Raw genomic sequence first — 56,373 nt, 5'->3', positions numbered from 1 at the left:
GCCACTGGCAGCCAGATACCGTCAGCGTCGTGCGCATCTGGGCCCGGCCACAGGCTGACCTGGATCCGGCCCAGTTTATCGAGCATCGCCGCCTGCCCCGGCTCGCCCAGCACTCGCGCGAGTTGATAGCCGGGGATGCTCGGCCTGGGTTGCTTGAGCGTGGGTCGGAATACGGTTGACCAGGGAATCGCGCTGAACCGGTTGCCATAGCAGGACGATTCAAACGGTTCGTCCGCGAGGATCGAGGGTTGCTGCCCCTGATGCTGGATTTCGGTGAGCAGCCATTGATCATTGAAACTCGACACCGGGTGTTGCTCCACCTGCACGATCCGTCCGCTGAGCAAACCGGGCTGGTCGCTTTGGCCGTGGACCTGCCGATGCTGGCAACGCAGCCGCTCCAGGGATCGACGACTGCGTTGATCTCGGTGCAATGGCCCGGTCGCGAGTCGGGTGTTGCTTGCTGGTTTGTCGGTCAGCGGATGATTCGCTGCGCCAAAACTGGCAGCGGCCGTGCTTCTGTCCTGGGCCTGAGTTTGCGGGAGGATCTGCGGCGAATCATGGCGCTGGAACAGTTCGTGGATCGCCGCGAACGCCGGTTCATCGAGGGGGTTGTCATGGAAGGGCGTCAGCACCGGCTCCTGCGGGAAGCTCAAACTGTCATCGGCCAGCACCAGCACATGCCCGTCGCGGCGATGTTCGAAGTGATAGTGGATGCCTTCTTCTTCGCAGAGCCGATGCAACAGGGCCAGGTCGCTTTCTTCGTACTGAATGCAAAAGGGCCGGACCGGATAGTGCCCGGTGTCCAATTCAAAACGGTAGCTGTGTTCGGGCAGGGCGTGTTCCTCGAATAATTGCCGAAGGATGGCCGGCACGCTGAGGCGATGAAACACCCGGCGGGCGGGTTGTTGTTCGAGGTTTTGCAGGTGCGGCACCAGTTCCAGTCGATAGCCGATCCGGTGCAGACCGCGATGCTCGCGACTGGCGCTGTGGAGAATGCCGTGAAAGCCCTGGTCGTCGCCCAGGCTCAGAAAGGCGGGTTGTTGCAGCATCCGCTCGAGGTTCATGGCCGGGGCCAGACCGATGACTTTGATCTCGAATCGATAGGGCTGGTTGAGGCCCTCACGGCCACTGAACTGCAGCACCTGCAAACTCAAATCAGCTTCGACCAGGGTCAGGGTGAAGGGACTTTCCTTGTCGTTGTGCATCGAGTGCGCTTCTGCCGTTAAATACGAGGCGCAGAGGGTACGAAACCACGGCCCTGAATAGTCAGCGCAAACTCACTTTTCAGAATCGCCCTACAAGCCCTGTTGAAGAAGTCGACGGCACGTCGGTAAACAGGATGGAATTTTTGGTCGATTGCCAACTTTAGGCCGTATAAACTTGGCGCCATGCGTCGGCCAATAGATGTCTCGGCGCCACAGATCAAGAGAGTGAGTAATGGGCGCACAGTGGAAGGTTAAACACAAAGAAGCGGCATCCAACGCCAAGGGCAAGATCTTCGGCAAACTGGTGAAAGAAATCACCATTGCTGCGCGTAACGGCGCCGATACCGCTACTAACGCACACCTGCGTCTGGTGGTCGAGCAAGCCAAGAAAGCCTCGATGCCCAAGGAAACCCTGGATCGCGCGATCAAGAAAGGCGCGGGCCTGTTGGGCGAAACCGTGCAATACCATCGCGTGACCTACGAAGGCTTCGCCCCGCACCAAGTGCCGTTGATCGTTGAATGCGTGACCGACAACATCAACCGCACCGTGGCGGAAATTCGCGTGGCCTTCCGCAAGGGCCAATTGGGCGCTTCCGGTTCGGTGGCCTGGGACTTCAACCACGTCGGCATGATCGAGGCGTCCGCGGACAGCCCTGACGCCGACCCGGAAATGGCCGCCATCGAAGCCGGCGCCCAGGATTTCGAGCCAGGGGAAGAAGAGGGTACGACCCTGTTCCTGACCGAACCTACGGACCTCGACGCCGTGCAGAAAGCTTTGCCAGAGCAAGGTTTTACCGTGTTGTCGGCCAAACTGGGTTACCAGCCGAAGAACCCGGTCAGCGGGTTGAGCGATGAGCAAATGGCTGAAGTCGAAGCGTTCCTGGAAGGCCTCGATAACCATGATGACGTGCAGGACATGTTTGTCGGGTTGGCGGGTTAATTTGTTTCGTCAGTAATACCGCTATCGCGAGCAAGCTCGCTCCCACAGTGGTTTTGTGTCGTACACAAAATGTGTGATCAACATAAATCCCCTGTGGGAGCGAGCTTGCTCGCGATTGACTGCGAAGCAGTTACCTGCAATTCAGTTCCCGCACAATCTCGCTGAAACCAGGCCGCGCCAGCACATCCGCCTGACAGCAGCGCCGCTCCAGATCCTCCAGCGCCACCCGATCCGCATCGCTCAACCCCGAATCAATCCGCTCCAGCAACTCCCCCAACAACACCCCGAACGCCCTGACTTCAATGCGTTGCAACGCACGGGTTTCAACCGTATCCGTCGTGGCATGAAACGACGCGCCACCGAAGTCGCCCAGCAAACAATCCCCGTGCTCATTCCACAAAATATTGTGGGCGTAGAGGTCGCCATGGGTGATGCCTTGCTGGTGCAAATGCTCGGCCGCTGACGCAATGCCCTGGGCCATGCGCAGAGCCACGGCGGCGGTGAAACGGGTGTCCTCGGCGTAGACGTCACGGCTGCAGGAATCGAGGCTCGGCAGCCCAGCGAGGTTGCGATAGCTCGGGTCGATCAATTGCATCACCAGCCCGGCCTGGGCTTGCGGATGTTCGACGATGCGCCCTTCGACGCGGATCAGATTGGGGTGCAGCCCGGCAGTGATGCACGCGTTCATTTCATGCAGTGGCGAACCATCGCTGGTCATCTCGCCTTTATAGAGCTTCACCGCGACCTGGGTGGCGGGCAGCTGCGCACGATCCCAGGTGGCGCGATGGATCACGCCGGAAGCGCCTTCACCAAGTTTTTGTTCCAGATGTAGCGCTGACCACGGGATGCTCGGCGTGGCATCGAGGGCGGTGGCATCGGCTTCGGTTTCCAGCGGGTTACCGGCGTAGGCCAGCCAGGTCAGCGCTGGCAGGGTCAGCAGCCACTCGGGCAGCTCAGCAAAACGGTTGGCCGAGAGACGCAGCAGTTCCAGCCGATGCAGCTGCTTCAGGCTCTCGGGCAAGTGCTGCAACTGATTGCCGGACAGCATCAGTTTTTGCATCAGCGGGCGTTCACCCAGCTCGGTCGGCAGTTCGCTGATGCAGTTGTCGGTCAGGATCAGCCAGCGCAACAGCGGCGGCAGGGCGGCGCCTGGCACCCGTTCGATGCGGTTGGCGCGAAAGCCGATCATGCTCAGCGCCGCGCATTGGCCCAGGCAGGCGGGTAGCTCGGTGAACTGATTGTCCGAGCAGAACACAATGCGCAAACGGGTCAGGCGGTGCAGATCGTCCGGCAGGCTGCTCAGGGCATTGCCGCTGAGGTTGAGAATCTCCAGCGAATCCGCCAGGTCGAAGATTTCACGGGGAAACTCCGTGAGGCCGCAGGCCAGGTCCAGTCGAGTGATACCTGCCAGCTCGCCGGCCCGCAGTTGTGCAAGGGTATTCATGAACGGGTTCGCTATTGATCGGGGAGAAGGACGCGGGGTCCTGGAATGGGCGGCATGATAGCGGGAAGTTGTGGTGTCGGTCAGGGCCTCTTCGCGAGCAGGCTCGCTCCCACATTGGATCGCGGTTCCCCTGTGGGAGCGAGCCTGCTCGCGAAGAGGTCGGTCAAATGACTTCTCGGACTTCCACCAACTGCCCCAACCGACTCCGCGTCCGCGCCAGGTCTATGGCATCCCCGCCCAGGCTTTCGCGCAACGAAGACTGCCCCAGCAATACCAGATGCTTGTCCTGATCGTACAAAACGTCGATCAGGTTGATAAACCGCTGCTGCGCGGCAATCGAACAGCCAGCCAGACTCGGCAGTTCATCAATGATCCAGTGATCGAAGCGCCGGCACAGTTCCAGGTAATCCATCACCGCCGTGGGGTGATCGCACAAATCGCTGAAGGTAAAACCGACGGTGCGTCCTTCGCAGTAGCGCGCCAGCAGATGCCGGGTGCCGACGGGTATTGCGATGGGTGCGGCGCGTTCAGGCAGGTTCAACGCCTGACGTTGAAGGCTGGTCGCCGGCCAGACGTATTGGCCTTGGGTAAACACCTGATGGGTATGGCTTCGCGCCTGGCTTCTATAGTCATGCGGGCCGCCGACTTCCATGACTTGCATGCGCGTATTGATCAAGTCGATCACCGGTTTGAAACGCGCGTGATAGAGCGGGTTGGGCAGCAAGCCTTCCGGCGGGTAATTGGAGGTGACCAGCAGCAGAATGCCCCGGCGGAACAGGGCTTTGAACAGACGGGTGATCAGCATCGCATCGCCGATGTCGTGGACGTGAAACTCGTCGAAACACAACACCCGGCAATCCTGCAGCAGCTCATCCAGCGTCGTCGCCAGCGCATCAGACTGCTCGCGATACTTGAACATGCCCTGATGCAACTGCGCAAAAAACTCATGAAAGTGCAGGCGCTGTTTCTGCGCGAGGGGGATGGCCTGGAAAAAGCCGTCCAGCAGCCAACTCTTGCCGCGCCCGACAGCCCCGTGCAGGTACAGGCCGGGCAGGGTTTTCGTCGATGTTCCCAACAGCGTCGTCGCATGCTGGGCCATGCAGTCGATCACTCGCTGCTGGCTGTGGCTGAGGGTGTAGCCCTGAGCGAGCGCCTTGTGCTGGAAGTAATCGTGGATGACGCGATGGCTGGTAGGGAGCGCAACAGCCTTGCCGAACAACCGGCGCAGTGCGGGCCAGCGCGGTGTGAGTCGCGAACGGATTGGCGGTCGAATGGCCACGATATTGTCACCCCCGGGTTCTTCAGGCCGGCTCACCGAGCTGCGGCGGCGTAGTGTAACCAGATGGGGAATCGCCCTACCACTTGTGTTGGCATGAAGGTGGCGCAGTGAGACAGGATTCTGCGGCGTGTACAGCTTATTTGCCGGTGGTGTTTCGACGTTTTTCCAACAAATCGATACAAATTCCCTGTTTTTTGATGGATCCAATCCGCCCGGCAAACTGGCGAAATCCCGTTGCGTTGCTACCCTGATTTTCAGGAGTCACTCCTCACAAGGAACGGGGCCGTGAACGGACGTTGGTTTTTGGCAATCCTGGGCATGATGCTCGGCATGCAGGCATGGGCCGCAGAACTTCAGGTTCAAGTGCGCGTCGATGTGCAGCGTGGCTGCCAGTTGGTCGGGCAACAACGCAGTGCCGGCGTCGAGCAACTGGGCGTGCTGGATTTTGGCAGCACCGCGCGGCTGGATGATCCCGGCGGCCCGTTGAGTGCAGCGCTGATGAGCGAGCGCCTGCCGCGCCTGGAATGCAATCCCGATACCCCTTATCAATTACGCGTCGATGGCGGCCAGCACGGTGGCGTCGGCGATGTGCGCTACATGGCGGGTGCCGCCGAGCACAGCAAACCCATTCCTTACCGGCTCTATCAGGACCCCGCGCGGTTGATCCCGCTGGCGGTGAACGTCCCGATCAGCGGCCGCGTGCCGGACAGCGGTTCCGTGGATTTACCCTTGTATGCCCGTATCGAACGACTGGCGGAGATTCCCCGTGTCAGCCGTTATTCAGACCTGGTGAAAGTAACGGTCACCTGGTAGCAGCAACTGTGTAACTGCCCCCGACGGATTCGGGTGGCGCAGGGAAGGGGACGCTCCTCGTTGAGCGTCCGGGTTTCGGAGTCCTGAGGGAATTGGGATTGGCACGATGACAAGCAGACACTGGATGGTTATCGCCGTGGGCGCACTGCTATTGCTCGCCGAAGACGCCCAAGCGGCGGTCAGCGGGCAAATCAATGCGCGGCTAACCCTCATTGCCGGGTGTGAAGTGACCAATGGCGCCAGCCCGGTCAGCGATGTCGGCAGCCTGGATTTCGGCCAGCAAGGCCCGACCTGGACCAACCCGATCAAAGCCAGCCTCAGCGATAACACGGCGGGCAAACTCAACGTCGCCTGCAACCCCTCGGTCACCGGGTTCACCGTCACCATCGACGGCGGCGCCCATGGTGATGGCACCACTCGACGCCTGAGCAACGGCAGCCAGACCCTCACTTATCACTTGTTCCTCGATGCCTCCGGCAGCCAGAGCTACAGCATCGGCCAACAACACAATTTCGCTGTCACCAGCACCGGCCAGATACCGATCCCGGTGTTTGGCGCGGTGGTGGCGAATACCCGCGCGGTACCGGCCGGTGTCTATACCGACACCCTCACGGTGACGCTCGATTGGTAAACCCGTAGAGGACGGACACCATGCACATGCTCGTATCAAGGATAGGTTTGTCATTGCTCGGCCTGACGCTGGCATCCAGCGCCATTGCGGCCACCACGGTCACTGGCCAGATCACCTCCAGCCTGACCCTGATCAGTAGCTGTCAGGTCAATGGAGCCGGCGGCTCCAGCGGTTTGAACTTCGGCGCCTTGAACTTCGGCACGGCCAACAGTCTGTTCACCGAGGCCGACGCCCAAGTGTTGGGTGGCGGTGGCGGGGCGCTATCGATTCTGTGCTCCAGCGGCACCACGCCAGCGGTGAAAGTCCGGGCCGGCAGCCATGACGGACAGTCTCCCGGAGGGGCCCGCGCCCTGGCCGATGGCAGCGGCAACTTCGTGCCTTACGACTTGTACACCGACGCCGGTCATTCGCAGATCCTGGCCATCGACGGGGTGATCAACCTCGCCGCCAGCACCGGGGTGGCGCAGACCGTGAATATCTACGGCAAGGCCGTGGGCAAAGCCGGATTGCCGGCCGGGACCTACACCGACACCGTCGCCGTCGAACTGACGTTCTAAGGTCATGGCCCGCCATGGATGGGCGGCGCTGGTCCTGCTCTGTGCGAGCAGCGTGCCCTTGCCGCTGGCAGCGGTGACCAGCCAGAGCTTCCAGGTCAGCGCCACGGTGACGGCCGGTTGCCTGGTGGTGGGCGGGGTGTCGAACTACGGCGGCCTGAATTTCGGCAGCCGCTCGGCCCTGGCCACCAGCACGGTGCAGGTGGCGTTGACCGGTGGCGTGCAGTTGCAATGCACGCCGGGGGTGACGCTGAACATGAGCGTCGATGGCGGCCAGTACAACAGCAGCGGCCGGCACATGCAGCGCAGCACCGGCGGCAATCGGGTGGCGTATGCGCTGTTTCGCGATGCGGCATTCAGCCAGAGCCTCGGTATCGGCCAGAGCGTGGCGGTGGCCTACACCGATGCGAACAACATCAGCCTGCCGATTTACGGTCAGGTGCAGTTACCGGGCAATCAGCCTGGGGGGACGTACAGCGATGTGCTGCAGGTGCAGCTGTCGTGGTAATGCGCGGTTTTGATAAGGAGTGGGCAGATGGGGTCGCAGGTCTTGCGCAGCATTGGGTTGGCGCTGGTGTTACTCGGGGTGGCCAAGGTACAGGCCGCCAGCTCGGTGCTGATCTGGCCGATCGATCCGGTGCTGGAAGCCGATCAACAGGCCAGTGCCTTGTGGCTGGAAAACCGGGGCAGCGAGACGGCCAATTTACAGGTGCGGGTGTTCGCCTGGAGCCAGAGTGGCTTCGGCGACCAGTACCAGAACCAGCGCGACGTGATCGGCAGCCCGCCGGTGGCGAAGATCGAGCCGGGCCAGAAACAACTGGTGCGCCTGACCCGCACCCGGGAAATTCCGCCGGGACAGGAACTGGCCTACCGCATCATCATCGATGAAATCCCCTCGGCGACACCGCCCGCGGCTGAAGACGGCAAGACTGCGGCGGCGATTCGTTTCCAGATGCGTTATTCAGTGCCGCTGTTTGCCTACGGCGCCGGGTTGTGGAGCAAGGAAGACGCGACCCGCAAGCGTGATCCCAAAGGCGTGGGTGTGCCGGACCTGAGTTGGCGCAGAGTGGCAGTGGACGGTCGCTCGTACGTGGAAGTGCGCAACCAGGGCGCGGTGCATGCGCGGTTGACCGATGTTGCATTGAAGCAGGGCGGGCAGAGCAAACCGTTGGTGGAAGGGTTGCTCGGTTATGTATTGCCCGGTGCGGTCATGCGCTGGCCTGCACCGGGGGCGATTGCCGGGGAATCGGCGTTGCAGGTCCGAGTCAACGGCGCGGCGCAACTGCAAAGCGTTTCCCCAGCACGCTGACCCGTAGCAGCTGTCGAGCAACGCGAGGCAGCGTTCGGCGGCGAAGCCGTCGTAAACCCTGCGAACACGGTCTACCTGACACACCGCACAGACTGATTTCACGACGGCTTCGCCGCCGAACGCTGCCTCGCGCTGCTCGACAGCTGCTACCAGGCACTGCAAATGGATTTAGGAGGGCACGGTCCATTGACGGACAAAAAGCGCGAATGAGCCAGGGTTGGGCTCGCAGTTTCCAGTGTCCGTTGTGGGCTGCGACCTGCGCATGCTGGCTGATGATCGTCCCGCGCACCGAGGCCGGCGATCTACCGCCGCCGCCCAGCGGCATGGAGGCCGTGGCCGATGCACAGTTGTTTCTGGAGTTGGTGGTCAATCAGATGAATACCGGACGAGTCGTCGCGGTGGAGCAACGGGGCGGACGGTTCTTTCTGCCGGCCACGGCGCTGCGCGACAGCGGCATGAAACTGCCGGATAACATCAGCGCCGAAGTCGACCTCGACAGCTTGCCCGGCCTGCACAGCGAGTACGACAGCGCCGGTCAACGCCTGCTGCTCAACGTACCGCCGGACTGGCTGCCGGAACAGTTCGTCGGCAACCGCGAGGTCTATCCACGCACCCCGGCGCTCAGCAGTTTCGGGGCCTTGCTCAACTATGACCTGTACCTCAACGACACCGACGATGCCGGCACTTACCTGGCGGCGTGGAACGAAGTGCGGCTGTTCGACAGTTGGGGCACGCTGTCCAACACCGGGCAATACCGCCGCACCTTGTCGGGGGATGCGGTCAGCACGTTGAACAACGGTTACCTGCGTTACGACACCACGTGGCGTTTTTCCGATGACGAGCGACTGCTGACTTATGAGGCCGGCGACCTGGTCAGTGGCGCGTTGCCGTGGAGCAGTTCGGTGCGACTCGGCGGGGTTCAGCTATCGAGGGACTTCGGCGTGCGCCCGGATTTGGTGACCTATCCGCTGCCGCAATTCGCCGGGGAAGCGGCGGTGCCGTCCTCCGTGGACCTGTTTATCAACGGCTACAAATCCAGCAGCGCCGATCTGCAACCCGGGCCCTACACCCTGACCAATATTCCGTTCATCAACGGCGCCGGCGAAGCGGTCGTCGTCACCACGGATGCCCTGGGTCGGCAGGTTTCGACCACGGTGCCGTTCTACGTCACCAGCAGTTTGCTGCAAAAGGGCTTGAGCGATTTCTCGGTGGCGGCCGGTACGCTACGTCGCGACTACGGTCTCAAGGATTTCAGCTACGGACCGGGCGTCACCTCCGGCAGTCTGCGTTACGGCGTGAGCGACAACTTCACCCTGGAAAGCCACGCCGAAGCCTCGGATACCCTGACCCTCGGCGGCTTTGGCGGCAACCTGCGGCTGGGCAATTTCGGTGTGCTCAACACCGCCCTCAGCCAAAGCCAGTTCGACAGTGAAAGCGGCCAGCAACTGAGCCTCGGCTATCAGTACAGCAGCCAGCGCTACAGCTTCTCGTATCAGCGGTTGCAACGGCGTGACCAATACGCCGACCTGACGGTGATCGACAGCCCCTACACGACCCTGAGCAAGCGCAGCGAACAGGCGACCCTGAGCCTCAACCTCGACACCTGGGGCAGCCTCGGCTTTGGCTATTTCGATGTGCGCGCGGCGGACGACTCGCGCACCCGTTTGCTCAACCTGACCTGGAGCAAACCGCTGTGGCGCAACACCAGTTTCTACCTGTCGGGCAACCGCGAAATCGGTGACAGCAACTGGGCGGTGCAAGCGCAATTGGTGATTCCGTTCGACCTGCGGGGCAGCCTGGCCATCAGCAGCGAGCGCAGCAAAACCGGGCAGAGCCAGCAACGGGTCAATTACAGTCGCGCCGTGCCTACCGAAGGCGGGCTCGGTTTCAACCTTGGTTACGCGCAGGGCGATGGCCCGGCTTATCGTCAGGCTGACCTGACCTGGCGCCTGCAATCGGTGCAATTGCAGGCCGGCGTCTACGGCACCAGCGAGGCCGAAACCCGTTGGGCCGATGCCAGCGGTTCGCTGGTGTGGATGGACCGTCAGGTGTTCGCCGCCAACCGTATCGACGATGCGTTCGTAGTGGTCAGCACCGATGGTTATGCGGACATTCCGGTGCGCTACGAAAACCAGCAGGTCGGCCACACCGACCGCAACGGCCATTTGCTGGTGCCGTGGAGCAGCGCCTATTACCGCGGCAAATATGAAATCGACCCACTGAACCTGCCAGCCAACGTGCGCAGCCCCAATGTCGAACAGCGCATCGCGGTGCGTCGTGGCAGCGGTTATCTGCTGGAGTTTCCGTTGAGCCGGGTGATTGCCGCGAGCATCGTGTTGGTGGATGCACGGCAGCAGGAATTGCCCCTGGGCAGTGGCGTCGTGCATGAGCAGAGCGGCACGCAAACCGTGGTTGGTTGGGACGGGTTGGTGTATCTGGAAAACCTTCAGGCGCAAAACAATTTGCGGGTGACCCTGGCCGACGGGGGGACCTGTCAGGTTCAGTTCGCCGTGGACATGCAGCAGCAACAGATCCCGCTGATCGGTCCGTTGGTGTGCCAATGAAGTGGATGCTGATGCTGGCGCTGTGGTTGCCGGGCTCGGCGTGGGCGTTGTGCTCGGTGGTCAGCACCACGCCGGTGGCGTTCGGCTCGTTGAGTTCGATTGCGGTGCGCACGACGTCGCAGACCAGTTCCACCACCAATGCCGGGTTGAGTTGCACAGGTTCCTTGCTGTCGTTGCTGACCACCAACGATCACTTCTACGCCACCGTCACTTCCACGCAGACCGGATTGCTCGGCCCGACCGGCGACGTTATCGGCTACACGCTGTACGCCAACAACTCCACCAGTTACCCGCTGACCCGAGGCGTGGCGTTCGACTTTGCGCGCAACGGCATCATCGATGCGCTGGGGTTGCTCGGCAGCGTGGTGCCGAAAACCGCGCCGATTTATCTGGGGACGACGATTGGCAGCAACGTCGCGGCGGGGATCTACACGGAAACCCTGAGCATCGCCTGGAGCTGGAATTATTGCTCGGGCATCGGCATTGGCAACGTGTGCCTGGGTCGCGATATCAACAGCGGCAACACTACGTTGACGGTCAACCTGACGGTGGCGAATGACTGCACGATTACCGCGCCGAACATCAGCTTCGGCAGCGCTCCGGTGATCAGCGCTTTTACGCCGGTTACGGGGCAGACGATCAACCTGGCGTGCACCAAGGGCAGCGCCTACACGGTGGGGTTGAGCGATGGTCAGCAGGCGGTGAGTGTGGGTGGGCGGCGGCGGATGATTTCCGCGGGGAATTATCTGGCGTATGACATTTTCAAAAGCGCGGGTACCACGCGGTGGGGCAGTGTGGGCAGTGCGCGGCGGGCGAGTTCTGATGCGGAGGTGAATCCGGGGAATGGGTTGGGGACTGGCAGTCAGGTCTTCAACTACAACGCCAAAATTTACACCGACCAGACCACACCGCCCGCCGGGACGTATCTGGACAGTGTGGTGCTCGACGTTGGCTTCTGATTACCGCGAACCCTGTGGGAGCGAGCCTGCTCGCGAAAGCGACGGTTCATTCAAAAGGGATGGCGGCTGACAGATTGCTATCGCGAGCAAGCTCGCTCCCACAGTGGATTGGGTGGATTGCAATATTTGTGAACGACGCTGGCCCCCTGTGGGAGCGAGCTTGCTCGCGATAGCGGTGTGTCAGCCACATCAACGCAGACTGACACGACGCCTTCGCGAGCAGGCTCGCTCCCACAGGGTTTTGCGGTGTTTCGCCTAATGAAACTAGCGCTCGATACTCCGGTTCCACCGTGCATTCCACGCCGGGCGCTGTTCGTTTACCTGGTCCCAATCAATCGCAATCGCCGTGTCCAGGTACTTCTTCATCGCCTCAACCTGGCCACGGGTTTTATCGGTGGTCGGCGTGTTGGGGTTCGACGGAATCTGGTCGCCATCTTCAAGCGCAGCGGCTTGCGCGTCCGGGGTCAGCAGGAACGCGGCGAGTTTCTGCGCCAGTTCCGGTTGGGTGTTGTTGGCGATCGCACATTCGGCGACGTTGAGCACCACGGCGCCTTCCTTCGGCTGCGCATATTCCACCGGCATGCCCTTGAGTTTCAGCGCGGTGACCTGAGTTGGCGTCAAAGGGAACAGCGCGGCTTCGTCGGTTTGCAGCATTTCCGAGATTTTCGCCGAGCTCGGGATGTACTCCAGCACGTTACGCCCCACGGTGTTCGGCCAGGCTTTGAAACCCGGTTCAACGTCGGTTTCGCTGCCGCCCTGGATCCGGTTGAACATCAGGAAACCGTGTAAGCCGAAGGTCGAGGAGGCCATCGACTGGAACACCACTTTTTCCTTGAAGCGCGGGTCGGCGAGGTCCATCCACGACGTCGGCGCGGCCCAGCCTTTTTCCTTGAACAGACGCGTGTTGTACGCCAGCCCGGTGACGCCGAGACTGACCGCCACGGCTTCATCCTTGATCCGGCCCTTGGCCGGGATTTGCGCCAGGGGCGGGCTGTCGGCGAGTTTGTCGCACAGGCCCATGGAGATGGCGCGGTACATGATGCCGTCGTCGAGGAACATCACGTGCAATTGCGGATTGCCCTTGCTGGCCTGGACCTTGGCCAGGATGTCGGCGGAGGTCCCCGGCACGATCACGACTTTGACGTTATTGGCTTTCTCGAACACCGGCAGCACCTTGTCGGCGTAGAGCCGCTCCATGGTCCCGCCGTTCATGCCCAGGTAAAGCGTCGGTTCGGCCTGGGCCTGGGTGACCGTGAGCAGGGCGCCCATGCAGGACAATCCGAGCAGTGCAGTACGTTTGAGGTTATTCATTGGCGCGACCTTCCTCTATCAAGCAACGGAGATGGAGTGAAACCGGGTGATGGAAAACGCATCCAGCGACGTTTTTGACGCGCCGCTGCAGATGATCTCGGTGAGCGCCAGGCCCACCGCCGGGCCGATCTGGAAACCGGCGCCGGCAAAGCCAAACCCGTGCAACAGACCGGGTTGGGTGCCGCTGTGCCCGATCACCGGTTGGCGGTCGGGCAGATAACCTTCGGTGCCGCTCCAGGTGCGAATCGCCTGGGCGCCTTCAAGAAATGGATAGAGCTCGACCGCTTGGCGGAGGATTTCCAGCACCGCGTTTTGACCGGGCCGCGCGCGAGCGTCGTCGAGGGCGAAACCCTGGCCGCCGCCCAGCACGCAGTTGCCGCGAGCGACCTGGCGGGCATAGATGCCACCGCCCTCGACCCCGGTGCTGGCGTTCATCACCAGCGGCAACGGTTCGGTGACCAGCATCGCCGGGTGCCCGGCGTGCATCGGTACTGCTTCGCCAAATTGTTCAGCCAATTTTCCGGCCCAGGCCCCGGCGCAATTCAGCAGCCACGGTGCGCGGAGTGTGAGGCCGTTCGCGGTGCTGACGTGAAAGCGCTGGCCATCGTGTTCGACTTGGGTCACGGCACATTGCTCATGAATTTGCGCGCCGTGTCGCCGCGCAGTCTGGGCGAAGGCCGGGGACACCAGTCGCGGATTGGCGTGGCCATCATCGGGGCAGAACGACGCGCCGGCCGCCACATCACCGACCCATGGGAACCGTGCGCGCAACTCGTCGCGTTCAAGGATCTGCAAGTCGAGGCCGAAACCCTGGCTGCTGGCGGCGTAATCCTGCAAAGCGCGCAGGTCGTTGAGGCTGCGGGCCAGTTTCAGGTGACCGCTACGCTGGTACTCGCCGTCGATACCGATCAACTGCGGCAGTTGGGCCCACAGTTCATGGGCCTGTTGCGACAACGGCAGTTGCGACAACGGCCGGCCCTGACGCCGCACGCCGCCGTAGTTCACGCCGCTGGAGTGGGAGCCGCAAAAGTCCCGTTCCAGCAACGCCACGCGGCGGCCGGCCTTGCTGAGAAACAGTGCGGCCGAGGCGCCGACAATCCCGCCGCCAATGATGATGGCATCGACTTCGATCATGGCTCGACCTCCAGGCCAAACGGCAAGGGTTTGATCGGCGACTGGGCGCGCAATCGACCGATCTCCGATATGGAACGCTGGCTTTCGCAGGCGATGATTTCTGCGGCAGCGGCGCCACACATCCGGCCTTGGCAGCGACCCATGCCGACCCGGCAGTGGGCCTTGACCCGGTTGATCTCCCAATGACCTTCGCGCACGACCTGGCGGATCTCGCCGGCCTGCACTTCTTCGCAGCGGCAGACGATCAGGTTGTCGGCGCTGTTGGCGGCCCAGTCATCAGGGAAGACGAAAGCTTGCTCCAGGGCTTTGCGGAACGTGCCGATCCGTGCGAGTGAGTGTTCAAGGACGGCGGGGCGTTCTGGCGGGATCAGGTAGCCACTGTCTTCGAGCAGGGCCAGTGCGGCGCGCTCGCCGGCCATTTCGGCGGCGTCGGCGCCCATGATTCCGGCGCCGTCGCCGGCCAGGTAGACCTCGGCGACACTGCTGCGACCAGCGCTGTCACGTTGCGGCAGCCAGGCACGGTTGAGCGGGTTCCAGGTAAATTCACAGCCGAGCAGGTCAGCGAGTTGGGTTTCGCTGCGCAAACCGTGGGCGAAGGCGACGGCGTCGCAGTCGATTTGCTGTTGGCCTTTGGTGTTGCGCCAGTTCAGCGATTGCACGCGCTGTTCGCCGTTGACTTGAACCAGGCTGGCGCCCTGATGCACCGGGATGCCGTGGGCGGTCAGCCAGCTGCGGTAATAGAGGCCTTTGGCGAGGGTTGCCGGCTGCGAGAGCAGGCCGGGTAAGGCGCGGGCCTGGGCGCTGAAGGGTGAGCTGTCGAGCACCGCAACAACCTTCGCGCCAGCCTTGGCGTATTGATAGGCGACGAGGTACAGCAGCGGTCCGCTGCCGGCGAACACCACCCGTTCACCGATCGCGCAGCCCTGGAACTTCAACGCAATTTGCGCGGCGCCGAGGCTGTAGACCCCCGGCAACGTCCAGCCCGGCACTGGCAGAACCCGGTCGGTGGCGCCGGTGGCGACGATCACCCGGGAGAACTCCAGCCGCGTGGCGCGGCCGTCATGCAAGGTGTCGAGGGCGCCGGTTTCGGCGTTCCACACCAGGGTGTCAGGACGGTAGTCGATCTGCTCGAGCAGCTCGTCGATGGCTTGATGAATCGCCCCGGCCTTGCGCGCTTCAAAGCCATACAACTTGACCGCCGAACGCTTGAAATTCGCCGGCTGCCGCCGATAAATCTGCCCACCACCGCGCGCGGCTTCGTCCAGCAGAATCGGACGCACGCCATGCGCCACCAGCGTCTGCGCAGCACGAATCCCCGCAGGCCCAGCCCCCACAACAATCACCGGACTCATACAAAACCCCCTGTGGGAGCGGGCTTGCTCGCGAAGGGGGAGGCACATTCGATAGAGGTGGCGACTGACACGACGCCTTCGCGAGCAAGCCCGCTCCCACAGTGGATCTCGGTTGGCTGCAAAATTTGTGAACGACGCAAAACCCCTGTGGGAGCGAGCTTGCTCGCGAAGGGGGCGGTACATTCAAAAGGGATGGTGGCTGACAGATTGCTTTCGCGAGCAGGCTCGCTCCCACAGTTGATTGGGGTTGGCTGCAATGTTTGTGAACGACGCAAACCCCCTGTGGGAGCGAGCTTGCTCGCGAAGGGGGCAGCACATTCAACAGGGATGGTGGCTGACAGATTGCATTCGCGAGCAAGCCCGCTCCCACAGTGGATCTCGGTTGGCTGCAATGTTTGTGAACGACGCAAACCCCCTGTGGGAGCGAGCTTGCTCGCGAAGGGGGCAGCACATTCAAAAGGTGTGGTGACTGACATGACGCATTCGCGAGCAAGCCCGCTCCCACAGGGGAACCCGGGTTGGCAGGTGGATTGTGTGTTCATATCGAGCGCCCCGGTTCGCGGTTGATCTGTTGCCCCGGTTCGAGCAGGGTCGAGCAGGCGCGTACCCGGCGGCCGTCGCCCAGGCGTACCCAGCAATCCTGGCACGCGCCCATCAGGCAGAAACCGGCACGTGGCTGCGCGCTGAAGTCGCTGCCGCGCAGGTGGTCGCTGCAGGTCAGCACGGCGGTCAGCACGGTGTCGCCGAGCAGGGCTGTGGCCGGTTGGCCGTCGAGGACGAAGTCCAGGGCCGGGCGGTCGCCTTCGGCCAGTCGTTTCAGCAGAGCCATGGCGCCCTCATTGTTTGCCTACCAGAACCCGATCCAGGCCATAGACCCGATCAAGCAGAATCATCGTCAACGCCGTCAGGCCGATCACCAGTGCCGACACCGCCGCCATCATCGGATCGATGGATTCGGTGGCGTACACGTACATCCGCACTGGCAGCGTCTGCGTGGCCGGCGAGGTGACAAAGATCGACAACGTGACCTCATCAAAACTGTTGATAAACGCCAGCAACCAACCCCCGGCCACCCCCGGCAAAATCATCGGCAAGGTGATTTGCTTGAACAGCGTGAAGCGTCCAGCGCCCAAGGACTGCGCGGCGTGTTCGGCACTGCGATCCAGGCCAATCGCCGAGGCCAGCACCAGCCGCAACACATACGGCGTGATCACCAGCACGTGAGCGAAGATCAGCCAGCCGAAGCTGCCATTCACGCCCATCAGCGCAAACAGCCGCAGCAACGCCACCCCCAACACCAAGTGCGGAATGATGATCGGCGACAGGAACAACCCATTGAAAAAACCGCGTCCAGGAAACTCATAACGGGTGATGGCCAACGCTGCCGGCACCGCAATCAACGTCGCCAAAGTCGCGGCGCAGAACGCCAGAATCAGGCTGTTGTAGAACGCATCGACAAAATCGGCGCGTTCAAAAACCGCGCGAAACCAGCGCAGGGAAAAGTTCGTAGTCGGTAGGCTCAGGGTGTTTTCCGGGGTGAAGGCCACGAGGCACACGACCACCAGCGGCGCGAGCATGAACAGCACCACCAGGGCATGAAACAGCAGGGCGAAAGGACCGTTCTTGGACATGACGAGTTATCCCAATGACTTCTTGTAGCGGCCTTCGATCATCCGGTTCCACGACAGCATGATCAGCAGGTTGAGCAGCAGCAGGGCCACGGCAATCGCCGCGCCCATCGGCCAGTTCAGCTCCGACAGGTATTGGTCGTAGATCAGCGTCGCGACCATTTTCAGGCGACGTCCGCCGAGCAATCCGGGAATCGCGAAGGAGCTGGCGGCGAGTCCGAACACAATCAAAGTGCCGGACAACACGCCGGGCATGATTTGCGGCAGCACCACTTTGCGCATTACCGTGAGATGACTGGCGCCCAGCGATAACGCGGCTTGTTCGGCGGCCGGGTCGAGTTTCTGCAACGAGGTCCAGACCGGAATGATCATGAACGGCAGCATCACGTGGACCAGCGCAATCACCACGGCGAACGGCGTGTAGAGCAGTTTCATCGGCGAGCCACCGAAGGCTTGCAGGGTCTGGTTGACCAGGCCATCGGCACCGAGCAACAGGCTCCAGCCGAAGGCGCGCACCACCACCGAAATCAACAACGGGGTGAGGATCAGGATCAGGAAAATCGAACGCCACGGCGCGCCCATGCGACTGAGGATGTAGGCCTCGGGCACACCGATTACCACGCACAACAGGGTGGTCAAACCGCTGATCCAGAAGGTGCGCAGAAAGATTTCGTAGAAGTACGGATCGCCGAGCAGGCTGCTGTAGTGATCGAGGGTGTAGGCGTCACCGTTGATCCCCGAGCTGTAGTCGAACACGTTGAACGACAGCACCAGCGTCAGCAGTAACGGAATGACCAGCAGGCACACGTACAGCGCCAACGCCGGTGCCGACAGTAAATAGCCTTGGCGCCCCTGACGAATCGAAGCGAGCAGACTCATGCCGACACCTCATCGACACTCAGCACTCGCAACAGCGCCGCGTCCCAGTCCAGGCCCACCACCGTGCCTTCGGCCAGTGGTGCCGAGCCGTCGTTGCGGCGCACCACGCTGAGTTCGCCGAGGGTCGTCGAGACGCCATACAGCCATTGGCTGCCGAGGAAAAATCGGCTGACGATATTGCCTGGCAAGCGACCCTGGCCGGCATCCCGCAGATCGATTTTTTCCGGGCGCAGGCTCAGGGTCAGGTCACCGCCGCTGTGCACCTGAACCACGCCGGCACTGTCACGCTCGCCGGGCAGCAGATTGGCCTTGCCGACGAACCCGGAAATGAACTCGGTGCGCGGATGTTCGTAAAGGGTGTACGGCGCGTCGATCTGGGTGATGCGCCCGGCCTGCATCACCACCACGCGATCGCTGATGGACAGCGCTTCGGACTGGTCGTGAGTGACCATCAGCGTGGTGATCCCGACTTCACGCTGGATGCGGCGAATCTCGAATTGCATCTCTTCGCGCAGGTTGGCGTCGAGGTTGGACAGCGGCTCGTCGAGCAGCAGCACCGGCGGCTCGATCACCAGCGCCCGGGCCAATGCCACACGTTGGCGCTGACCACCGGACAACTCCCGTGGATAGCGTTCGGCGTGCTGGTCGAGGCGCACCAGTTTCAATACCCGCGCCACTCGTTGCTGCAATTCGGCGTTGGGCACTTTGCGCATCCGCAGGCCGAAGGCGACGTTGTCCTGCACGCTCATGTGCGGGAACAGCGCATAACTCTGGAACACCACGCCCAGGCCACGGCTGGCGGGTTTGGCGTGGGTGATGTCGCGACCATCGAGCACGATGCGTCCGCTGCTGACTTCGACGAAGCCGGCGATCATTTGCAACGTAGTGGTTTTGCCGCAACCGGAAGGGCCGAGCAGGGAGACGAACTCGCCTTTCTCCACCGAGAGGTTGGTGGCGACGACGGCGTCGATTACGCCGTAGCGTTTACCGAGGTTTTCAAGTTGCACGAATGCCATAGCTGCGCTCCACCTGAGATTGTTATGCGCGGCCTGAAGGCGCGCTTTTTTGTATGGGCAGATACGAAAGGATGATGCGGGGTGCGTTGGCGCTCGACGTGGGTCGGCTGCCGCTGTTGTTCGAATCGCCCCTGTATGGACGCAGAGTAGGACGAAGAATAGGATGGGCTCAATGGCCTATTTCACTGAAGCGATGACTATTTTCAGTTTCATTCAGTGAGTAAATTTTTTATCGAGAAAACCCATGCCTGATTCCACTGAGCGGAATGAAAACAAAAATGAAGTCGGTGTCGGCGCCGTCTCCCGGCTATTTGCGGTACTGCGCAGCCTCGGTGACACGGTCGAGGGCGGCGAGCGCGTGACGCAACTGGCGCAGCGCATCGGTTTATCGCAACCGACGACCCATCGATTGCTGCGCAGCCTGATGGACGAAGGCATGGTCGAACAGGATGCGCGCAGCAAACGCTATCGCCTGAGCCTGGATTTCTTCGCCCTCGCGGCACGTGCCGGCAACACCGGCAACCTTCGCGAACTGGCGCGCCCGGCGTTGTTGCGGTTGTCGGCTTCGTTGGGGGATTCGTTGTTTCTGCTGGCGCGCAGTGGCTTTGATGCGATCTGTCTGGATCGCAGTGAAGGACCGTTTCCGATCCGCACCTTTACCGGCGACATTGGCGGGCGCATTGCGTTGGGCGTGGGGCAGGGCAGTCTGGCGATCCTGGCGTTTCTGCCGGAAGAAGAGCGGGACACGGTGATTCACTACAACCTGCCGCGGCTCAAGGATTTCCATTTGTATGACGAGGTGTTCCTGCGCTCGGAAGTCGAGAGCGTGCGGGCGCTCGGGTATGCCGGGCGCAATACCGGCGTGTTGCAAGGCATGGCCGGGGTGGCGGTGCCGATTCTGGACCGTGACGGGCGAGCGGTGGCGGCGTTGAGCGTGGCTACCGTGAGTGATCGGCTGGGGCCGGATCGGTTGCCGACGGTGGTGGAAATGCTCAAGCGCGAGGCGGCGTTGATCGGGCCGCGGATTAATCCGTTTGATCCTTTACTGCGGCGGCCTTCGCAAGTCTTCGGCCAGAACTGAGTACATAGATCCCCTGTGGGAGCGAGCCTGCTCGCGAAAGCGGTCTGTCATTCAACATTGATGACGACTGATCTACCGCTTTCGCGAGCAGGCTCGCTCCCACAGGGGGATTTTTGTTGTGGTCAGAACTGCACGGTCTGCTTGAGCATCCGCGCCGCCGGCGTATCGCTCGGGCTGACCATCGCGTAGTTGTACCCGGCACCCGACCAATACTCAGCCTGCAACTCCCCATCGCTGCGACTGCCCCGTGGCAGCAGGTAGTTCTTCGGCCCCGGCGGCCGCACATAGAAACTGATCTTGTGCCCGCCCTGGTCCTCGTAAACCACCATCGCCGCCGGCCCTTGCTCGGTGCTGAGCAAGCGCCCGCTGACCGGTTTGAACCCGGCACTCGACAGATCCGGCAAACGATGGGCCTGGGTGAAGTAACGGTCGAGCCAGCCCTGAATGTTGCCGTCGTCGTTGACCTTGTAGTCCGCCGGCAACATGCCTTGCTGGGCAAACAGCCGATAGGCCTGCATCGCATCGGCCATCGGCGCCTGGGTGCTGACCAGGGTCATCTCCCGCGCCTGCCAGCCACTGATTCCGCCAAGACCGACCGCAATCAGCAACACCGCCGCGCTCGCCAAGTGCCGCCGGGACTGACGCTTGAGGCGTTGGCGAATCAGCGCCAGATCAAGCTCCGGGTTGGCCGGTTGCTGCAACGCACCGCCAAGGGCCGCGCGCAGTTGCTGGGCGTCGTGCTGCCAGGCGCGTACCTGCTCGGAAATGTCGGTGTTAGTCGCAAGAAAAGTCTCCACCAGACGTCGGTCGGCATCGCTGAGCTGGTGATCGACGTAGGCGTGCAGGTCACGCTCGCTTGGGGGCATGCTGATCATTTGAGTCTCCGCAGGGAAGGGCGGCTGATTTCGCCGTCGCTGAGTTCGCGCAAGGCCTGGCGGGCGCGGGACAGGCGGGACATCACGGTGCCAGTCGGGACGCCGAGAATCTCGGCGACCTCTTTATAGGTCAGGCCTTCCACCGACACCCACAGCAGCAGGGCGCGCTGTTCGGTGTTGAGTTGGTCGAAGGCTTGCAGGGTGGTTTGGGCAATCACGCTGCGCTCGGCCGAGGGGTGCGCATCGTCACGGCCGGTAAAGAATTCGAGCATCCGCGCATAGCGCCGGGAACGCCGGTGAGCGTCGAGGAACTGTCGATACAGAATCGAAAACAACCACGCGCGCAGGTCGCCGTCGGGACGTTTGTCACTCCAACTCGACAGCGCTCGCTCCAGGCTGGCCTGGACCAGGTCATCGGCGCTGCTGGGGTTGCGCGTCAAAGACACCGCGAACCTGCGCAATCTGGGAATGATTTCTCTCAGTTGTTCGTCGATATCGTTCATGAAGTTCTGGCTAGTCACTACGCTGTGGACTAGGAAGACGCCCGGGATTCGAGGTTATTCCACGCTCGTAAAAATAAATACCGGGCGATGGAATAAAGCTGCGCGGGGTGCGTCTGCTTGGTTCTTCTCACTTGTGGCCGATGGCCCTGGAGTCTTTCATGGTAGATCGCTCATCACCGCCCACCCGGCCACCCTTGAGTGCCGCGAGCCTGACGTTGCGTCTGGCCGGCATCGCCGTGATCGTTGCGGCAGTGGCCGGGGCTTTTGCCTACGTCAACGGCACCTTTGACCCACAACGCTTGACCCCGAAAAAACTGATCAATGTGCTGGAAACCAACAACGGCGTACACCCCGGGTTCCGGCGCAACCACTCTAAAGGCGTGTGCGTGATCGGGCATTTCGAGAGCAGCGGTGAGGCACGCAGTTATTCCACCGCCCAAGTGTTCAATGAGCCAAAGACTCCGGTAGTCGGACGTTTCGCACTGCCGGCCGGTAATCCTTACGCGCCGGACAGTGCCGTACCGATCCGCAGCCTGGCGTTGCGTTTCACCCAGTCCAACGGCCAACAGTGGCGCACCGGGATGAACAGCATGCCGGTGTTCCCGGTGGGCACGCCCGAGGCGTTCTATCAGTTGCAACAAGCGCAGTCGCCGGACCCGGCCACGGGTAAACCGAACCCGGCGCTGGTCCCCGCGTTTTTTGGTTCGCATCCTGAGGCCGGGCCGTTCCTGGCCTGGATCAAAACCGCCAAGCCGTCGGCCAGTTACGTGACGGAAACCTACAACAGCGTCAACGCGTTTTACCTGGTGAATGCATCCGGGCAGAAGCAGGCGGTGCGTTGGAGCATGGTGCCGGTGGTGAAGGACGCGGCGGGTGCCACGGCGCCTGAAGGCGCGGATTTCCTCGAAAAAGATTTGGTGCAGCGGATTTCCACAGGCCCGTTGCGTTGGCAGTTGAACATCACCCTGGCCAATCCGGGTGATCCGGTGAACGACGCCAGCAAGGCCTGGCCCGAGGACCGCAAAGTCTTGAATGCCGGGACCTTGGTGCTCGAAGCGACCCAGCCACAACTGAACGGCGAGTGCCGTGACATCAACTACGATCCGCTGGTGTTGCCGGCCGGGATCGAAGGCTCCGACGACCCGCTGCTCGCCGCGCGTTCCGCCGGTTACGCCAGTTCGTACTTGCGTCGCACCAGCGAAGTCAATCAGTTGCCCGCCGCCAAACAGGAGGCTCAACAATGAGCGCCCAACCCAAGCATTTCGTCCCGCTGGCGCGCCTGCTGCACTGGCTGATGGCACTGATGGTCATCGCGATGCTGTTTATCGGTGCGGGCATGGTGGCCTCGGTGTCCGAGCGGCATGAGTGGCTGATTCATCTGCACAAACCGTTGGGTATTGCGATTTTGCTGTTGGTGATCGTGCGCCTGGCCGTGCGGTTTTCCACGCAGCAACCACCGCTGCCGGCGGACCTGCCGGGTTGGCAGGTGCTGGCGGCCAAGGTGTCGCATGTTTTGCTGTACGCACTGATGCTGATTTTGCCGCTGCTCGGTTGGGCGATGATTTCGGCGGCGGGCGATCCGGTGATGCTCAGCAGTTCGTTGCAGTTGCCGTCGATTGTGCCGGCCAATGCGCAGGTGTTTGCGGTACTGCGCAAGGCGCATGGGTATTTGGCGTATCTGTTGTTCCTGACGGTGCTGCTGCACCTGGCGGCGGCGTTGTTTCATGGCTGGGTGCGTCGCGATGATGTGCTGGACAGCATGTTGCGAGGCAAGGATCGCGGTTGACCTGAACCCCCGCTGAACCAGTGTGGGAGCGGGCTTGCTCGCGAAGGCGGTCTGTCAGTCGACATTTCTATCGACTGACATGGCCTCTTCGCGAGCAAGCCCGCTCCCACAGGATTGGAGTGTTTTGGCAGGTAGGGTTCGCCACCAATAGATCAGCGCTACGGCGTTGATACCGGCACCTAGTAAGCAAACGCCAACCCAACCACTCCACGCATACATCGCCGTCGAACCAATCGACCCCAGCGCACTGCCAATCGAATAAAACAGCATGTACCCGGCAGTCAGTCGGCTTTGCGCTTCCGGCCGCACGCTGTAGATCATGCTCTGGCTGGTGACGTGCACGGCTTGCAAACCCAAATCCAGAGTGATCACCCCAAGCAACAACGCCCACAGCGAAGATTGAGTGAGGGCGATCGGTAACCACGAAGCAAGCATCAGCAACAGCGACAGGCCGCTGGTCCATTGGCCGAGACCACGATCGGCCAGATGCCCGGCGCGGGCGGCGGCCAGTGCACCAGCCGCGCCGGCCAGTCCGAATAATCCGATTTGTGTGTGGGACAACGACAGCGGCGGGGCGCTCAGGGGCAACACCATCGGCGTCCACAACACCATGGCGCTGGCGAAGGTCAGCAGGGCCAGGATCGCTCGTTGGCGCAGCACCGGTTCTTCCTTGAACAGGCTGAATACCGAGCCGATCAGCGCGGCGTAAGTGTGGGTCGGTTGCGGGGCTTCCTGTTTGGGCAACACGCGAAACAACAGCAACGCCATCAACAGGGTCAGCCCCGCAGACAACAGATAAATCGAACGCCAACCCGCGAGATCCGCCATGCCACCGGCCACGGTACGCGCCAGCAAAATTCCGACGACGATGCCGCTGGTGACCACGCCCACCACGCGTCCGCGCTGGGCTGGAATCGCCAGGGTCGCCGCGTACGCCACCAACACCTGCGTCACCACCGCCAACAACCCGGTCAACGCCATGCCGATCAGCAGCCAGGTGCTGTTTTGCGCGAAGGCGATCATCAGCAAAGCCACTGCCGACAGCAGCGTTTGCGTGACGATCAGGCGCCGCCGGTTGAGCAGATCCCCCAGCGGCACCAGCAACAACAACCCGACGCCGTAGCCGACCTGAGTCAGGGTGACGACGATGCCGATGGTCGCCGGGTTCATGGCGAAGGCGTCGGCCATGGCATCGAGCAACGGTTGGGCGTAATACACGTTACCGACGGCCAGTCCGCAGGCAACAGCGAACAGCAGCACCACGCCGCTGTTCAAAGAATGATTGGGCTTCATGCCAGGCTCCTGATGTGGTTTCAAAATAAAACCAGTTGTACGGTAAGCAGACTGGTTTTATATTGCAACCACATTTGCAGTCTGCGAGCGCGATCATGGTCAAACGAACAAGCATGCAAGGCGCCGAATGCCCGGTCGCTCGGTCACTGGATGCCATTGGCGATTGGTGGTCGTTGCTGATCGTGCGCGATGCGTTCGATGGCATCCGCCGGTTCGGTGAGTTTCAGCGCAATTTGGGCATGGCCAAGAACATCCTCTCGGCGCGCCTACGCACGTTGGTGGCCCACGGGATTTTTGATCTGGTGCCGGCGTCGGATGGCAGCGCGTATCAGGAGTACGTGCTGACGGAAAAGGGTAAGGGCCTGTTCCCGTTGATCATCGGCTTGCGGCAGTGGGGCGAGGCGTTTTTCTTTGAGGCGGGGGAGGCGCATTCACGGGTGGTGGATCGTGAACAGGGGCGGCCGGTGCGCACGTTGGAATTGCGCGCCGAGGATGGGCGATTGTTGGGGCCGGAGGATTGTGTGCGGGTGGTTCCGGAATGAAAGATCAAAAGATCGCAGCCTTCGGCAGCTCCTACAAAAGCGCGATCTTTTGATCTTAGAGGGTAATCAACGCAACGTATCAATCATCTCGGCAACAGTCGTCAGCACATCTTTCCCCAACTGCTTGGAGCGTTTGCCCGACCAACCCGTCAGCGCATTCGGCGCATCGTTGTTGTCTTTGAACGGCATCTCCAGGGTCAGCGACAGGCAGTCGAACTTCTGACCGACGCTGTTGCAGGCCAGGGTCATGTTGGCTTTACCCGGCAAGTCACGGGTGTAGCCGTGCTTGGTCTGGAAGTCTTTGGTCAGGTGCTTGAGGTGATCGCGGAAGTGGGTTTCGAGCTTCTCGATCCGCGGCGTATAACCGGGGTTGCCTTCACAACCGGCGGTGAACACGTAAGGGATTTCTTCGTCGCCGTGGACGTCGAGGAACAGATCGACGCCGTACTTTTCCATCTGCTGCTGAGCGAACAGAACTTCCGGGCTGATCTCCTGGTTGGCGCTCTGCCAGGCGCGGTTCAGGTCCTGGCCCATGGCGTTGGTACGCAGATGGCCGTGGAAGGCGCCGTCCGGGTTCATGTTGGGGATCAGGTACAGGTCGGCGCTGGCCAGGAGTTTTTTCAGTACGGGATCGTCATGTTTTTCCAGGCGTTCGATCACGCCTTCCATGAACCACTCGGCCATGTGCTCGCCCGGATGCTGTTGCGCGATGATCCAGATCTTGCGCTGACCTTCGGCGCCGCTACCTTTGCGCAGCAACTGAATATCCCGGCCTTCGGCGCTTTTGCCGGTGGCCAGCAGTTCAGTGCCGGCCTTGCTCAGCGCCTGTTCGATCAGCCAGTCATGGCGACCGCGGCTGTAGGGTTCGAAGTAGGCAAACCAGGCGTGGGTGGCCGTGGCTTCGAGGCTGAAGCGCAGGCAGTCGCCTTCGAAAATGGTCGGTACGCGGAACCAGTTGACGTGGTCGTAGGACGCCACCGCCTGATAGCCATCCCAGGCTTTGTTGTACGAGGATTTACTGGCGTTGTTCAGGCGAAACCAATGCTCTTGACCGACATGCAGACCGCTGGCCTTGAAGTGGAACCACTGGAAATGCTGGCTGCGCGTGTCTGGCTTGATTGCCAAAAGCGCTTGCAGAGGGTTGCTGATGTCCAGTACTTCAATGTTGCCGCTGTCGAAGTTGGCAGTGATGTCGAAAGAGGATTTAGCCACGGTCATAGTCGATTCCTGATTATGATTTTATGGCTGCTACTTTACACGCAAGGTGGGGATGAATCGGGGGAAAATTGCAGATGTAGCGGGGGGCGTCCTCCTTGACGCCGAAGCAGCTTAGAGACTGTGTGATTGATTCTCAAGTGCTATTTTGGATTAGTTTGGCCCAATGCTGCCGGGCTTCTCTTGCCAACGGATATTCTTTTGATATCATGCCGGCCATCGAATTAGCAGCACCTACAGTCTTCATTAGCCTGAAGCCAAAGCCAGAATAACTGGCAAAAAAAAGACCCGGCAAAAAGCCGGGTCAAAAACCGTGATTAGCCTGATGAGGAGATAGTCCAGGAGACCGACCTAAGGTCCTCTGGTCCATCGACTGATCTCGCGACCAGCTGCATGCAATAATAATCATTCTCGTTTGCAAGTCAAATGATTTTATCTGCTCGATTGGAAAATTCTTTCCTTTCCTCCTGCAATACTCATCCGCCTCAGTCGTGCTGATCGCCATCCAGGGATCGGTCGACCATCGCCTGCGCCATATCGATCATGTGCACCACCGAAAACGCCAGCGCCCGGTTTGCGCCTTGCAGGTTGTCGGCCGATTCCTGTGCGGTGGCGGCGGCGCAGCGCAACAGATCGGACGCATGAACCAACGCTTCTTCACTGCTGATGTTACGGTTGACGTCGAAAAAGCGTGCCTGGACTTCCACCTCTGAAACAGCTGGTTTCAAGTAATAATCCAGCGCCCGTTGCGCGGCAGCGGTGCCTTTTGGCGAAGTGAAGGTGGTGTCGAACTGGGTGTCGGCCGTGTCGTGGCTGGGGATGGTCATGATGATTGCAAACTCCGTGATAGATTCAGATCCGTGATTCCATCCTAGTACGTACAGTATTTGTGACCAGAGTTTTAATACTACAATTTGTGTTTTGTTGGCCGGAGGCGCCCACGTATCGTGCCGCACATGGATAAATGGATTGAATTGGTCAAGGCCAAAATGAGTGAACTCAAAATCACTCAAATAGAACTCGGAGAGCGCCTCGGGATGTCCCAGGGCGGCGTCGGCCACTGGCTGAACAAACGCCGCGATCCTGGCGTCGTCAACATGAACCGTGTGTTGAAGGCGTTGGGCATGGACTTCCTCGAAGTGGCGCTGGTGATCCGCGAACGGCTCGCCCTTGAAGAGGAAGAGATACCCCTGGCGCTCAAGTACAACCCGTACTTCCGCTACCCGGTCAGTGACTGGAAGGAGCCGGCGCAACTGCGCGATGGCGAGCTGACGGTGTATCGCAAGGAGGAACGCTTCGAGCTGACCGACTACCACTCTCAGGGCCCGGCCTTCTGGCTGAGTGTGGTGGGCGACGCGATGACCGCGCCAACCGGCATCAGCATCCCCGAGGGCATGATGATCCTGGTGGACCCGGCGATTGTGCCGGAGCCGGGGAAACTGGTGATCGCCCAGTGGCCGGACAGTTCCGAGGCGACGTTTCGCAGGCTGATCGAAGAGGGCGGGCAGCGTTACCTGGTCCCGCTCAATCCGACGTATCCGAAAGCCCTTTTCACCGAGGAATGCCGAATTATCGGTGTGGTGGTTCAGGCAACAGCCAAATTCTAATCAGATCGGTCCTCGCAATGCGTAGGACCGATCTTCATTTCATGCTTCTTCCAACTCGACCAACGCACTGCCTTCACTGACCATCTCGCCTTCCTGGCAATACAACGCCTTGATCACTCCGGCATGGGGTGCACGAATACTGTGCTCCATTTTCATCGCCTCCAGCACCACCAGTTGCGCGCCGGCTTCGACCGTTTGCCCGGCCTCCACCAACACGCGAACAATGCTGCCATTCATCGGCGCGGTCAGGCCGCCCTGATGGCTGTGGCTGGATTCGACCGCAGCGATCGGATCGTAGGTTTCGACCCGGTGCAGCTCACCTTCCCATTGCAAGTAAAGACAGTCACCACGGCGAATGGCCCGATGCTTACGGCGCACGCCGTCGTGCTCGGTCAGCAATTGCTCACCCTTGAGTTGTGCGGTACTCAAATCGCCCAGAGTCAACGCACGATCCTGGCCCTCGCAACTCAGATGCAGGGTGATTTCTTTCGGCAGACCCGCGCGGAAACCACTGTTGATCGCCCACGGCGAACTCGTGTCATCGGCACGCAACGCTGACGGCTGACTCTGTGCAAACCCTTGAGCCGCCGCTTGCCAGAACCCATCGCTGAGGTCGGCAGGCGCTGGCAGCAGTTGCTCCTGATAGCGGGGAATAAATCCGGTATCCAGTTCCGCCGCCGCGAAGGCGGGATGGCCGACGATCCGGCGCAGGAAGTTGATGTTGGTCTTGAGCCCACCGATGGCGAACTCATCCAGCATGCTCAACAATCGCAGGCGCGCCTGTTCACGGTCCTCGCCCCAGGCAATCAGCTTGCCGAGCATCGGGTCATAGAACGGCGAGATCTCATCGCCTTCTTCGACGCCACTGTCCACACGACGACCCGGACCCGGGGCGGATTCGCGATACAACGCCAGGCGCCCGGTGGCCGGCAAGAAATCATTGCCCGGATCTTCGGCGTACAAACGCACTTCAATCGCGTGCCCAATCAGCGGCACTTCAGCCTGGGTCATCGGCAAAGCTTCACCGCGCGCCACGCGAATCTGCCAGGCCACCAGATCGAGGCCGGTGATGGCTTCAGTGACGGGGTGCTCGACTTGCAGGCGGGTGTTCATCTCCATAAAGAAGAACTCACCGCGCGAATCCAGCAGAAACTCCACCGTACCCGCGCCGACGTAACCGATGGCCTGGGCCGAACGCACGGCCGCTTCGCCCATGGCCCGGCGCAGTTCCGCGCTCAGGCCCGGGGCCGGCGCTTCTTCGACGACTTTCTGGTGCCGGCGCTGAATCGAGCAATCCCGTTCATTCAGATACAGGCAGTTGCCGTGTTGATCGGCAAACACCTGGATTTCCACGTGACGTGGCTTGAGCAGGTACTTCTCCACCAACATCCGCGAATCGCCGAACGACGATTTTGCTTCACGCTGGGCCGAGGCCAGGGCTTCGGCCAACTGGCTGACGTCCTCGACCACTTTCATGCCTTTACCGCCGCCACCGGCCGTGGCCTTGAGCAGCACCGGATAACCGATGCGTTCGCAGGCATCGCGGAAGGTGTCGAAGTCCTGAGCCTCGCCGTGATAGCCCGGCACCAACGGCACGCCGGCGGTTTCCATCAAGGCTTTGGCGGCAGATTTGCTGCCCATCGCATCAATGGCGGAGGCGGGCGGGCCGAGGAAAATCAGGCCGGCTTCTTCAATCGCACGGGCGAACCCGGCGTTCTCGGACAAAAAGCCATAACCCGGATGAATCGCCTGGGCGCCGCTGGCCTTGGCTGCGGCGATCAGTTTGTCGATTTGCAGGTAGCTGTCGGCAGCTTTACTGCCGCCAAGGTCCACGCGGATATCCGCTTCGCGGCTGTGCCGGGCTTCACGGTCGGTGGCGCTGTGCACGGCGACGGTGGTCAGGCCCAGGGCTTTGGCGGTGCGCATCACGCGGCAAGCAATTTCGCCACGGTTGGCCACCAGCAGGGTGGTGAGAACAGGTGCGCTCATCAACGCGGCTCCTTGGTGGTTTCGGCTTGCCAGTTCGGCGGACGTTTTTGCAGAAAGGCGCGCAGGCCTTCCTGGCCTTCAGGGCTGACACGAATGCGCGCGATGGCGTTTTCGGTGTAGCGGCGCAGGGCCGGGGTCAGTCCGCCGTGGCCGACTTCACGCAGCAAGTCCTTGCTGACGCGCATTGCTGCGGGACTGTTGAGCAGCAGATTGTCGATCCACTGCTCGACTTTCTGCTCCAGCTCCGCGACTGGATAACTCTCCGACAGTAAACCGATTTCCCGCGCGCGCTGCCCGCCGAAACGTTCAGCGGTCAGGGCATAACGTCGCGCTGCGCGTTCGCCGATGGCTTGCACCACGAACGGGCTGATCACCGCAGGCGCCAGGCCGATACGCACTTCCGACAGACAGAACTGCGCATCATCGGCGCCAATCGCCATGTCGCAGCAGCTGATCAGGCCCAGTGCGCCGCCAAACGCCGCGCCTTGCACCACGGCCAGGGTCGGGATTTTCAGCTTGGCGAGGTTGTACATCAACTCCGCCAGTTCCCGGGCGTCGTCGAGGTTGGTGTGGTAGTCGAGTTCGGCCGATTGCTGCATCCAGGCCAAGTCGGCGCCGGCACTGAAATGCTTGCCGCGTCCGCGCACCAGCAGGAACCGCAGGCTGGCGTCGCCCGAGACTTTGTCCAGGGCGAGGATCAGTTCACGGATCATCTCGGCGTTGAACGCGTTGTTCTTTTCTTCACGGCTGAGCCACAGGGTCGCGAAACCCCGTGGGTCGGTCAGCAGTTCGAGGGTGTTGAAGTCGCTCATATTGGTTCGTCTCCACAACTCTTGCTTGTAGGAGCGAGGCTTGCCCGCGAAAGCGGTTTTTCAGTCACATCTATATTGGATGTACCGACGCCTTCGCGGGCAAGCCTCGCTCCTACAAATCACATCCGGAACACGCCGAAGCGGCTCGGTTCGATTGGCGCGTTCAGCGACGCGGACAAGGCCAGGGCCAGTACATCGCGGGTCTGCGCCGGGTCGATGACGCCGTCGTCCCACAGTCGTGCGCTGGAGTAGTAGGGGTGACCCTGCTCTTCGTACTGATCGAGAATCGGCTGCTTGATCTCGGCTTCCTGCTCGGTGCTGAAAGCCTGGCCACTGCGTTCGGCCTGCTCGCGCTTGACCTGCACCAGTACGCCGGCCGCCTGTTCGGCGCCCATCACGCCGATACGCGCATTCGGCCACATCCACAGGAAACGCGGATCGTAAGCCCGGCCGCACATGCCGTAGTTACCGGCGCCGAAGCTGCCGCCGATGATCACGGTGAATTTCGGCACCTTGGCGCACGCCACGGCGGTCACCAGTTTGGCGCCGTGCTTGGCGATGCCGCCGGCCTCGTATTTCTGGCCGACCATGAAACCGGTGATGTTCTGCAGGAACAGCAACGGAATGCCGCGCTGGCAGGCCAGTTCGATAAAGTGCGCGCCTTTCTGCGCGGCTTCGGCGAACAGGATGCCGTTGTTGGCAAGGATCGCGATTGGGTAACCGTGCAAGTGGGCAAAGCCGCACACCAGGGTGGTCCCGAACAGCGCTTTAAATTCGTCGAACACCGACCCGTCGACCAGCCGCGAGATCACTTCGCGCACATCGAACGGCTGCTTGGCGTCGGCCGAAACCACACCGTACAACTCGTCGCTGCTGTACAGCGGCGCAATCGGCGTGCGTTGTTGCAGTTCGCCGAGTTTGCGCCAATTTAGGTTGGCGACGCTGCGTCGGGCGAGGGCGAGGGCGTGTTCATCGCTCTCGGCGTAATGGTCGGCGACCCCGGAAATCTTGCAGTGCACATCGGCCCCGCCCAGATCCTCGGCGCTGACCACTTCACCGGTCGCGGCTTTCACCAGCGGCGGGCCGGCGAGGAAAATCGTCGCCTGGTTGCGCACCATGATCGCTTCGTCGGCCATCGCCGGCACATAAGCGCCGCCAGCGGTGCACGAGCCCATCACCACGGCAATCTGCGGAATGCCCATGGCACTCATGTTGGCCTGGTTGAAGAAGATCCGCCCGAAGTGCTCGCGGTCCGGAAACACTTCATCCTGACGCGGCAGGTTGGCGCCGCCGGAGTCCACCAGATAGATGCACGGCAAGCGGTTTTGTTGGGCGATGGTCTGGGCGCGCAGGTGTTTTTTCACGGTCAGCGGGTAGTACGAGCCACCTTTAACCGTAGCGTCGTTGGCGACGATCATGCACTCGACGCCTTCGACCCGGCCGATCCCGGCAATCACGCCGGCCGCCGGAACGTCTTCGCCATACACCGCGTAAGCCGCGAGTTGGCTGATTTCGAGGAACGGCGAGCCCGGATCGAGCAGGCGATTGATCCGCTCACGGGGCAACAGTTTGCCCCGCGATGTGTGGCGCTCTTGCGCCTTCGGGCCGCCACCTTGCTGCACTTGGGCAAGCAGGGTGTGCAGGGCGTCGACCTGTTCGAGCATCGCCGCGCTGTTGGCAGCGAACTCCGCCGAACGGGGGTTGAGCTGGGTATGCAGGATAGCCATGGACAGCTCCGTTTAGCGGGTTTCGTTGAACAGTTCGCGACCGATCAGCATGCGACGAATCTCACTGGTGCCGGCGCCGATTTCGTACAACTTGGCGTCCCGCAGTAGGCGTCCGGCCGGGAATTCATTGATGTAGCCGTTACCACCGAGAATCTGGATCGCGTCGAGGGCCATTTGCGTGGCGCGTTCGGCGCTGTAGAGGATCACGCCCGCCGCGTCCTTGCGCGTGGTTTCGCCGCGCTCGCAAGCCTGGGCCACCGCGTAGAGGTAGGCGCGGCTGGCGTTGAGTTGGGTGTACATGTCGGCGACTTTGCCCTGGATCAGCTGGAATTCGCCGATGCTCTGGCCGAATTGCTTGCGGTCGTGGATGTACGGAACGATCAGGTCCATGCACGACTGCATGATCCCGGTCGGGCCACCCGAGAGCACGACGCGCTCGTAGTCGAGGCCGCTCATCAGCACTTTCACGCCGCCATTGAGTACGCCGAGGATGTTTTCTTCCGGCACTTCGACGTCATCGAAGAACAGCTCACAGGTGTTGGAACCGCGCATGCCGAGCTTGTCGAATTTGTTGCTGCGGCTGAAGCCTTTGGAATCGCGCTCGACGATAAATGCGGTGATGCCATGCGGGCCTTTTTCCAGGTCGGTCTTGGCGTAGATCACGTAGGTGTTGGCGTCGGGGCCGTTGGTGATCCAGGTTTTGCTGCCGTTGAGCACGTACTTGTCGCCGCGTTTGTCGGCGCGCAATTTCATCGAAACCACGTCGGAGCCGGCGTTCGGCTCGCTCATCGCCAGGGCGCCGATGTGCTCGCCGCTGATCAGTTTGGGCAGGTATTTGGTTTTCTGTTCGTGATTAGCGTTGCGGTTGATCTGGTTCACGCACAGGTTGGAATGCGCGCCGTAGGACAACGCCACCGAGGCCGAGCCACGGCTGATTTCTTCCATGATCACCACGTGCGCCAGGTAACCCAGGCCAGCGCCGCCGTACTCTTCCGGCACGGTGACGCCGAGCAGGCCCATGTCACCGAATTTGCGCCACAGGTCGGCGGGGAACAGGTTGTCGATGTCGATCTGGGCCGCGCGCGGGGCGATCTCTTTGGCGACGAAGGACTGAACCTGATCGCGCAGCATGTCGATGGTTTCACCGAGGGCAAAGTTCAGGGATGGATAGCTCATGGGTCACCTTTTGGCTTTTTTGTAGGGTAGGGAGGGCCGTGATCGGGTTCTCACCTTTACGTTAACGTAAGCCTGTGACGAATGGCTGTCAATCACCCTTTACGTTAACGTCAACTTGAGCGAGAGTAGAGCCAGTTCAAGATAGAAAGCGGACCAACCCTGTGGGAGCGGGCTTGCTCGCGAAAGCGTCGGATCAGTCGACATCTCTGTTGAATGTACCGGCCTCTTCGCGAGCAGGCTCGCTCCCACAGGTGAACGTCAGCAGCCCATAAATAAAGACAATAGGGGTCGTCATGGATCAACCCAGTGCAAACCCGCAGCGCAGCTACACCCGCGGTTCCCAGGACAAAGCCTTGCTGGCGATGACCATCGGCGAGCAGTTCGATCACACGGTCGCGCTGTACCCGGACGGCGAAGCGCTGGTCGTGCGTCATCAACAGCTGCGCTACACCTGGCAGCAACTCGCCGACACCGTTGATCTGCACGCCCGGGCGCTGCTGGCGCTGGGTTTACAGACCGGCGATCGCCTCGGCATCTGGGCGCCGAACTGCGCGCAGTGGTGCATCAGCCAGTTCGCCAGCGCAAAAATCGGCGTGATCCTGGTCAACATCAACCCGGCTTACCGCAGCTCCGAACTCGAATACGTGTTGAAGCAATCCGGCTGCCAATGGCTGGTCTGCGCCGGGGCGTTCAAGACCTCCGACTATCACGCGATGTTGCAAGGCCTGGTACCGGAATTGGCCGAGCAATCCATCGGTCAATTGCACAGCGAACGCCTGCCGGATTTGCGCGGAGTGATCAGCCTCGACGCGCAGCCGCCCTCGGGTTTCCTGCCGTGGTCGCAACTGGCCGATCTCGCCGCCAGCGTCTCCGTCGAACAGTTGAATGAACGCCAGCAAAGCCTGCATTTCGACCAACCGGTAAATATCCAGTACACCTCCGGCACCACCGGTTTTCCGAAGGGCGCTACCCTCAGTCACTACAACATTCTCAACAACGGTTACATGGTCGGCGAAAGCCTGGGCCTGAGCGCCGATGATCGGCTGGTGATCCCGGTGCCGCTGTATCACTGCTTCGGCATGGTCATGGGCAACCTCGGCTGCATCACCCACGGCAGCACGATGATTTACCCCAACGATGCCTTCGATCCGTTGCTGACCCTGACCACCGTCGCCGAAGAAAAAGCCACGGCGCTCTACGGTGTACCGACCATGTTCATCGCCATGCTTGATCAACCGCAACGCGCGGACTTCGATCTGTCGAGCCTGCGCACCGGGATCATGGCCGGCGCGACGTGCCCGATTGAGGTGATGCGCCGGGTCATCAACGAAATGCACATGAACGAAGTGCAGATTGCCTACGGCATGACGGAAACAAGTCCGGTGTCTTTACAGACCGGTCCGTCAGACGAACTGGAATTGCGCGTCACCACCGTTGGCCGCACCCAGCCGCAACTGGAAAGCAAAATCATCGACGAGGCGGGCAACTTGGTGCCACGCGGCACGATTGGCGAGCTCTGCACCCGTGGTTACAGCGTGATGCTCGGCTACTGGAACAACCCGCAAGGCACCGCCGAAGCGATTGATCAGGCGGGATGGATGCACACCGGTGACCTGGCGAGCATGAACGACGAGGGTTACGTGTGCATCGCCGGACGGAACAAGGACATGATCATCCGTGGCGGTGAGAATGTTTACCCGCGAGAGCTGGAAGAGTTCTTTTTCACACACCCGGCGGTGGCGGATGTGCAAGTGATCGGCATTCCCTGCTCGCGCTACGGCGAAGAGATCGTCGCCTGGATCAAGTTTCACCCCGGTCATAGCGCAACCGAAGAAGAGCTGAAAACCTGGTGCAAGTCGCGCATCGCGCATTTCAAGACACCGCGTTACTTCAAGTTCGTGGAAGAGTTTCCGATGACCGTGACCGGCAAGATCCAGAAATTCCGCATGCGTGAAATCAGCATCGAGGAGCTCCGCGAAAACCAAAGCTAACCCCAATCCTCCCCTGTGGGAGCGGGCTTGCTCGCGAAAGCGGTGTGTCAGTCAAAGTAATATCAACTGACCCGACGCCTTCGCGAGCAAGCCCGCTCCCACAAAGGAATATGGGTGGAAATATCCTTGAATCCAATCAGAACGAATATCCGCGCATACCGCCATCCACGGTCACGATGGTCCCGGTGATGTAGTGCGCCAGCGGCGAGGCGAGGAAGGTCACTGCGTTGGCCACGTCAATCGGCTCACCGAAATCGCCGAGGGCGATATTGCGTTCGGCGAAGTCGCGTCGGGCGTCGCCGGGATAGAGGCGACGAATTTGCGCGGTGTCGATCAGGCCTGGCTGTACGCAATTGACGGTGACGCCGTACTGGCCCAATTGCTCGGAAAGCCCTTTGGACCACGCCACCAATCCGGCCTTGGCGACGATCGCGGCGTTCACCACTTCCGGTTCCAGGTTGCCGCTGATGTTGATGATCGTGCCGCTTTTGCGCTCGATGAACTGCGCGAGCAATTGCTGGGTCAGTTGCCGATGACGGTCGAAATTCAGGGTCATTCCCTCAATCCATTCACTTTCCGGCGCATCAATTGCCATCGGGCGACTGCCGCCGGCACAGTTGATCAGAATGTCGACATGTTGCAGGCGCTCCAGCGCAGCGGCGGCAATGCGCTGAGGCGCGTCCGGGGCGACGAAGTCCTGGATCAGCGTGAGTGGCACGAGATCGCCCGCTTCGCGGATTTCTTCGACCAGGCTTTGCAGCAAGTCAGCGCTGCGGGCCACGCCCATGACCTGGACGCCTTCAGCGGCGAGGGTTTTGCAGATGGCGCGACCCAGCCCCATGCTGGCGCCGGTGACCAGGGCGGTTTTGCCGTTGAGTTTCAGGTCCATGTTGCCTCCGTTCGAAAGGTAGTGGTGCAAAGTGCACCGGTGGAGCGAACGATAGGCGGCGGGATTGGAAAGAAAAATAGCGATCCCGGGTTTTCATTGTTATCAGAAAAATAACAATGCTTCAGGCCAGGCCCTTTTGCTGGAGCAGTTCACTCAGCCAATCGATGAATACCCGGACCTTGGGCGCCAGATAACGCTTGTTGGGGTACAGCACCGAAATCGGTTTCGGCAACGCCTGCAATTGCGGCAGCACCGCCACCAACTCGCCGCTGTCGAGAAACGGCTGCAACGACAACTGCAACCCGTGCAGCAGGCCCAGTCCCGCCAGTCCGCAGGCGAGAAAGGCTTCGGAATCGTTGACCTGAATCCCGCTTTTCAAACGGATGGGCACCGTTTCGCCGTCGATGAAAAACTGCCAGTCCATGATTTTTCGCGTGGGCCCGGAAAAGTAATTCACCGCCAGATGCCGGTTCAGGTCCGAAAGCCCGGTGGGTGTACCTTCGCGGGCCAGATAGGCCGGCGACGCGCAGGTCAGCATCGGCACGGCACCGATGCGCCGCGCAATGCTGCTGGAATCCGACAGCTCGCCCAGGCGCACCACGCAGTCAATGCCTTCGTTGATCATGTCCACAGCCTGATCACCGCAACCGATCACCAATTCGATGTCCGGGTAACGCGCACGAAAGTCCGGCAGCGCCGGGATGATCACTTCTTTGGCCAAGGTCACCGGCAAGTCCAGGCGCAGTTTGCCTTTCGGACTTTCGGCGTCATGGGAAAACGTGGCCAGGGTCGAGGCGACGTCGCCGAGGATTTTCGAGCACTGTTCATAGAAGCGCTCGCCTTCGGCGGTCATGCTGATTTTGCGCGTGGTGCGGTTGAGCAGGCGGACTTCGAGGGTCTTTTCGAGTTGCTGGATGGCTTTGGTAATGGCTGGGCGGTGCAGTTGCAAGGCGTCGGCGGCATTCTTGAAACTGCCGGTGTCGACCACCTGGGTGTAAATCTGCATGGCCTGGAACATGTCCATAAGCGTGGGGATTCCCGGTAAAAGCCCAGAGAATAACGGCAAACCGAGGGCAGCAGGAATGTAGGAGAGGGGTAAACGCCAGAAAGCACAAAGGGGAGCCGAAGCTCCCCTTTAATTTGTCGTTGCGCGTGCTCTTTTTTTATTATTGAGGGGCGGTCTGTTGTTGTTTTTGGCAACCGTGGCCCTTTACCGCTGTTTTTGTCGATCCCCATCCGGGATCAAGAGCAAACGTATTTTTTTGAGCGCTGATCTACTTTTTCGCCTAGCGATCCAACCAGTTCGGGAGCTACCTGAGGGTAGTTTTATTGTTCTCTGCCCGGTTGCGGGTTACTCCGAAAAGCACCCTGAAAAGCACACCTTCTCCAAAAAAATCTGTTAGCTGCGTCTCTGCCGTGTTGTTTTTGTTATGTCAGAGTCGTTACGTCTTATTTTTATTAGGTTTGCCGCTTTTTTTGTTCTTGTTATGCAATAGAGATAGCAGAAGCCGTGCCAAGTTTTAAAATCCCTTATAAATCAACGAGTTGATTTTTTGTAAGGTTTTTCGCTCAGGTAAAACCCGACAATTTGTTTCCGTGTTACTCGCTTGTCCCCCACGTTTCTTACGCAACGGTAACACCCGGACACATCCACGCCGTTACTGCGCGCTGCGAGCCTTGGCCACGCGCGAACCGGTTGGGCGACCCAGCACGCTGCAAATCTGTTGGCCCGCGAGAATCAAGGCGTCGAGGTCGATACCGGTCTCGATTCCGAGGCCGTTGAGCAGGTACACCACGTCTTCGGTGGCGACGTTACCGCTGGCGCCTTTGGCATACGGGCAACCGCCGAGGCCGGCGATAGAGCTGTCGAACACCGCGATGCCTTCGAGCAGGCTGGCGTAGATGTTGGCCATGGCCTGGCCGTAGGTGTCGTGGAAATGCCCGGCGAGTTTTTCGCGCGGCACGTCTGCCGAAACCACTTCGAACATTTTCCGGGTCGCGCCCGCAGTGCCGGTGCCGATGGTGTCACCCAGCGAGACTTCGTAGCAGCCCATGGCGTAGAGCTCGCGAGCGACCAGGGCGACTTGCTCCGGCGCGACGTGACCTTCGTAAGGGCAGCCCAGCACACACGACACGTAACCGCGCACGCTCACGCCGTGTTGTTTGGCCGCGTCCATGATCGGCACGAACCGCGCCAGGCTTTCGCTGATCGAGCAGTTGATGTTGCGCTGGGAGAACGCTTCGGACGCGGCGGCGAACACCGCGACTTCCTTGACCCCGGCCGCGATGGCGTCTTCAAACCCGCGCAGGTTGGGCGCCAGTGCACCGTAGGTTACGCCGGGCTTGCGCTGGATCTGCGCGAAGACCTCGGCGGAACCGGCCATTTGCGGCACCCACTTGGGCGAAACGAAACTGCCGACTTCTATATAGCCCAGGCCGGCGGCGCTCAAGGCATCGACCAGCCGCACCTTGTCCGCGACGCTGATGGGCTGGGCTTCGTTTTGCAGACCGTCGCGGGGGCCGACTTCGATCAGGCGTACGTGGGTGGGGAGGGACATGGTGATGGACCTTCTGAATGTTCCGAGAACCCTGTGGGAGCGGGCTTGCTCGCGAAGGCGGTCTATCAGCCAACATCAATGTTGAATGTGAAACCGCTTTCGCGAGCAAGCCCGCTCCCACAGAGGATCGTCGTGGGTTATTGAATGGCTTCCTGACTCTTGATCGTCTGCTCCAGCGCCTGGGTACAACGCTCCTGCGCCGTATCCAGTTCCAGCTTCATCTGTTCGATGTCGAGCATCTGTTGCTCAAGTTGCTCGCGACGCTCGGCGATCTTGGTCAGCATGGTTTGCAGTTGCTTCTGATTGCCGCCGGTGGGGTCGTAGAGTTCGATCAGCTCGCGGCACTCGGCCAGGGAAAAACCGATGCGCTTGCCGCGCAGGATCAGCTTCAGGCTGACCTTGTCGCGGGGCGAATAGATGCGTTCCTGACCACGGCGCTCGGGGCTGAGCAAGCCTTGCTCTTCATAAAAGCGAATGGCCCGGGTGGTGATGTCGAGCTCGCGGGCGAGGTCGGAGATGCTGTAGGTCTGGCTGCTCATGGGCGCGCTCGAAGAAGGTCATGGCGCTAAGCTAATGGCAGGTTGACGTTTACGTCAAGGGGTATGGGTTTGTGGTGTTGCGGCTGGCCTCTTCGCGAGCAAGCCCGCTCCCACAGGGTATCTCTGTAATCCACAAATATTGTGTTCACTGAAGATCTCATGTGGGAGCGGGCTTGCTCGCGAAGAACGATAACGCGGTCCAAAGCCCTACACCTTATCGAGCTTCTTCTCATGCGCCGTCACTTGCTGGCACAACTCGATCATCTGCTCGCGCATCCACCGGTTGGCCGGGTCCTGGTCGGTGCTTTCGTGCCAGTACAAGTGAGTCTCCACCGGCGGCACATCATTCACCGGCAGGTTAAACGCGTGCAGGTCATGCCGACGGGCAAAACGCTCCGGCACGGTCATGACCATGTCGGTCTGCTGCAACACTTGGGACGCCATCAAATAATGCTGGGAGCGCAGGGCGATCTTGCGCTGGATCCCCATTTTCCCCAGTGCCAGGTCAACATGCCCCAAACCACTGCGGCGGCTGGAAATGTGGATGTGGGTCAGTGACAGGTAATCATCGAGGGTGAATTTCTCTTTGCCCGCCAGCGGATGGCCCTTGCGCATGGCGCACACATAGCGGTCTTCCATCAACTTGACGTGCCGCACTTGCGGGTCGGTGTTGAGCGGCGCGTCCACCGCGAAGTCAAGGCGACCGGCCGCCAGTTCCTTGGTGGTCTCGCGGCGCTTGGACAGGAAGCTTTCGATGATCACGGTCGGTGCGAGCCGGCGCAGGCGCTGGAACAGCGGCGGCAGGATCACCGCTTCGGTGAGGTCGGTCATGCTGATGCGGTAGGTCTTGACCGCCTGCAACGGGTTGAAGATGCGGCTTTCCTGCACCGACACCCGCAACAGCGAGAGGGCGTTGCGCACCGGGCCGATGATGTTCTGGGCCATGGGCGTGGGCACCATGCCTTGGGCGGTGCGCACGAACAACGGGTCGTTGAAGGTCTCGCGCAGGCGGGCCAGGGCGTTCGAGACCGCAGGCTGGGTAATGCCGACAATCTGCCCGGCACGGGTCAGGTTGGCTTCGGTGTAGATCGCGTCGAAGACGATGAAAAGGTTGAGGTCGACCTTGCTCAGATTCATTGCGCGGCACTCTTATTGTTTGGGGCTTTTTGTTGTGGCCGGAGGCCTTTGCGATCACCCGATCATATATCGGTGATGAATGTTAATACACGCCGAGAATAGGCTAGGTAAATTTTCGTAGCTGTTCTAGCATCGATTGCATGACCTAAACAACCTCTGCCCAAGAAGGTAAATGCTCATGGATTTCGCTTATTCGCCCAAGGTTCAGGAACTGCGTGAGCGCGTGACCGCGTTCATGGACACCAACGTTTATCCCGCTGAAGCCGTGTTCGAGCGTCAGGTCGCCGAAGGCGATCGCTGGCAGCCGACGGCGATCATGGAAGAGCTCAAACTCAAGGCCAAGGCCGAAGGCCTGTGGAATTTGTTCCTGCCTGAGTCCGAGCTCGGCGCCGGCCTGACCAACCTCGAATACGCGCCGTTGGCGGAAATCATGGGCCGCTCGCTGCTCGGTCCGGAGCCGTTCAACTGCTCCGCGCCAGACACTGGCAACATGGAAGTGCTGGTGCGTTACGCCAACGAAGAACAGAAGCAGCGTTACCTCGAACCGCTGCTGCGCGGCGAGATTCGTTCGGCGTTCGCCATGACCGAGCCGGACGTAGCCTCGTCCGACGCCACCAACATGGCCGCCCGCGCTGTGCGTGACGGCAACGAGTGGGTGATCAACGGCAAGAAATGGTGGACCTCAGGCGCTTGCGATCCACGCTGCAAGATCCTGATCTTCATGGGCCTGAGCGACCCAGACGCGCCGCGCCACGCCCAGCATTCGATGATCCTGGTGCCGGTGGACACGCCGGGCGTGAAGATTGTGCGGCCGTTGCCGGTGTTCGGTTACGACGACGCACCCCACGGCCACGCCGAAGTGCTGTTCGAAAATGTCCGGGTGCCGTACGAAAACGTCCTGTTGGGCGAAGGACGCGGCTTCGAAATCGCCCAGGGTCGGCTTGGCCCTGGCCGGATTCACCACTGCATGCGTTCGATTGGCATGGCCGAGCGTGCGCTGGAACTGATGTGCAAACGCGCGGTGAGCCGTACTGCGTTCGGTAAGCCGTTGGCGCGACTGGGCGGCAACATCGACAAGATCGCCGACTCGCGGATGGAAATCGACATGGCGCGGCTGCTGACGTTGAAAGCCGCCTACATGATGGACACCGTGGGCAACAAGATCGCCAAGAGCGAAATCGCGCAGATCAAGGTTGTCGCGCCGAACGTCGCCTTGCGGGTGATTGATCGTGCGATCCAGATTCATGGCGGGGCAGGGGTGTCCAACGATTTCCCGCTGGCCTACATGTACGCCATGCAACGCACCCTGCGCCTGGCCGACGGCCCGGACGAAGTGCACCGCGCGGCGATCGGCAAATTCGAGATCGGCAAATATGTGCCGAAAGAGCTGATGCGTAGCGGGCACTAATCAATACCGCGTTATCGTTCTTCGCGGGCAAGCCTCGCTCCTACAGGATTATGCTGAACGTGTAGGAGCGAGGCTTGCCCGCGAAGGCGTCCGCCCATTCAACACATCAACATCAGATTCAATAAACCCAAACCTCAACCCGCCGATTCTTGATCCGCCCCTCATCCGCGCTGTTCGCCGCCACCGGCATCTCGGCGCCAAAGCCGCGAATCTCGCGAAATACCACGCCGCTTTTCACCAGTTCCCGCCGCACCGCCATCGCCCGCAGTTTCGACAGCAAATCGGCCCGCGCAGGATCGCTCTTGGCATCGCCAAATCCCACCAGCGTCACCTCACGGTTGGTTTTGTCGTGCTGCTTTATATAGTCGAGCACCCGGGACAGGTCCTGCCGAGCCTTGTTGTCCAGGCTCGCGCTGCCTTCTTCGAAGCGAAAATTCACCGTCAAGCGCTGGGCGTGCCGGCTCAGGGCCTGATAACCCTCGGGCATCAGCGCATTCGGTGTGACCGCCATGGCCTGCACCGTTTGGGCGATAAAGCCATTCGCCGCGACAATCGCCTGGCCTTTGCTGCTTTGCGCGAACGCCACCAATGCCTCGGCCCAGGGATTTTTCCCACTGGGTGGCAGGTAAAAGAACAGCCGCCGGGACAATGGATAGTCTTCGGTGGCAATCAAACTGTTGAGCGGCAACATCGCCTGGGACTGCCCGTCGACAATCGCCACGGCTTTGGCCTGACGCACATAGGGCAGGCCGATAAAACCGATGCCCTGCGGATCGAGGCTGACCGCGTCGGATAATTGCTCGCTGGACTCGAAACGTTTCGCCGCGCTGCTCAGAGACTTCCCACGCCGACTGAGGACCAATTCCTTGAAGGTGTCGTAGGTTCCCGACTGGTCATCCCGCGCATACAGATGAATCGTCCCACCGATACCGCCGAGTTCTTCCCACGTGCTGACCTCGCCACTGAAGATCCGCGCCAATTGTTCGGTGTTGAGCTGATTCAGCGGATTTTGCGGGTGCAGGATGATTGCCAGGCCATCGATGGCGATGACTTGTTCGGCATTCGGGCTTTTCAGATCGCCGAGGGATTTGAGATCCGCCAGTTCGCTGTCCTTGATCGGGCGCGACGAGGCGGCAAGGTCAGCGGTGGCATTTTTCAGGGCAGTGAAACCGGTGCTGGAACCGTGGGCCGCGACTTCGACCACGACCCGCCGACCTTGGGCGGTCTGCCCGACGATGCGTTGTTCATTGGCCTTGTCCGGGGTTTCGCTGTGCACCTTGAGCAGGCCTTGCTCCTGCATCAAGCCGATGACCAGCGCCGGCCCCAGGTCCGCACCGATGGTGTTGGAGCCCTGAATACGCAGCGCCGGGCCGTGTTCGGGAGTTGGCAGGTCACTGGCGGTGGCCGTTAACGGCAGATTGAGACACACCATTAACAGGAACAATACGCGCAGCGTCATGCCGGCACCTTAATAAGCCAAAGGAAGTGCCGGGAGAATAAGTCAGTAAGGTTTCCGAAAGATGACAGCTAGTCATTGTGGGAGCAAGGTTGCTCCACATCCCTGTAGGAGCAAAGCTTGCTCGCGATGGCGTCGGGCCTGACACACCGCGTTATCGTTCTTCGCGGGCAAGCCTCGCTCCTACAGGAACCGGTGAATATCAGCTCAATTCAAGCCAGATCGGCGCATGGTCCGACGGTTTTTCCATCGCGCGCAAATCGTAATCCACCCCTGCATCCTTCACCCGTGGCAACAAGCCATGGGACGCCATGATCACGTCGATCCGCAGCCCGCGTTTAGGCTCGTCTTCAAACCCGCGACTGCGGTAGTCGAACCAGCTGAAGCGGTCGGCCACGTCCGGGTTGAGGTGACGGAAACTGTCCACCAGGCCCCAGTTCTTCAGGCGCGCCATCCACTCGCGTTCTTCCGGCAGGAAGCTGCACTTGCCGGTTTTCAGCCAGCGCTTCATGTTGTCCGGGCCGATGCCGATGTCGCAGTCTTCCGGGGAAATGTTCACGTCGCCCATCACCACCACCGGTTGTTCATTGCTGAACTGGCTTTCCAGCAGGTGCTGCAAGTCGTTGTAGAAACGTTGCTTGGCCGGGAACTTGGTCGGGTGGTCGCGGCTTTCGCCCTGTGGGAAATAGCCGTTCATGATCGTCACCGGCACGCCATTGGCGTCGGCGAAGGTGCCCCAGATGAAACGACGCTGGGCGTCTTCTTCATCGGTGGCGAAGCCTTTGTGCAGGGCCAGCGGTTCCTGGCGCGACAGAATGGCCACGCCGTAATGGCCTTTCTGGCCATGGAAATACACGTGATAACCCAGGGCTTGAACCTCGGCCAGCGGGAACTGGTCGTCGTGGACCTTGGTTTCCTGCAGGCCGATGACGTCCGGTTGATGCTTTTCAATCAGCGCCGCCAGCTGATGCGGGCGAGCGCGCAGCCCGTTGATGTTGAAGGAGACGATCTTCATGGTCGGCAGTCCTGGCAAAAGGGCGATGCTAGCTGACATGTAGGAATGGGGCCAGTGTTGGGGTGAGGGGATTCGTGTTTGGTCGTAGGTCTTTTGTCGCCCGGACCGGCCCCTTCGCGAGCAGGCTCGCTGCCACAGGGTTATGGTCTATACCTGTGTGGGAGCGAGCCTGCTCGCGAAGACGGCCTGAGCTGCAACACTGATTCGGATCAGAACGGAACTGTGCCAGCGCTATAGGCTCGTAACCAGAAGAGCGCCGTCATTTGAACGGTGCCCCGGGGAGATCTACCGTTATGCCTGAAACCTCGACCGCCATTGCCGATATCCACATGCTCGACAGCGGCTACTCCCGCGAAGCCCGCTCCTTGCTGTACCAGGCTTATCGCCACGAGCCGACTTTCGGCTACCTGTTCGAAGCCGAACGCCCCGGTTATGAACAGCGGGTGCGAGCCACAGTGCGCGAATTGGTTAAACAACACTTTCTCCAGGATTTGCCGGCCATCGGCCTGCTGGTCAACGACCGCTTGATCGGCATCGCCCTGATCGCACCGCCGCAACGTCGCCTGGGCATCACCGAAAGTTGGGCCTGGCGCCTGCGCATGGTGCTCAGCACCGGATTCCGCTGCACCCGTCGCTACCTCGAATACCACGATGCAGTCGCTGCCTGCGTGCCGTCCGACGCCGTGCACGTGCTGCCATTGCTGGGGATTCACCCGCAATTCCAGGGCAAACACTTCGGCGAACAGCTGCTGCAAGCCGTTCATAACTGGTGCGCAGTGGATGAACACTCGGAAGGCGTGATCCTCGACACCGGGAATCCTCGCTATTTGGAGTTCTATAAGCGTCAGGGCTACGAGGAAATTGGCGAAGTGGCAGTAGGACCGATCCGCGAGCACGTGTTTTTCCACGCCAATCCCCAGGTGTTACAAACAGCAACGGCATAAAGGTAGAACTTTCACGGCACCCCAGGCTCTATCACGCTCTCAAGCTCGTGATAGCATCCGCGCCTATGAAGTTTCCAGGAAGATTTACCAGTGGCGTGCTCATGCTGTTATCCAGCTGCGCGGCGCTGGCGCAAAGTGAATTGGATGTGCGGATCAAACCGTCCAACGATGAACTGAAAGCCAATATAGAGGGCTATATCGGCAGCCTCGGCGATCGTGACGAGGAGGCTTTGCTGCGCTTCAGTCGCGGCGCCGAAGAACAGGCGCGCAAGGCCGCCCAGGCCTTGGGGTATTACCAGCCGCAGATCGACAGCGAAGTGAAGGGTGGCGAGAAGCCGCGCCTGACGCTGAAGATCGACCCCGGCGAACCGATCCATTTGCGCAACGTCACCGTGCGCATCGACGGGCCTGCCGCCTCCCTCAAATCTTTTCGCAAACCGCCGCCGGAGCTGCTCAAGCCTGGCGCGGTGCTCAATCATGGACATTACGAAGACGCCAAGCGCCTGATCCAGAACCAGGCCTCGCGCTTTGGTTTTTTCAGCGGCTACTTCGCCAGCCAGAAACTCTTGGTGGACCCCCGCGCCGGTGTGGCTGACGTTGAATTGATCTACAACAGCGGCCCGCGCTACGCCTTGGGCAAGGTCACGTTCGAAGGCGACACGCCGTTTGATGAAGACCTGCTGCAACGCATGGTGCCGTTCAAGGCCGGCGCGCCGTATGACTCCGAGTTGATCGCCGAACTCAATCAGGCCCTGCAATCCAGCGGCTATTTCGAAGGCGTGCGCGTAGACGCGGCGCCGACCGCGTCCAAGGACGATGTGATCCCGGTGGCGGTCAAACTCGACACCCGCAAGCCGCGCACCATGGGCCTCGGTTTGGGTTACTCCACCGACGTCGGCCCACGGGTCAAGGCCAACTGGACCCGGCACTGGGTCAACCCCCAGGGCGACAGCTATGGATGGGAAGCCGAGGTATCGGCGCCACGGCAGAACGTCGGGGTGTTCTACGACATTCCCCTCGACCCGCCGCTCACCGACAAGCTGCGCTGGGCCGCCGGTTATCAATATGAAGAAATCGCCGACACCGATTCCCTGAGCAAACTGCTGACCCTCGGCCCGGAATGGCACAGCAAGTTGCCGAGCGGCTGGCAGCGGGTGGTGTCACTTAAATGGCAGCGCGAAGAATACACCCTCGGCGATGACTCGGGCTTGAGCACCTTGCTGATGCCCGGCGTCAGCTATTCGTACCTGAAAAGCGATAACCGCATCGATCCGCACAACGGCTATCGCCTGACCTTCGAAACCAAAGTGGCCAAGGAAGGGCTCGGTTCGGACACCAACCTGCTATACGGCACCGCGCTGGTCAAAGGCCTGACCACAGTGTTCGATAAACACCGTTTCCTCGGTCGGGTGCAGGTCGGCGGCAGCGCCACCAACGGTTACAAATCCGTGCCGCCGTCCTTGCGTTTCTTTGCCGGTGGCGATCAGAGCGTGCGCGGTTACGACTATCAGAGCCTGTCCCCGGAAAACTCCGACGGCGACCGCATCGGTGGCCGCTACATGATTGCCGGCAGCGTCGAGTATCAGTACTCCATCGCTGAGAAATGGCGGGTCGCGACCTTCATCGACCAGGGCAACTCCTTCAATACACTCGAACTGCCGAACCTCAAGACCGGTGTCGGTATCGGCGTGCGCTGGGTGTCGCCGGTGGGGCCGATCCGCCTCGACCTTGCCCACGCGATGGACGACGACGGCGGCATTCGACTGCACTTTTCCATGGGGCCTGAGCTGTGAAGCGTGGTTTGAAAATTTCACTGGCGGCGCTTCTGGCGCTGCTGATGTTGATCGTCCTGGCCGTGGCCACGGTACTCGGCACGGCGACCGGCAGCCGTTGGGCGCTCGGGTTTGTACCGGGTCTGAGCGTGGATAATTTCCAGGGCCGTTTGGGCGGGCAGTGGAGCGCCGATCATCTGTTGTGGCAGCAGGACAGCAGCCGGGTTGAGCTGGACAAGGTGATTTTCGCCTGGTCGCCGCTGTGCCTGACGCGCATGACCCTGTGCATCGATCAACTTCAGGCCGACCAGGTTAGCTTGCAATTCCCTCCGGGCACCGAAGAAGCAAGCAGCGGCCCGATCACGCTTCCGGACTTGAAGTTGCCGCTGGCGATTGAGCTGGGCGACGTCAAGGTCGGCAGCTTGTTGTTCAATGGCAGCGAAGAACTCAAGGGCCTGCAACTGGCGGCGCACTGGACCGCGAAAGGTTTGCAGATTGATTCGGTGCAATTGCAGCGCGACGACCTGAGCCTGAATCTTTCGGGCCTGCTGCAACCCGGCGGCAACTGGCCGTTGACTGCCGAAGGCAAGCTGACCCTGTCGACGCCCGCGCCTTGGACCCTGGCCCTGAAGGTTGACGGCGACCTGCTGAAAACCCTGAACCTGAAAGCCGACAGCAGTGGCTACCTTAACGGTCAACTGACCGGCGAACTGCAACCACTGGTGGAAAACCTGCCAGCCAAGGTGCGAATCACCGCCGACGGCTTCAAGCCCGCTGCGGATCTGCCGGACACTCTGCAACTCAATCAACTGGAACTCACCGGCGACGGCGACCTGAAGAACGGTTACCAACTGCTCGGCAAAGCCACGCTGCCCGCCGAAAAAGGCCCGGTCGCGTTGTTGCTGCAAGGCAAGGTCGACGCCAAGGGCGCGCAGATCGCCGGCCTCGACCTGACGGCCAACGACAAGCAAAGCCTGAAACTCACCGGCAACCTCGACTGGAGCAAAGGCCTTAGCGCCCAGGCGAAGATCAACTGGCTGGACTTCCCTTGGCATCGCCTCTATCCATTGATCGACGAGCCGCAGGTCGCGTTGCGCAGTTTCAACGGTGAGATTTCCTACACCGACGGCAAATACCTCGGCAACTTCAAAGCCGCGCTGGATGGCCCGGCCGGGGCGTTCAGCCTGAGCAGCCCGTTCGCTGGCGACCTGACGAAAATCTACCTGCAACAATTCCAACTCGAAGCCGGGCAGGGCAAGGCCGAAGGCCACCTGAACCTGCAATTTGCCGATGGCATCGCTTGGGACACCGCGCTGGACCTGTCGGCGATCAACCCGGCGTACTGGATGGCGGAACTGCCGGGCACCTTGGCCGGACCGTTGCGCAGCAAAGGCGAGATGAAGAACGAGAAGCTCAGCCTGAGCGCCGACCTCGATTTGAAAGGCAAGCTGCGCGGCCAACCGGCGGTGATCCAGGCCAAGGCCGATGGCGCCGGGGAGCAATGGAACCTTAATGCGTTGCAGATTCGTCTCGGCGATAACAGCATCAACGGCAAGGGCAGCCTGCAACAGAAACTTGCCGGGCAGATCGATATCAAGCTGCCGCGCCTGGCCCAGCTCTGGCCGCAACTGCGCGGTCAGCTCAACGGCCGGATCGATGTCGCCGGCACGCTCAAGGCGCCTCAAGGCAAGCTCGGGCTGCAAGGCTCGCAACTGGCCTTCGAAGACAATCGCCTGCAAAGCCTGAACCTCGATGCGACGCTCGACAGTGCGCAACGGGCCAAGATCGACCTCAAGGGCAGCGGCATTCAGGCCGGTGACACTTCGCTGGGGACGCTGACCGCCAGCGGCCAAGGCGATATCAAGAACCAGAAACTCAGCCTCGACCTGCAAGGCCCACAGCTGAAACTCGCTCTCGGCCTCGACGGCGCACTGGATAAAGGCAACTGGCGCGGCCGCCTGGCCAGCGGCGATATCCAGGCTGGCGGCCAGGACTGGAAGCTGCAAGGCCCGGCCAAGCTTGAACGGCTGGCGGACGGCAAAATCAATTTCGGTGCGCATTGCTGGATGTCCGGCCAGGCCAGTTTGTGCGGTGAAGACCAGCGCCTGATGCCGGAACCGAAGCTGCGTTATCACCTCAAGCAATTCCCGATCGACAGCCTCGCCCAGTGGTTGCCGAAGGATTTCGCCTGGAAGGGCAAGCTCAACGCCGATCTGCAACTGGACTTGCCGGCCAGTGGCCCGAACGGTCAGGTCAGCATTGATGCCAGCGGCGGCACCTTGCGCATGAAAGAGAAGGATCAGTGGCTGGACTTCCCGTACCAGACCCTGAAACTCACCAGCAAACTCACACCCAAGCGCATCGACACCGACCTCAACTTCGTCGGCGGAAAGCTCGGCGAGCTGATGGTGCAGGCGCAGATCAACCCGCTGGCGAAGAACAAACCGCTGACCGGCTCGTTCCGTCTCAACGGTCTGGACCTGTCAGTGGCGCGGCCGTTTGTGCCGATGGTCGAGAAACTCAATGGTCGCCTGAATGGCAGCGGCACGCTGTCCGGCGGGTTGCTGGCGCCGCTGGTCAACGGCAACCTGGTGCTCAGCGATGGCGAAGTGTCCGGAGCTGAATTGCCGATGGAGCTGCAAGCCCTGCAGCTGCAAGCGGTGATCGCCGGTGAAACCGTGCAACTGAACGGCGGTTGGAAAAGCGGAAAGAACGGGCAGGGCAGTCTGAACGGCAACATCGCGTGGGGTCAGGCGCTGGTGGTGGATCTGGCGCTCAAAGGCACGCAATTGCCGGTCACCGTCGAGCCCTACGCCAAGCTCGAAGTGGCGCCTGACCTGAAAATCTCGATGAAGGGTGATGAACTGGCCATCGCCGGCAAAGTGCTGGTGCCCAAGGGCGAGATCACCGTGCGCGAGTTGCCGCCATCGACGGTCAAGGTCTCCGATGACACGATCATCGTCGGCGCGCAAACCGAAGCGGGCAAACCGCCGATTGCCATGAAAATGGACATCGATGTGGTGGTCGGCGACGACAAACTGAGCTTCGCCGGCTTTGGCCTGACCGCGAACCTGCAAGGTCATGTGCACATCGGCGACAACATGGACACCCGTGGCGAACTCTGGCTCAACGACGGTCGCTACCGCGCCTACGGCCAACGCCTGACGGTGCGACGGGCGCGCCTGCTGTTTGCCGGGCCGCTCGATCAGCCGTATCTGGACATCGAAGCGATTCGCCAGACCGACGACATCATCGCCGGCATCCGCTTGAGCGGCAGCGCCGAGCAGCCGACCACGCAGATCTTCTCCGAACCGGCGATGAGCCAGGAGCAGGCGTTGTCGTATCTGGTACTCGGGCGTCCGCTGAGCACCAGCGGAGAAGACAACAACATGCTCGCCCAGGCCGCGCTCGGGTTGGGCTTGATGGGCAGTTCCGGGGTAACCAGCGGTTTGGCCAAAGACCTGGGGATTCAAGATTTCCAGCTCGACACCCAAGGCAGCGGTGACGCGACCAGCGTGGTGGCCAGTGGCAACATCTCCGAGAAACTCAGTTTGCGTTATGGCGTTGGCGTGTTTGAGCCGGCGAGCACCATCGCGTTGCGCTACAAGCTGAGCAAAAAGGTTTACGTGGAAGTGGCCAGCGGCGTGGCCAGTTCGCTGGACATCTTCTACAAGCGGGATTTCTAAACTCCCGGCGCCTTCCAGAAAGACCCAGTCGCGCATTTCGTGATCAAGCCGCCCCCACATTGCTGGGGGGCGGTGCCGTCATCAGAGGTGCACCTGACATCAAAATGTCATTCGTTTATCGCGTGAACGCCATGTTCGCTGAGTAATGTCCTCGCCAATGAGATCGATCTCAAGCGAGTGACAATGACTGACTTGAAAGAAGTTGCACGACTGGCCGGTGTATCGCGGGCGACTGCCGCGCGGACCTTCGCCTCCCCCGAAGTGGTGCGTCCGGCGACCCGCGAGCAAGTCTTCGCCGCTGCCCGCGAACTCGGTTTTCGGCCCAATCGCCTCGGGCGCCAACTGCGTTTGCAAACCACCAACCTGATCGGGGTGGTGGTCCCCAATCTTCTCAACCCGGTGTTCGCCGAGCAGTTCCAGGCCATGGAGCGGGCCGCGCGTTTGCGCGGCTACAACTTGTTGCTGGCGACCACCGATTACGACAGCGAGCGTGAAAGCTCGGTGGTTGAGGAGTTGTTGCGCCAGCGGGTTGATGGGCTGGTGCTGACGGTCACCGATGCCGAAAGCAACCGCGTGCTGCAAAGCCTCGCCAGCGAGGACACGCCGTTTGTGCTGGCTTATCACCAACCGGGCAATCCCGATTACAGCGCGGTGTCGGTCGACAACCGCGCCGGGATGGCACTGGCCACGCGTTACTTGCTGGACGCGGGGCATCGGCGGATTGGCATGGTCGCCGGCCCGGCATTGCAATCCGACCGTGCCCGTTTGCGTTACGCCGGTTATGGCGACGCGATGCGTGAATACGGCCTCGACAGCTTGCCGGTGATCGAAATGCCCGCCCATACCCAGGCCGATTTCGCCGCCCTTCAACCTTTTTTGTCCGGACCACAGGCGCCCAGCGCGTTGGTCTGTTCCAACGATTTGCTGGCGATCAGCCTGATCGCCGAGCTGCGTCGGCACGGCTGGAATGTGCCTCGGCAAATGTCCGTGATCGGTTTTGACGGTATTGCCCTGGGCACGCAAATGCACCCCACGCTGTGCAGTGTGGTGCAGCCGATTGCAACGCTGGCCAGCACGGTCATTGAGCAGTTGCTGGCACAAATTGCTGGCGCCGCCCCGGTTTCCCATTGCCTGCCTTGCCATGTCCGGCCAGGCGAAAGTACTCAACCCTACGAGGAGACACTCGATGATCCGCTTCACTAAAACCCTGGCGGCGTTATGGCTGTGCGGTTTGGCCAGCCTGGCCCAAGCCGCTGAAACGGCGATTTGCTACAACTGTCCGCCGGAATGGGCGGACTGGGGCACCCAACTCAAGGCCATTGCCGACACCACCGGCGTGCAGGTCCCGCTGGACAACAAAAACTCTGGTCAGTCCCTCGCGCAGTTGGTTGCCGAGCACGCCGCGCCGGTCGCGGACGTGGTGTATTACGGCGTCACGTTCGGTTTGCAGGCACAAAAAGCCGGGGTGGTCGGGACTTATAAACCCAAGGGCTGGGAGCAGATTCCGACGGGATTGAAAGACCCGCAGGGGCACTGGTTTGCGATTCATTCCGGCACGTTGGGGATCATGGTCAACGTCGATGCACTGGGTGGCTTGCCGGTTCCGCAGAGCTGGGCTGATCTGCTCAAGCCTGAGTACAAAGGCATGGTCGGCTACCTCGACCCGTCGAGTGCATTCGTCGGTTACGTGTCGGCGGTCGCTATCAATCAGGCCATGGGCGGGACCCTGGATAACTTCGCGCCGGCCATCGATTACTTCCAGAAACTGGCGAAAAACGCGCCCATTGTGCCGAAACAAACCGCGTACGCGCGGGTGCTTTCCGGCGAGCTGCCGATTCTGGTCGACTACGACTTCAACGCTTACCGCGCGCGTTACAAAGACAAGGCCAACGTCGCTTTCGTGATCCCCAAAGAAGGCAGCATCAGCGTGCCTTACGTGATGAGCGTGGTGGACAACGCGCCGCATCGCGCCAACGCCGAAAAGGTCCTGGATTTTGTGCTGTCCGACCAGGGGCAGGCGTTGTGGGCCAAGGCGTATCTGCGCCCGGTTCGCGAGATGAAGATGCCGGCCGACGTCGCCGCGCAGTTCCTGCCAGACAGTGATTACGCCCGCGCCGGTGTGGTCGATTACGAAAAAATGGCGGCGGTGCAGGAAGCCTTTGCTGCGCGTTATCTGAGTGAGGTCAAGTAAGTGACGACTGTGCAGCTCAACGCGCTGGAGGCCTCGCCCCGCCGTGATGTTTTGCAGCGCTGGCGACCGACGGCGGCCTGGGCGCTGGCCCCGGCAGCGGCGGTCGTGCTCGCGTTCTGGCTGTTGCCGCTGGCGCATTTGATTGTGCTGGGTGGGCAAGGGCGCGACGGCAGCGACAGCGGCTACTGGCAAGTGCTGAGTAGTGCGCAATATTTGGGCAGCCTGGTGCAGACCTGCGTCCTGGCGGCGGTGGTGACACTGGCGGCGTTGTTGGTCGGTGGCATCAGCGGGGTGTTTCTCGCTCGCCAACAGTTCTTCGGGCGCTCGGCGTTGGTTGCGTTGTTGACGTTTCCGCTGGCGTTTCCCGGGGTGGTGGTCGGCTTTCTGGTGATTCTGCTGGCGGGTCGACAAGGCCTGTTTGCCGCGCTGGGCCTGGAGCTGGCGGGTGAGCGCTGGATTTTCGCTTACTCGCTGACGGGGTTGTTCATTGGTTATCTGTACTTCTCGATTCCGCGGGTGATTCTCACGGTGATGGCCGCGTGTGAAAGCCTCGATCGCAGCCTGGAAGAAGCCGCGCATTCACTCGGCGCCGGGCATTGGCGGGTGGTGTGCGACGTGATCGTGCCGGGGCTGGCGCCCGCGCTGGTGTCCTGCGGCGCCATATGTTTCGCGACGTCGATGGGCGCTTTCGGCACCGCGTTCACCTTGGGCACGCGGCTGAACGTGACCCCCGTAGCGATCTATAACGTGTTCACCAACTATGCCAATTTCACCGTGGCCGCTGCGCTGTCAGTCATCCTCGGGGCAGTCACTTGGGCGGTGCTGTTACTGGCACGGCGCGTGGCCAAACAGTCGGGGACAGTTTTGTGAAACGAACAACGCTGTTTATCGCACAACTGGTTTTTACCCTGTTGGTCTGTGCCTTCATGTTGGTGCCCGTGCTGATGTCGTTGCTGGCGGGGCTGACGCGCAATTACTTCGTCGGGGTGTCCAGTGGACTGACGTTCGACTGGTTGATTCAGGTCTGGCAAACCTACTCGCCGACGGTCTGGTTATCGCTGCAATTGGCGGTTGCCTGTGCCGTGTGCGTCTGCCTGATCGGCGTGCCGGCGGCCTATGCCCTGGTGCGGATGAACAACCGCTTCAGCCGCGCGTTCGAAGAACTGATGGTGCTGCCCGTGGCGATGCCGGGCTTGGCCAGCGCCCTGGCGCTGCTGCTGACCTATGGGCAATTCGGCGAATTTCGCCGCAGTTGGCTGTTCATCCTGGTGGGCCATGTGCTGTTCACTCTGCCGTTTCTGGTGCGCCCGGTAATGGCGGTGATGCAGCGCCAGCAACTGCCGACGCTCGAAGAAGCGGCGGCGAGCCTGGGTGCCGGGCCGATCAAGCGCTTTTTCAGTGTGGTGGTGCCCAATTGCCGGGCCGGAATACTGGCCGGGGTGCTGATGGTCGTCACCCTGTCGCTGGGTGAGTTCAACCTGACCTGGATGCTTCACACGCCAATGACCAAGACCTTGCCGGTGGGCCTGGCCGACAGCTATGCCTCGGCGCGGCTGGAAGTGGCCAGCGCCTACACCCTCATATTTCTGTTGATGATCGTGCCGCTGCTGATTGCGTTGCAGGCCATCAGCGCCCGTCTTTCTCGTGGAGAGCGTCGATGACTGGAACCACTATTCGCCTGCAGGGTTGCCGCAAGGCGTTCTCTGACGGCACCGTTGCTGTAGACGATTTGAACCTGACCATCGAGGCCGGGGAAACCCTGGCGATCCTTGGCCCGTCCGGTTGCGGTAAAACCACCACGTTGCGCATGATCGCCGGCCTTGAGCGCCCGGATGTCGGGCAGATTTTCTTTGCCGACAGCGACGTCACACGCCTGCCCATCGAGCGTCGCGACGTGGGCATGGTGTTTCAGAATTACGCGTTGTTTCCGAACCTGGACGTGGCCGGCAATATTGTTTACGGCCTGAAGATAAGAGGCCTGTCGCCCGCCGAACGCAACAAGCGCTGCGACGAGTTGCTGGAACTGGTCGGCCTGCAGGATCACGGCAAACGCCGTATTCATGAGCTGTCCGGCGGCCAGCGTCAGCGGGTGGCCCTGGCCCGAGCGTTGGCACCCCGGCCTCGGGTATTGCTGCTTGATGAGCCGTTGGCGGCGCTGGATGCACAATTGCGCGAACGGCTGCGCAGCGAGCTGGATCAACTGCTGCGCAGCTTGCGCATTACTTCGGTGTTTGTGACGCACGACCAGGGCGAGGCCATGGCGCTGGGGGATCGAATCCTGGTCATGGAGCGCGGACGCGTCGCGCAACTGGCCACGCCACGAGACATCTATCAGCAACCCGCCAACGCGTTTGTCGCCGGTTTCGTCGGCAACCTCAATGCATTCCCGGTCATCGAACCGACCGCCCATGGCTTGAAGGTCAGCGGCGGCGAGTTGCCCTGGAAGGGCATTCCCGTGCCGAAGACCGTGTACTGCCGTCCTGAGCATTTGCGTGTGATGGACGGAGCCGGACATGTGCGTGGTCGTCTGGTCGGGCAGTTTTTCCAGGGCGCGCAAAGCCGCCTGTTGGTGGACATCGGGGCTGAACAGCCATTGTTGGTCGACAGCGCTGACGGCGTCATCCATGCCACCGGCGCGCTGATTGCCCTGGCCATCGAACCGCACGTGTTATTCACCCTGCATTCGTAATGTTTTTTGTTTAAGAGCACTTATTTTGAACAGTCCGTTTCTTATTGCGCAGATCAGCGATTTGCACCTTAAAGCCGATCAAAAGCTGACCTACGGCGTGGTCGATTGCCTGGGTGCGTTGCGGCGCGCGGTCGATCATTTGAATGCCAGCCAGCCGCGCCCCGACATCGTGGTCATCAGTGGCGACCTGGTGGATTTCGGCCGTCCCGATGAATACGCGGTGTTGAAGCGCGAACTGGCGCGATTGCACATGCCTGTCTACCTGGTGCCCGGTAATCACGATGATCGCGAGCAGTTACTCGCGGGATTTACCCATCACCGCTATTTGCCGACGGACGCCAATGCGCCGCTCGATTGGGTGGTCGAGGATCACCCGGTGCGCCTGATCGGCCTGGACTCGACCCGCCCGGGCGCGCATGGCGGTCAGGTGTCGGACAGCCAGTTGCGCTGGCTCGATGAGCAATTGTCCCGTCG

The 56,373-nt window shown here is 61.1% G+C and carries 50 protein-coding genes (2 of these 50 cut by a window edge); 24 read left to right on the top strand and 26 right to left on the bottom strand.

What is annotated here, in order from left to right; all coding sequences use genetic code 11:
• Positions 1-1,205, bottom strand: the 5' portion of a protein-coding gene (locus LOY68_RS21050; RefSeq protein WP_265039554.1) for a type VI secretion system Vgr family protein. Its footprint begins 190 nt before the window's first position; only the first 1,205 of its 1,395 coding nucleotides appear in the window; it begins with the start codon at positions 1,203-1,205; the stop codon falls past the left edge of the window.
• Positions 1,206-1,437: 232 nt separating this feature from the next.
• Between LOY68_RS21050 and LOY68_RS21045 the strand changes: the two genes are divergently transcribed.
• Positions 1,438-2,145: a YebC/PmpR family DNA-binding transcriptional regulator gene (locus LOY68_RS21045; RefSeq protein WP_054053813.1), complete on the top strand. Its 708-nt coding sequence runs from the start codon at positions 1,438-1,440 to the stop codon at positions 2,143-2,145.
• Between the two features lie 130 nt (positions 2,146-2,275).
• Here the strand turns inward: LOY68_RS21045 and LOY68_RS21040 are convergent, their stop codons facing one another.
• Both LOY68_RS21040 and zapE read right to left on the bottom strand, forming a co-directional pair.
• Positions 2,276-3,589, bottom strand: a complete 1,314-nt coding sequence (locus LOY68_RS21040; RefSeq protein ID WP_265039553.1) for a leucine-rich repeat-containing protein kinase family protein — start codon at positions 3,587-3,589, stop codon at positions 2,276-2,278.
• Positions 3,590-3,752: 163 nt separating this feature from the next.
• Positions 3,753-4,868: a cell division protein ZapE gene (gene zapE, locus LOY68_RS21035; RefSeq protein ID WP_265039551.1), complete on the bottom strand. Its 1,116-nt coding sequence runs from the start codon at positions 4,866-4,868 to the stop codon at positions 3,753-3,755.
• Positions 4,869-5,186: 318 nt separating this feature from the next.
• Here zapE and LOY68_RS21030 point away from each other — a divergent pair, with 318 nt between their 5' ends.
• The 7 genes from LOY68_RS21030 (at position 5,187) to LOY68_RS21000 (ending at position 11,698) form a co-directional block, all read left to right on the top strand.
• Positions 5,187-5,681, top strand: a complete 495-nt coding sequence (locus LOY68_RS21030) for a spore coat U domain-containing protein (RefSeq protein ID WP_265045820.1) — start codon at positions 5,187-5,189, stop codon at positions 5,679-5,681.
• A gap of 106 nt (positions 5,682-5,787) precedes the next feature.
• Complete coding sequence (locus tag LOY68_RS21025; protein ID WP_054053806.1) at positions 5,788-6,312, top strand: spore coat U domain-containing protein; 525 nt, start codon at positions 5,788-5,790, stop codon at positions 6,310-6,312.
• A 20-nt stretch (positions 6,313-6,332) separates the two neighbouring features.
• Entirely contained in the window at positions 6,333-6,869 is a 537-nt protein-coding gene (locus tag LOY68_RS21020) for a spore coat U domain-containing protein (RefSeq protein WP_265039550.1), read from the top strand.
• Between the two features lie 4 nt (positions 6,870-6,873).
• Positions 6,874-7,374 (top strand): spore coat U domain-containing protein, encoded by a 501-nt coding sequence (locus LOY68_RS21015; protein WP_054053802.1) that lies wholly within the window; start codon positions 6,874-6,876, stop codon positions 7,372-7,374.
• 27 nt (positions 7,375-7,401) lie between these two features.
• On the top strand, positions 7,402-8,175 hold the full coding sequence (locus LOY68_RS21010; RefSeq protein ID WP_265039548.1) for a molecular chaperone: 774 nt from the start codon (positions 7,402-7,404) through the stop codon (positions 8,173-8,175).
• A gap of 206 nt (positions 8,176-8,381) precedes the next feature.
• Positions 8,382-10,739 (top strand): fimbria/pilus outer membrane usher protein, encoded by a 2,358-nt coding sequence (locus LOY68_RS21005; RefSeq protein ID WP_265039547.1) that lies wholly within the window; start codon positions 8,382-8,384, stop codon positions 10,737-10,739.
• Positions 10,736-11,698, top strand: a complete 963-nt coding sequence (locus LOY68_RS21000) for a spore coat protein U domain-containing protein (RefSeq protein WP_265039546.1) — start codon at positions 10,736-10,738, stop codon at positions 11,696-11,698. The genes LOY68_RS21005 and LOY68_RS21000 overlap by 4 nt, the downstream gene beginning before the upstream one ends.
• A gap of 264 nt (positions 11,699-11,962) precedes the next feature.
• Here the strand turns inward: LOY68_RS21000 and LOY68_RS20995 are convergent, their stop codons facing one another.
• The 7 genes from LOY68_RS20995 to LOY68_RS20965 all read right to left on the bottom strand — a co-directional run bounded on the left by LOY68_RS20995 (position 11,963) and on the right by LOY68_RS20965 (position 19,018).
• On the bottom strand, positions 11,963-13,009 hold the full coding sequence (locus LOY68_RS20995) for an ABC transporter substrate-binding protein (RefSeq protein WP_265039544.1): 1,047 nt from the start codon (positions 13,007-13,009) through the stop codon (positions 11,963-11,965).
• Positions 13,010-13,027: 18 nt separating this feature from the next.
• On the bottom strand, positions 13,028-14,143 hold the full coding sequence (locus tag LOY68_RS20990; protein WP_265039542.1) for an NAD(P)/FAD-dependent oxidoreductase: 1,116 nt from the start codon (positions 14,141-14,143) through the stop codon (positions 13,028-13,030).
• Positions 14,140-15,495, bottom strand: coding sequence for an NAD(P)/FAD-dependent oxidoreductase (locus LOY68_RS20985; protein WP_265039541.1), 1,356 nt, complete (start codon positions 15,493-15,495; stop codon positions 14,140-14,142). The genes LOY68_RS20990 and LOY68_RS20985 overlap by 4 nt, the downstream gene beginning before the upstream one ends.
• A gap of 538 nt (positions 15,496-16,033) precedes the next feature.
• Positions 16,034-16,324, bottom strand: a complete 291-nt coding sequence (locus LOY68_RS20980; protein WP_054053789.1) for a (2Fe-2S)-binding protein — start codon at positions 16,322-16,324, stop codon at positions 16,034-16,036.
• Positions 16,325-16,331: 7 nt separating this feature from the next.
• Complete coding sequence (locus tag LOY68_RS20975; protein ID WP_054053788.1) at positions 16,332-17,126, bottom strand: ABC transporter permease; 795 nt, start codon at positions 17,124-17,126, stop codon at positions 16,332-16,334.
• Positions 17,127-17,132: 6 nt separating this feature from the next.
• On the bottom strand, positions 17,133-18,002 hold the full coding sequence (locus LOY68_RS20970) for an ABC transporter permease (protein ID WP_265039538.1): 870 nt from the start codon (positions 18,000-18,002) through the stop codon (positions 17,133-17,135).
• Positions 17,999-19,018, bottom strand: a complete 1,020-nt coding sequence (locus tag LOY68_RS20965) for an ABC transporter ATP-binding protein (protein WP_265039537.1) — start codon at positions 19,016-19,018, stop codon at positions 17,999-18,001. The genes LOY68_RS20970 and LOY68_RS20965 overlap by 4 nt, the downstream gene beginning before the upstream one ends.
• A gap of 244 nt (positions 19,019-19,262) precedes the next feature.
• On the opposite strand from LOY68_RS20965, the gene LOY68_RS20960 reads away from it, so the two are divergent.
• Positions 19,263-20,099, top strand: a complete 837-nt coding sequence (locus LOY68_RS20960) for an IclR family transcriptional regulator (RefSeq protein WP_265039535.1) — start codon at positions 19,263-19,265, stop codon at positions 20,097-20,099.
• A gap of 122 nt (positions 20,100-20,221) precedes the next feature.
• Here LOY68_RS20960 and LOY68_RS20955 read toward each other — a convergent pair whose 3' ends face one another.
• Together LOY68_RS20955 and LOY68_RS20950 are read right to left on the bottom strand one after the other, a co-directional pair.
• The gene (locus LOY68_RS20955) at positions 20,222-20,974 is read right to left on the bottom strand and encodes an anti-sigma factor family protein (RefSeq protein WP_265039533.1); all 753 of its coding nucleotides are present in this window, start codon (positions 20,972-20,974) and stop codon (positions 20,222-20,224) included.
• Entirely contained in the window at positions 20,971-21,477 is a 507-nt protein-coding gene (locus LOY68_RS20950) for a sigma-70 family RNA polymerase sigma factor (protein WP_054614089.1), read from the bottom strand. The genes LOY68_RS20955 and LOY68_RS20950 overlap by 4 nt, the downstream gene beginning before the upstream one ends.
• Positions 21,478-21,635: 158 nt before the next feature.
• Between LOY68_RS20950 and LOY68_RS20945 the strand changes: the two genes are divergently transcribed.
• Both LOY68_RS20945 and LOY68_RS20940 read left to right on the top strand, forming a co-directional pair.
• Positions 21,636-22,721, top strand: coding sequence for a catalase family peroxidase (locus LOY68_RS20945; RefSeq protein ID WP_163913698.1), 1,086 nt, complete (start codon positions 21,636-21,638; stop codon positions 22,719-22,721).
• Positions 22,718-23,263 (top strand): cytochrome b, encoded by a 546-nt coding sequence (locus tag LOY68_RS20940; RefSeq protein ID WP_265039531.1) that lies wholly within the window; start codon positions 22,718-22,720, stop codon positions 23,261-23,263. Before LOY68_RS20945 ends, LOY68_RS20940 begins: the two co-directional genes overlap by 4 nt.
• Positions 23,264-23,317: 54 nt before the next feature.
• Here LOY68_RS20940 and LOY68_RS20935 read toward each other — a convergent pair whose 3' ends face one another.
• The gene (locus LOY68_RS20935) at positions 23,318-24,556 is read right to left on the bottom strand and encodes an MFS transporter (protein ID WP_265039529.1); all 1,239 of its coding nucleotides are present in this window, start codon (positions 24,554-24,556) and stop codon (positions 23,318-23,320) included.
• Positions 24,557-24,651: 95 nt separating this feature from the next.
• On the opposite strand from LOY68_RS20935, the gene LOY68_RS20930 reads away from it, so the two are divergent.
• Positions 24,652-25,098, top strand: coding sequence for a winged helix-turn-helix transcriptional regulator (locus LOY68_RS20930; RefSeq protein WP_163913704.1), 447 nt, complete (start codon positions 24,652-24,654; stop codon positions 25,096-25,098).
• Between the two features lie 66 nt (positions 25,099-25,164).
• Here LOY68_RS20930 and LOY68_RS20925 read toward each other — a convergent pair whose 3' ends face one another.
• Together LOY68_RS20925 and LOY68_RS20920 are read right to left on the bottom strand one after the other, a co-directional pair.
• Positions 25,165-26,316, bottom strand: coding sequence for a M14-type cytosolic carboxypeptidase (locus LOY68_RS20925; protein ID WP_163913706.1), 1,152 nt, complete (start codon positions 26,314-26,316; stop codon positions 25,165-25,167).
• Positions 26,317-26,798: 482 nt separating this feature from the next.
• Positions 26,799-27,140, bottom strand: coding sequence for a DUF6124 family protein (locus tag LOY68_RS20920; RefSeq protein ID WP_054053765.1), 342 nt, complete (start codon positions 27,138-27,140; stop codon positions 26,799-26,801).
• 129 nt (positions 27,141-27,269) lie between these two features.
• Here LOY68_RS20920 and LOY68_RS20915 point away from each other — a divergent pair, with 129 nt between their 5' ends.
• The gene (locus tag LOY68_RS20915; protein ID WP_054614094.1) at positions 27,270-27,920 is read left to right on the top strand and encodes a LexA family protein; all 651 of its coding nucleotides are present in this window, start codon (positions 27,270-27,272) and stop codon (positions 27,918-27,920) included.
• Between the two features lie 39 nt (positions 27,921-27,959).
• Here LOY68_RS20915 and LOY68_RS20910 read toward each other — a convergent pair whose 3' ends face one another.
• From LOY68_RS20910 to LOY68_RS20895, 4 genes are all read right to left on the bottom strand, one after another.
• The gene (locus LOY68_RS20910) at positions 27,960-29,909 is read right to left on the bottom strand and encodes an acetyl/propionyl/methylcrotonyl-CoA carboxylase subunit alpha (protein ID WP_265039526.1); all 1,950 of its coding nucleotides are present in this window, start codon (positions 29,907-29,909) and stop codon (positions 27,960-27,962) included.
• Positions 29,909-30,721 carry a gamma-carboxygeranoyl-CoA hydratase gene (locus LOY68_RS20905; RefSeq protein ID WP_054053760.1) on the bottom strand — a complete coding sequence of 271 codons (813 nt, stop codon included), beginning with the start codon at positions 30,719-30,721 and terminating at the stop codon, positions 29,909-29,911. Before LOY68_RS20905 ends, LOY68_RS20910 begins: the two co-directional genes overlap by 1 nt.
• Positions 30,722-30,840: 119 nt before the next feature.
• On the bottom strand, positions 30,841-32,448 hold the full coding sequence (locus LOY68_RS20900; protein WP_265039524.1) for a carboxyl transferase domain-containing protein: 1,608 nt from the start codon (positions 32,446-32,448) through the stop codon (positions 30,841-30,843).
• A gap of 12 nt (positions 32,449-32,460) precedes the next feature.
• Positions 32,461-33,624 carry an isovaleryl-CoA dehydrogenase gene (locus LOY68_RS20895; protein ID WP_265039523.1) on the bottom strand — a complete coding sequence of 388 codons (1,164 nt, stop codon included), beginning with the start codon at positions 33,622-33,624 and terminating at the stop codon, positions 32,461-32,463.
• A gap of 293 nt (positions 33,625-33,917) precedes the next feature.
• Here LOY68_RS20895 and LOY68_RS20890 point away from each other — a divergent pair, with 293 nt between their 5' ends.
• Positions 33,918-35,615 carry an AMP-binding protein gene (locus tag LOY68_RS20890; RefSeq protein ID WP_265039522.1) on the top strand — a complete coding sequence of 566 codons (1,698 nt, stop codon included), beginning with the start codon at positions 33,918-33,920 and terminating at the stop codon, positions 35,613-35,615.
• Between the two features lie 136 nt (positions 35,616-35,751).
• Here LOY68_RS20890 and LOY68_RS20885 read toward each other — a convergent pair whose 3' ends face one another.
• From LOY68_RS20885 to LOY68_RS20865, 5 genes are all read right to left on the bottom strand, one after another.
• Complete coding sequence (locus LOY68_RS20885) at positions 35,752-36,504, bottom strand: SDR family NAD(P)-dependent oxidoreductase (protein WP_265039520.1); 753 nt, start codon at positions 36,502-36,504, stop codon at positions 35,752-35,754.
• Positions 36,505-36,625: 121 nt separating this feature from the next.
• Entirely contained in the window at positions 36,626-37,528 is a 903-nt protein-coding gene (locus tag LOY68_RS20880) for a LysR family transcriptional regulator (RefSeq protein ID WP_265039518.1), read from the bottom strand.
• Between the two features lie 634 nt (positions 37,529-38,162).
• Positions 38,163-39,062: a hydroxymethylglutaryl-CoA lyase gene (locus LOY68_RS20875; RefSeq protein ID WP_163913718.1), complete on the bottom strand. Its 900-nt coding sequence runs from the start codon at positions 39,060-39,062 to the stop codon at positions 38,163-38,165.
• A 137-nt stretch (positions 39,063-39,199) separates the two neighbouring features.
• A complete protein-coding gene (locus LOY68_RS20870) occupies positions 39,200-39,601 on the bottom strand; it encodes a MerR family transcriptional regulator (protein ID WP_054053745.1) in 402 nt (133 codons plus the stop codon).
• A 207-nt stretch (positions 39,602-39,808) separates the two neighbouring features.
• Positions 39,809-40,738 carry a LysR family transcriptional regulator gene (locus tag LOY68_RS20865; RefSeq protein ID WP_163913720.1) on the bottom strand — a complete coding sequence of 310 codons (930 nt, stop codon included), beginning with the start codon at positions 40,736-40,738 and terminating at the stop codon, positions 39,809-39,811.
• Positions 40,739-40,916: 178 nt separating this feature from the next.
• Here LOY68_RS20865 and LOY68_RS20860 point away from each other — a divergent pair, with 178 nt between their 5' ends.
• Positions 40,917-42,146, top strand: a complete 1,230-nt coding sequence (locus LOY68_RS20860; RefSeq protein ID WP_265039515.1) for an acyl-CoA dehydrogenase — start codon at positions 40,917-40,919, stop codon at positions 42,144-42,146.
• Positions 42,147-42,264: 118 nt separating this feature from the next.
• On the opposite strand, the gene LOY68_RS20855 is transcribed toward LOY68_RS20860, so the two are convergent.
• A complete protein-coding gene (locus LOY68_RS20855; protein ID WP_265039513.1) occupies positions 42,265-43,605 on the bottom strand; it encodes a phosphate ABC transporter substrate-binding/OmpA family protein in 1,341 nt (446 codons plus the stop codon).
• 199 nt (positions 43,606-43,804) lie between these two features.
• Positions 43,805-44,617, bottom strand: coding sequence for an exodeoxyribonuclease III (gene xthA, locus LOY68_RS20850; RefSeq protein ID WP_054614103.1), 813 nt, complete (start codon positions 44,615-44,617; stop codon positions 43,805-43,807).
• Between the two features lie 293 nt (positions 44,618-44,910).
• Here xthA and LOY68_RS20845 point away from each other — a divergent pair, with 293 nt between their 5' ends.
• The 9 genes from LOY68_RS20845 to LOY68_RS20805 form a co-directional block, all read left to right on the top strand.
• Positions 44,911-45,561, top strand: a complete 651-nt coding sequence (locus tag LOY68_RS20845) for a GNAT family N-acetyltransferase (protein WP_054053735.1) — start codon at positions 44,911-44,913, stop codon at positions 45,559-45,561.
• A 65-nt stretch (positions 45,562-45,626) separates the two neighbouring features.
• Positions 45,627-47,354, top strand: a complete 1,728-nt coding sequence (locus tag LOY68_RS20840; protein WP_163913727.1) for an autotransporter assembly complex protein TamA — start codon at positions 45,627-45,629, stop codon at positions 47,352-47,354.
• Positions 47,351-51,019, top strand: a complete 3,669-nt coding sequence (locus LOY68_RS20835) for a translocation/assembly module TamB domain-containing protein (RefSeq protein ID WP_265039510.1) — start codon at positions 47,351-47,353, stop codon at positions 51,017-51,019. Before LOY68_RS20840 ends, LOY68_RS20835 begins: the two co-directional genes overlap by 4 nt.
• 183 nt (positions 51,020-51,202) lie before the next feature.
• Positions 51,203-52,222, top strand: coding sequence for a substrate-binding domain-containing protein (locus LOY68_RS20830; RefSeq protein WP_265039509.1), 1,020 nt, complete (start codon positions 51,203-51,205; stop codon positions 52,220-52,222).
• Positions 52,206-53,210: an ABC transporter substrate-binding protein gene (locus tag LOY68_RS20825; RefSeq protein WP_054053726.1), complete on the top strand. Its 1,005-nt coding sequence runs from the start codon at positions 52,206-52,208 to the stop codon at positions 53,208-53,210. The genes LOY68_RS20830 and LOY68_RS20825 overlap by 17 nt, the downstream gene beginning before the upstream one ends.
• A gap of 9 nt (positions 53,211-53,219) precedes the next feature.
• A complete protein-coding gene (locus LOY68_RS20820) occupies positions 53,220-54,080 on the top strand; it encodes an ABC transporter permease (RefSeq protein ID WP_413787204.1) in 861 nt (286 codons plus the stop codon).
• Complete coding sequence (locus LOY68_RS20815) at positions 54,077-54,871, top strand: ABC transporter permease (RefSeq protein WP_163913734.1); 795 nt, start codon at positions 54,077-54,079, stop codon at positions 54,869-54,871. The genes LOY68_RS20820 and LOY68_RS20815 overlap by 4 nt, the downstream gene beginning before the upstream one ends.
• The gene (locus tag LOY68_RS20810) at positions 54,868-55,899 is read left to right on the top strand and encodes an ABC transporter ATP-binding protein (RefSeq protein WP_265039505.1); all 1,032 of its coding nucleotides are present in this window, start codon (positions 54,868-54,870) and stop codon (positions 55,897-55,899) included. Before LOY68_RS20815 ends, LOY68_RS20810 begins: the two co-directional genes overlap by 4 nt.
• Positions 55,900-55,924: 25 nt before the next feature.
• Positions 55,925-56,373: the 5' portion of a phosphodiesterase gene (locus tag LOY68_RS20805; RefSeq protein WP_265039504.1), read on the top strand. Its footprint extends 385 nt past the window's final position; the window shows 449 of its 834 coding nt (coding positions 1-449); the start codon lies at positions 55,925-55,927; the stop codon falls past the right edge of the window.

The organism is Pseudomonas sp. B21-053, from assembly GCF_026016365.1.
Lineage (GTDB): Bacteria > Pseudomonadota > Gammaproteobacteria > Pseudomonadales > Pseudomonadaceae > Aquipseudomonas > Aquipseudomonas nunensis.
The sequence above is the reverse complement of the archived record's forward strand: the minus strand, read 5'-3'. Positions and strand labels throughout refer to the sequence as shown.

What these genes read in the sequence shown, in the direction of transcription:
- LOY68_RS20885 (WP_265039520.1), bottom strand. Translation starts at nt 36,504, where the DNA reads ATGGACCTGAAACTCAACGGCAAAACCGCCCTGGTCACCGGCGCCAGC.
- LOY68_RS20990 (WP_265039542.1), bottom strand. Translation starts at nt 14,143, where the DNA reads ATGATCGAAGTCGATGCCATCATCATTGGCGGCGGGATTGTCGGCGCC.
- LOY68_RS20830 (WP_265039509.1), top strand. Translation starts at nt 51,203, where the DNA reads ATGACTGACTTGAAAGAAGTTGCACGACTGGCCGGTGTATCGCGGGCG.
- LOY68_RS20955 (WP_265039533.1), bottom strand. Translation starts at nt 20,974, where the DNA reads ATGATCAGCATGCCCCCAAGCGAGCGTGACCTGCACGCCTACGTCGAT.
- LOY68_RS20905 (WP_054053760.1), bottom strand. Translation starts at nt 30,721, where the DNA reads ATGAGCGACTTCAACACCCTCGAACTGCTGACCGACCCACGGGGTTTC.
- LOY68_RS20855 (WP_265039513.1), bottom strand. Translation starts at nt 43,605, where the DNA reads ATGACGCTGCGCGTATTGTTCCTGTTAATGGTGTGTCTCAATCTGCCG.
- LOY68_RS20940 (WP_265039531.1), top strand. Translation starts at nt 22,718, where the DNA reads ATGAGCGCCCAACCCAAGCATTTCGTCCCGCTGGCGCGCCTGCTGCAC.
- LOY68_RS20810 (WP_265039505.1), top strand. Translation starts at nt 54,868, where the DNA reads ATGACTGGAACCACTATTCGCCTGCAGGGTTGCCGCAAGGCGTTCTCT.
- LOY68_RS20980 (WP_054053789.1), bottom strand. Translation starts at nt 16,324, where the DNA reads ATGGCTCTGCTGAAACGACTGGCCGAAGGCGACCGCCCGGCCCTGGAC.
- LOY68_RS20975 (WP_054053788.1), bottom strand. Translation starts at nt 17,126, where the DNA reads ATGTCCAAGAACGGTCCTTTCGCCCTGCTGTTTCATGCCCTGGTGGTG.
- LOY68_RS21010 (WP_265039548.1), top strand. Translation starts at nt 7,402, where the DNA reads ATGGGGTCGCAGGTCTTGCGCAGCATTGGGTTGGCGCTGGTGTTACTC.
- LOY68_RS20920 (WP_054053765.1), bottom strand. Translation starts at nt 27,140, where the DNA reads ATGACCATCCCCAGCCACGACACGGCCGACACCCAGTTCGACACCACC.
- LOY68_RS20895 (WP_265039523.1), bottom strand. Translation starts at nt 33,624, where the DNA reads ATGAGCTATCCATCCCTGAACTTTGCCCTCGGTGAAACCATCGACATG.
- LOY68_RS20995 (WP_265039544.1), bottom strand. Translation starts at nt 13,009, where the DNA reads ATGAATAACCTCAAACGTACTGCACTGCTCGGATTGTCCTGCATGGGC.
- LOY68_RS20825 (WP_054053726.1), top strand. Translation starts at nt 52,206, where the DNA reads ATGATCCGCTTCACTAAAACCCTGGCGGCGTTATGGCTGTGCGGTTTG.
- LOY68_RS21030 (WP_265045820.1), top strand. Translation starts at nt 5,187, where the DNA reads ATGATGCTCGGCATGCAGGCATGGGCCGCAGAACTTCAGGTTCAAGTG.
- LOY68_RS20930 (WP_163913704.1), top strand. Translation starts at nt 24,652, where the DNA reads ATGGTCAAACGAACAAGCATGCAAGGCGCCGAATGCCCGGTCGCTCGG.
- LOY68_RS20875 (WP_163913718.1), bottom strand. Translation starts at nt 39,062, where the DNA reads ATGTCCCTCCCCACCCACGTACGCCTGATCGAAGTCGGCCCCCGCGAC.
- LOY68_RS20890 (WP_265039522.1), top strand. Translation starts at nt 33,918, where the DNA reads ATGGATCAACCCAGTGCAAACCCGCAGCGCAGCTACACCCGCGGTTCC.
- LOY68_RS20965 (WP_265039537.1), bottom strand. Translation starts at nt 19,018, where the DNA reads ATGGCATTCGTGCAACTTGAAAACCTCGGTAAACGCTACGGCGTAATC.
- LOY68_RS20840 (WP_163913727.1), top strand. Translation starts at nt 45,627, where the DNA reads ATGAAGTTTCCAGGAAGATTTACCAGTGGCGTGCTCATGCTGTTATCC.
- LOY68_RS20945 (WP_163913698.1), top strand. Translation starts at nt 21,636, where the DNA reads ATGGTAGATCGCTCATCACCGCCCACCCGGCCACCCTTGAGTGCCGCG.
- LOY68_RS20880 (WP_265039518.1), bottom strand. Translation starts at nt 37,528, where the DNA reads ATGGACATGTTCCAGGCCATGCAGATTTACACCCAGGTGGTCGACACC.
- LOY68_RS20900 (WP_265039524.1), bottom strand. Translation starts at nt 32,448, where the DNA reads ATGGCTATCCTGCATACCCAGCTCAACCCCCGTTCGGCGGAGTTCGCT.
- LOY68_RS20915 (WP_054614094.1), top strand. Translation starts at nt 27,270, where the DNA reads ATGGATAAATGGATTGAATTGGTCAAGGCCAAAATGAGTGAACTCAAA.
- xthA (WP_054614103.1), bottom strand. Translation starts at nt 44,617, where the DNA reads ATGAAGATCGTCTCCTTCAACATCAACGGGCTGCGCGCTCGCCCGCAT.
- LOY68_RS21025 (WP_054053806.1), top strand. Translation starts at nt 5,788, where the DNA reads ATGACAAGCAGACACTGGATGGTTATCGCCGTGGGCGCACTGCTATTG.
- LOY68_RS21000 (WP_265039546.1), top strand. Translation starts at nt 10,736, where the DNA reads ATGAAGTGGATGCTGATGCTGGCGCTGTGGTTGCCGGGCTCGGCGTGG.
- LOY68_RS20925 (WP_163913706.1), bottom strand. Translation starts at nt 26,316, where the DNA reads ATGACCGTGGCTAAATCCTCTTTCGACATCACTGCCAACTTCGACAGC.
- LOY68_RS20950 (WP_054614089.1), bottom strand. Translation starts at nt 21,477, where the DNA reads ATGAACGATATCGACGAACAACTGAGAGAAATCATTCCCAGATTGCGC.
- LOY68_RS20910 (WP_265039526.1), bottom strand. Translation starts at nt 29,909, where the DNA reads ATGAGCGCACCTGTTCTCACCACCCTGCTGGTGGCCAACCGTGGCGAA.
- LOY68_RS20845 (WP_054053735.1), top strand. Translation starts at nt 44,911, where the DNA reads ATGCCTGAAACCTCGACCGCCATTGCCGATATCCACATGCTCGACAGC.
- LOY68_RS21015 (WP_054053802.1), top strand. Translation starts at nt 6,874, where the DNA reads ATGGCCCGCCATGGATGGGCGGCGCTGGTCCTGCTCTGTGCGAGCAGC.
- LOY68_RS20960 (WP_265039535.1), top strand. Translation starts at nt 19,263, where the DNA reads ATGCCTGATTCCACTGAGCGGAATGAAAACAAAAATGAAGTCGGTGTC.
- LOY68_RS21005 (WP_265039547.1), top strand. Translation starts at nt 8,382, where the DNA reads ATGAGCCAGGGTTGGGCTCGCAGTTTCCAGTGTCCGTTGTGGGCTGCG.
- LOY68_RS21020 (WP_265039550.1), top strand. Translation starts at nt 6,333, where the DNA reads ATGCACATGCTCGTATCAAGGATAGGTTTGTCATTGCTCGGCCTGACG.
- LOY68_RS20970 (WP_265039538.1), bottom strand. Translation starts at nt 18,002, where the DNA reads ATGAGTCTGCTCGCTTCGATTCGTCAGGGGCGCCAAGGCTATTTACTG.
- LOY68_RS20935 (WP_265039529.1), bottom strand. Translation starts at nt 24,556, where the DNA reads ATGAAGCCCAATCATTCTTTGAACAGCGGCGTGGTGCTGCTGTTCGCT.
- LOY68_RS20870 (WP_054053745.1), bottom strand. Translation starts at nt 39,601, where the DNA reads ATGAGCAGCCAGACCTACAGCATCTCCGACCTCGCCCGCGAGCTCGAC.
- LOY68_RS20985 (WP_265039541.1), bottom strand. Translation starts at nt 15,495, where the DNA reads ATGAGTCCGGTGATTGTTGTGGGGGCTGGGCCTGCGGGGATTCGTGCT.
- LOY68_RS21040 (WP_265039553.1), bottom strand. Translation starts at nt 3,589, where the DNA reads ATGAATACCCTTGCACAACTGCGGGCCGGCGAGCTGGCAGGTATCACT.
- LOY68_RS20865 (WP_163913720.1), bottom strand. Translation starts at nt 40,738, where the DNA reads ATGAATCTGAGCAAGGTCGACCTCAACCTTTTCATCGTCTTCGACGCG.
- LOY68_RS20860 (WP_265039515.1), top strand. Translation starts at nt 40,917, where the DNA reads ATGGATTTCGCTTATTCGCCCAAGGTTCAGGAACTGCGTGAGCGCGTG.
- LOY68_RS21045 (WP_054053813.1), top strand. Translation starts at nt 1,438, where the DNA reads ATGGGCGCACAGTGGAAGGTTAAACACAAAGAAGCGGCATCCAACGCC.